Source organism: Actinomyces sp. oral taxon 170 str. F0386 (assembly GCF_000195595.1).
Lineage (GTDB): Bacteria > Actinomycetota > Actinomycetes > Actinomycetales > Actinomycetaceae > Actinomyces.
The window spans coordinates 1-56,149 of sequence record NZ_GL882516.1 but is presented as its reverse complement, the minus strand read 5'-3'; the positions used below and the strand labels follow the sequence as shown (position 1 = coordinate 56,149).

The following is a 56,149-nucleotide window of genomic DNA, read 5'->3' as shown; positions in this document are numbered from 1 at the left end:
TCCTCCTGTGGTCGCGGACATGTGGCCGCCCCGCCGGCCATGGGGGATGGGGCGACCACTCACCTGAGCCTCCACGTCACCGACGCTCAGGGCAGCCCTCTCAACCTCGAGGCGCTGCGGGGCATCCAGTCCAACGGCAAGGGCGAGCCCGGCTACGACGACGCCCTGCTGGACACCAGCACCCTGGAGGTCATCGCCGTCGGGCCGCTCTACCAGGACGAGGGCGGAGCCATCGGCATCGATGTGCCCATAGGGCGCGCCTGCACCCTGGCCATGTCATGGCCCACCAGTCACGGGTACTCGGCCCTCATGGCCGATCTGCCCGTCTCCGGTGAGCACGACCTCCTCGAGCTGGCGGCCCGGACCCTCCACGACCGTCAGACCGAGCGCTACCAGCAGGCCACCGCGCAGGGCCTCAAGGGATCTGAGGAAGCGGTGCCACTGCGGGCCTCCGCCCAGGAGTCCCTGGACGCCTGCACCACGGCACAGTCCTGGGCGGACAGAGGTCGCCTGGCCGTCTCGGCCCTGGAGGCGGCCTCCGGGGCCCAGCTCGCCCTGGACCGGGCGCTGGTGGCCCAGGCCCCGCAGGATGCCATCATCGGGGTGACCTTCACCCGAGTGCCCACGGCCGCTGAGATCGCCGCCGCTCTGGCCCCGAGCGGACCGGGAGGCGGCAAGCGGAAGGTCTCAGCCCGCCTGGTGATCGGCGACCCCGCGGACGCCCAGGAGATGGCCGGCTGGCGCACCACGGTGGACGCCCTCCACGCGCAGGGCGGAATGGCCCTGGCCCAGATCTGCGACTCCCACGACATGGCCGTGCTGAGTGATGCGGCCTGGGACACGCGAGTCGATTCCCTCATCAAGGCTCTGCCCAGTGTGGACGCCTGGGAGATCGGCAACGAGATCGGAGGGGACTGGCTGGGCACCGGCCCGGTGGCCAAGGCCCAGCGCGCGGCCAGGGCGGTACGTGAGCGCACCAGCGCCACGACGGTACTGACGCTGTACTACCAGCTCGGACAGGCGGACCCCGCCTACTCCCTGTTCAGCTATGCCGCCAAAGAGATCACCCAGCCGATCAGGGACCTGGTCGACGTCGTCGGACTGTCCGTCTACCCTCAGCTCCACCCGCTGGGAACAGCCGCCGACCGCGTTCTGACGACCCTGGACACCGCCTTCCCGGCCTCCCGGATCGCCGTGACCGAGCTGGGGTACGGGGGTGAGGACCTGAACAACGGTCCGTGGTGGTTCGGATCGGCCACTGATCCTTCGGTGGCCCGCACTGCCGTCGCCGAGTACGTCACCGGTGCGGCGCTGGGACGCTCCGACGCCTGGGGGGCGCCCTTCTGGTGGTACTACCTTGAGGACCAGGTGGGTACCCCCGGCGGCCAGGTGGCTCCGGCGCTGGCGGCAGCATCCAATGGGTTCTAGCGCCGCTGAACCGGACGGGCGCTGCGGGGCGCTGGCGCCCGCCCGGCTCTATCTCTGAGCCAGGACGAAGGGGTGAACCGCCGCCGCCCCTGCCTCGCGCAAGAGGGAGGCCGCCACCGTGAGCGTCCAGCCCGAGTCGCTCCAGTCGTCCACCAGGACCACCACGGAGGCCCGCAGCTCCTCGAGCATCTGCGCGGACCATGTCTGAAGCGTCAGTCGGCGGGCCACCTCCGCCAGGCGGAACGCCGAGCCCACATCGTGACGAGTCGGATCCTGGCCACTGATCCCTACGACCCCCAGCGGCTTGCCACCGATCCGTGCGGCCACGGCCCGCCCCAGCTGACGGACCAGCCCCGGCCGGGTGCGTGAGTCCACGATGACGACGGAGATCTGCTTCTCACCTGTCTCGACACCGCCGGTTCTCCGGTCACCGATGATCTCGCTGAGCCGGTCCACAGCCTGGAGTACCAGCGGCCTCAAGGTGCCCGGGACCTCGCCGTCCTCATCGGAGGCGACCAGCTCACGCAGGGCCGTCGAGGCCCCGAGCCCGTCCAGACGACTCACGGCCAGACCTGTGGCCGCCTGCCTCCCGGCGCCGATGCGGCCCTTGAAGCGGCTCAGTCCCAGACGCTCCATCCCGGTGGGCCACTGCCGGCGCGCTCGCAACTCGACCCCAGCGCGTTCTAGTACCTGACGAGCGGCGCCTACATGCTGCTCATCGGGGGCGTCGGGCAGATCCAGGCCTCCGCACAGGTCGCAGGCCCCGCAGCGCCACCCCCGCTGGAGGTGTGGATCATCGAGCACCGACCTCAAGAAGGCCATGCGGCAGGGTGGGCCCGCATCCGCAGAGGCAGGAGCGGAGCCGAGCCGCTCGTAGGCGACCATCGCCTCCTGCTCGGTCCGACGCGCGGCGTCGACTCGCGCGTAGCGCTCAGTGTCATAGGACCAGGGCAGGCCGGTGGACTCCCAGCCACCACGTACCCGGCGTACGGCGCCGTCGACGTCAAGGACCTTGAGCATGGACTCCAGCCGGGTGCGCCGTAACGAGGTCACCGTCTCCAGGGCCGCAGTCGACATCGGCCCTGCCCCGGTCTCCCGCTGCTTGTCCAGCCCGGCCAGGACCTCACGAACCTGGTCCTCGGGTGGGAAGCCCTGGGAGCCGAACCACTCCCAGATCGCCCGGTCCTCGTTTCCCGGCAGCAGCACCACCTCGGCCCGCTCCACGCCGCGACCGGCACGCCCCACCTGCTGGTAGTAGCTCACCGGAGAGGACGGTGCTCCCACGTGCACCACGAAGCCCAGATCCGGTTTGTCAAAACCCATCCCCAGGGCAGAGGTGGCCACCAGCGCCTTAACCCGATCTGCCTTGAGGTCCTCCTCCAGACGTTCGCGCTCAGCGGCGTCGGTCTGCCCCGTGTAGGCGGCCACCTCCGCACCTGAGGCACTCAGGTGCTCGGCGACCTCCAGCGCAGCCGAGACAGTCAGGCAGTAGACGATGCCGCTGCCGGGCACGCGCCGCAGGTAGGCGGCCAACCAGGCCAGGCGGGTGGCGGCATCTGGCAGGATCCTCACCCCCAGGTGGAGGGATCTGCGCTCCAGGGCGCCGCGCAGCACCAGGACCTGTGAGTCGGCCACCCCGGCCGGCGACGGAGCCGCCCCCAGCTGCTCGGCGACGTCGGCACTGACCCGGGCGTTGGCGGTCGCCGTGGTCGCCAGGACCGGAGTACGCGGCGGCAGCTCGGCCAGCAGGGTACGGATGCGCCGGTAGTCCGGGCGGAAGTCATGTCCCCAGTCCGAGATGCAATGGGCCTCATCAATCACCACCAGTCCGGCGTTGTCGGCCAGGTGCGGCAGGACCTCGTCGCGGAAGACCGGGTTGTTGAGGCGCTCGGGGGAGACCAGGAGAACATCCACCTCACCGATACGTATCCGAGTCTCGATCTCCTCCCACTGGGTGACATTGGCCGAGTTCATGGTCACGGCCCGGATCCCGGCACGCTCGGCAGCGGCGACCTGGTCGCGCATGAGGGCCAGCAGCGGCGAGATGATGACGCTCGCTCCGACGCTCTCGGAACGGTCCTGTGCCTCGGGGCAGGGTCGTGGCGCACCAGGTCGCCAGCCGCCCCAGCCCTCACGCAGCAGCACCGTTGCCACGAAGTACACGGCCGACTTGCCCCAGCCCGTGCGCTGGACCACCAGGGCCCGGCGGCGGTCGACGACAAGCGCCTCGATCGCCCGCCACTGGTCCTCACGCAGCCGGGCCTCGTTACGGCCTACGAGCGTGCGCAGAACGGCCTCGGCCCGCTCCCGCACGGGCGAGTCGAGCAGATCAGAATGCTCAGAGTACTCAGGGTCCCCAGGGCCTGTGATCGTCACAGGGCCACGGTAGCGCGGATGATCGAGCCGGTGACGCCTTGGTTACCCTTGGCCCATGGACCTCCTCATCATCGCCGTGCTGGGCACCCTGGCCATCGCAGCGGCCTCCCAGCTCAGTGACCGTATTGGTGTCGCCCCGGCGCTGATCCTCCTGGCGGGCGGCACCGCCGTCGGCTTTCTGCCATTCATTCCGGCGGTCGAGCTGGACCCTCAGGTGGTTCTGGAAGGAATCCTCCCCCCGCTGCTGTTCTCGACGGCGGTGAGTATCTCAACCATCAACTTCCGTCGCGAGCTGGCCCCGGTGGCGGTCCTGGCGATCCTGCTGGTGGCCCTGTCCGCGGCGGGCATCGGAGTGTTCCTCACCCTCCTGGTTCCTGGGCTCTCCCTGGCCTGGGCGATCGCCATGGGGGCGATCCTCAGCCCTACCGATGCCGTGGCCATCTCCATTGCCCGCAGGCTGGGAGTCTCTCAGCGCATCATCACCGTTCTCGAGGGAGAGGGGCTGCTCAACGACGCCACCGCACTCGTGGTCCTGTCCTCGGCCGTCTCGGCCGCCACGTCGGGCGGTGTCAGTGTCGGGGGCGTGCTGGGCGGCTTCGCCCTGGCGGTGCTGGTGGCCCTGGGAGTGGGCTGGCTCGTCGGCGAGGTGAGTCTGCGGGTGCGCTCACACATCACTGACCCCACGGTGGACACGGTGGTGTCTTTCACCGTCCCCTTCCTCGCGGCGATCCCGGCCGAGCACATGCACGGCTCGGGCCTGGTGGCCGCGGTCGTCGCCGGGCTCATCACCGGACACCGCGGCCCCCGGATGCTGCCGCCGGCCCACCGCGTGGCCTCACGCACCAACTGGCACACCGTCGAGCTCACCCTGGAAGGACTCATCTTCCTGGTCATGGGGCTGGAGTTCTTCGGCATTGTCGAAAAGGTGGACGCCTCGGATCTCGGCGTTCGCCGGGCCATCGGGGTTGCTGTCGTCGTCGGGGCGCTGACCGTCGTCATCCGGGCCCTCGTCGTTGCGCCGATGCTCAAGCTCCTCAGTCACAGGACCGCGCGGTGGGCCACCCACTGGGAGGAGAACGAGGAGGCCATCCACCAGTTCCAGAACCGCTGCTCCGCCATTGTGCGCGGCGAGGCCGAGATGCCTCAGGTCCCCTGGGACCGCCGCCGTTTCCCCCAGGTCCACCGTAAGCTTCGGCGAGAGCCCAGCCACGAGAGCATCGCCCGACGTGCACGCCGCATCTCCAGCCGAGTCCGACGCCGGGGCGCTGACCTGGACTACTTCGCGGCCGAGCCCCTGCGCTCACGCGAGGGCGCCGTCATCGTCTGGGCGGGCATGCGTGGCGCCATTACCCTGGCCGCGGCCCAGACCCTGCCGACCACGGCGCCGCACCGCACCTTCCTCCTCCTGGTGGCCATGCTGGTGGCAGCCGGCTCGCTGACGATCCAAGGACTGACACTGCCCGCACTGGTACGTATCGTCAGGCCCGCGATGGCCGGCCCCGCGGACGAGGAGGAGAAGGCCGCTGTCATCTCGCTGCTGGTCAGTGCTGCCCGTGACGCCGTCACCGACAGCCGCGAGCCTCCCAGCCGCAGCATCCACGACGTCGTCGCCACCGGTGCCACAAGGACGTTCGGCAATAAGCCCGTACCCTCCTCGCCCACCGAGCCGACCGGCCCCGATGAGCCCGCCTCACCCGCCACCGCGGCGGGGCCGGACAGGCCTGCGACCGCCGCGCAGAGCGGTGAGGACGTCAAGCACGCTGAGAACGCCGCGCTCACGCCCGAGCAGCACGTGCTGCTGCGACGGGAGGGCAGCGACATCGTCCTCTCCCCGGCCGCTGTCGCCAAGGCATGGACCGACCCGACCTGGCGGCACGGCGAGCTCGCCCCGATGCGAGAGCGTGCCCTGGACATGATCCGGGCTCAGCGCGAGGCTCTCCTGGATGCCGGAGACGAGGGCCTGTACTCGGCAGACTCCCTGGAGCACGCCCTGGACCGCCTCGACTTCCAGGAGATCATGCTGACCGGCGAGCCCCACTGAACCTTCATCACGTCGCTGCGAATGGCACTTCGATACTAGTGGATCCCACCTGCTGAGGGGATCCGCCCACGAAGGGAGCCCGACCCGTAGACTCCTGACGTGAGCGCGAACCTGCCCCTGAGACCGGACCTGGAGGGCGAGGCCCCCTACGGGGCCCCGGAGATCGATGTCCCCGTACGGCTGAACGTCAACGAGAACCCCTACCCGCCCTCGGCCGCGGTCATCGAGACGATCGCCACCGCGGTGGTCCGGGCCGCCCAGGGCCTCAACCGCTACCCGGAGCGCGACTTCCCCCGGCTGCGGGAGGCGCTCGCGGACTATCTCGGAGCCGAGTCCGCCGTCGCCCTCACCCCAGAGCAGATCTGGGCGGCCAACGGCTCCAATGAGGTCATGCTCCATGTGCTGCAGGCCTTCGGCGGCCCCGGACGCACCTGCCTGACCTTCACCCCCACGTACTCGATGTACCCCGAGTACGCCCGCAACACCCTGACGGACTACGTCACACGCCCGCGGCGTGAGGACTTCACGATCGACACCGACGCTGCAGTGACCGCGATCACGGAGCTGCGCCCCGCCGTCGTCATCCTGGCCAGCCCCAACAACCCCACCGGGACGGCCCTGCCGCTGGAGGACATCAGCAGGATCCTTGAGGCGGCCCGCGGCCGGGGGCCCGTGCTGGGAGCCGAGATCGGCTCACCGGCGAGGGCGTCCGACTGCGTCGTCGTCATCGACGAGGCCTACGCCGAGTTCCGCCGGCCCGGTGTGCCCAGCGCCCTGGAGCTGCTGGGACCGGACAACCCACACCTGGCGGTCACCCGCACCATGTCCAAGGCCTTCGGGGCGGCCGGGCTGCGCCTGGGCTACCTGGCCGCAGACCGCACCCTGGTCGAGGCCCTGCGCATCGTGCGCCTGCCCTACCACCTCTCTGCCGTCACCCAGGCCGCCGCCCTGGCCGCACTGTCCCACCGTGATGAGCTCATGGCCCAGGTCGCCTCCCTGCGCGATGAGCGCGACGCCCTGGTGACCTGGCTGCGAGGTCAGGGACTGACCGTGCACGAGTCGGACGCCAACTTCGTCCTGTTCGGCCCGTTTCCCGACCGCCAGGCCGTTTGGCAGGCCCTGCTCGACGCCGGGGTCCTCATCCGCGTCGTTGGTCCTGATGGCTTCCTACGGGCCAGTATCGGCACGCCCGAGGAGATGGAGCGGCTGCGCGGCGCCCTGGCCGCGATCATCGCGGGATGAACCGCGGTGCCCTACACGGACGGAGCCGAGGACCGGTAGGGTGACCACCAGTTGATGTGCCTCTTAGGACAGTCTTAAGACAATCAGTACCGCTGAAACGCACGACACACGATGCTTAGGAAACACATGAGCCGCACCGCGCGCATCGAGCGAGCCACGAGCGAGTCCAGTGTCGTCGTCGAGATCAACCTTGACGGCACCGGTCAGTCCGACGTCTCCACCACCGTTCCCTTCTACGACCACATGCTCACCGCCCTGGGGCGTCACTCCCTCATTGATCTGACAGTGCGCGCCACTGGTGACACCGACATCGACGTGCATCACACCGTTGAGGACACCGCTATCTGCATCGGCGAGGCTCTGCGCGAGGCACTGGGGGACAAGCGCGGCATCCGCCGCTTTGGCGAGGCCAGCGTCCCCCTGGACGAGGCCCTGGCCCACGTCGTCGTCGACATCTCCGGACGGCCCTACCTGGTGCACGAGGGCGAGTCCGAGGCCTTCGTGCACCACCTCATCGGTGGGCACTTCACCGGCTCGATGGTGCGTCATGTCCTGGAGGCCATCGCCTACCACGCCGGCATCTGCCTCCACGTCCGGGTCCTGTCTGGCCGCGACCCCCACCACGTCGCCGAGGCCGAGTTCAAGGCCCTGGCCCGCGCCCTGCGCACCGCGGTGGAGGACGACCCCCGGGTTGAGACCATTCCGTCCACGAAGGGAAGCCTGTAATGGACAAGAGCCCCCGGCCCGATGACGACAACCAGGACGGCCAGCGAGACCTGGACGCCGAGTTCGCCGCCCTCATGGACGACGTCGAGATCCCCGACGACCTCTCAGCGGTCGACGACCTCGATGCCCCCGAAGGCCCTCAGCGCAGGCGGGTTCGAGGCGAGCCCGAGGCCTCAGATTCTCCCGCAACCGGTCAGGGGACGAAGCCCGAGGGGGTCGACCCTGACGACGTCCCCCACAATACCTACCACGCCCTCGACACAGGAGCCCGGGGCACAGAGCCCACTCATGAGCCCAATGGTGAGCCCGCCGACGACTCCTCACGACTCACCGACGCCCAGGAGGCGCAGATCGCGGCCGCGGCGGACTCCTTGAGCTCCTACGCCTCCGGGCAGACCGATGACCAGGATCCCAAGGCCGTCAAGGTCGCGGTCGTGATGACACCGTTGAACCGGGCCGACGGCCTGGCCGGTATGTGCGCGCTCATGGGTCTGGACTGCACCGTGGTGCCCTCCTCCAGCGGAGCCTTCGCAGTCAAGCGGTTCGTCTCGGCCCACTCGGACTGGGACGTGGCCGAGCTCCTGGGCGGATCGGACTCCGAACCTGCGGAGGCGGCCGAGTTGGCCGCCCAGCTCTCCCGCCTCTCACGTGCCGGCGCGGTCCTCATGACCGCGGATCTGGCCACCGACGTCGGTATCGAGTCAGGACTGTCCGGGACGATCACCGCCCGCCACTTCACCAACGGCCAGCCCGGGGAGGAAGCCTCGGCAGGGCTCCTCCTGGCCTCCATGGACCAGGTCGTCGAGGACGTGCTCCTGGGCGCCATCGACGCCGACGACGTCCCCGGCGCCGTGAGGTCCTCGGAGATCAAGGCGCCCCGGGCGATGCGTTGGTTCGGGCGGGGACTGCGCCGCCCTCCGCAGTAACGACGGCCCTGTCAACAGCATCGCTGCCGTGTGCACGGCCCGCGCCTCCTAACCGGCGTACGAGCTCGTGCGCTGTCCGCCCTTCAGGTCCGAGGCGATGCACGAGAAGCCCCGTTTCCCGGCACTCCATCCGGCTTCGCCGGGTCCCAGCACCGACGTGCTCGGATTCGCCGCCCCGTACCGCTTGGCGGCTTCTGACGTACAGGCGGCCTGCACGTTGGGGTCGGAGGCCAGGTCGTCGTCGCTGGAGCCCGAGGTGCTCTCCGCCAGGGTCCCCACCTGGTAGACCTCCCAGGAGTGAGGTTCGTTGCAGGCCACCTTTCTGGCCGTGGTCTGTCCTGAGATGGAGGTGGTACCGGCCAGGCAGGTGCCGACCGGGTGAGGCGGAGTGGAGGCAGTGTCCTGACCCGACGGCGACTGGGCCGATGCGGATGCTGATTCTGCGGTCGAGGACCCGGCCCTGGCCGTGGACACAGCCGGAGCCAGCCAGGCTCCCGCCATCCAGCCGGCACCCAGGCCGACGGCGAGGCCGACAACCGTTCCCACGGTCCCGGCACGCAGACCGATCCGACGTCGCTCGCGGGTGGTGAGCCTGAGAGACCGGCCGGCGTCCGCTGCCGCGGACCCGCTCAGGGAAGCGCTCAAGGAGTCCGGTGACGACTCCGGCATCGGTGACTGCTCGTAGCGTCCCAGCTGACCGGAGACCGCTGAGGGCGCGGACTGCGCCGAGCGGGCTGAGCCGGCCGATGGCCCGGACAGTGCGCTGGAGGCACTGGCAAGGTACCCGCTGGAGGGACTGGGCGCACTACCCGGGCCGTTGGGGCTCGCCGAGGCGGCCGAGTGGGCCGAGGCGCTATGCGCAGGCAGGGGCGCCAATCCTGCCTCGACCAGCTGCAAGGAGGTCACCGGACCGCCGACAGCCAGGTTGCCGGTTCCGAGCTGCTCCCGAACCTGTCCCAGGGCATCGGTGAGCTCGGTGCCGTTGCGGTAACGGTCCCGCGGATCAGGCGCCATGGCTTTGCTCAGTACTGGGAGCAGGAGCTCGGGAACGTTCGGGTCGTTGAGGTTCAAGGGTTCATCGAGGGAGCGGACGATCTCTGGCAGGCTGCGCTGCACGCCGTCGGGGCCGCGTCTTGGGCCTCGTCCCGTCAGTAGAGCGAAGAGGACGGCTCCCATGGACCACACGTCCCCCTCTGGCCCGGGGCTGGTCAGCATGAAGGCCTCCGGCGCGGCGAAGTCGGGAGTGAGGCACTCCAGGGTGACGGTGGGGTCCTGTCCCTCGCGCTGGACGGAGGCGATGCCGAAGTCCGACAGGCGCGGCGAGCCGTAGGAGTCCAGAAGGATATTGGCGGGCTTGACGTCCCGGTGCATGACGCCGGCGGCGTGAGCCGCTCCCAGCGCCGAGGCCGCCGCCTCCACCAGCGCCACGGCGTCAGAGGCGGGTGTGGAGCCCCGCGAGACGAGGTCGTACAGACTGCCGCCCGCGCACAGCTCCATGACCAGGTAGGGGCGCAGATCGGGCAGCTTTCCGGTGTCGACCAGCGAGACGACGTGGGGATGCCCTGAGATCCGTGAGGCCGCCTGCACCTCGCGCATGAACCGCCGCTCGTTGCGCGGATCGTCCAGAGGACGGGAGTCGACCTTGACGGCGACCGGCCGTTCCAGGGAGTCCTGCACGCCGGCGTAGACCGTGGCGAAGCCCCCGCGCCCCAGGACCGAGGTGATTCGCACCCCGGGTACGGAGAAGGGCGCAGCGCTGTGCTCGTTGCCGGACCTGCGCGATCCTGTGGTGGGGGCCGCAGAGGACTGGCTAGCGGACGGCGGCTGTGAAGATGGGGCTGTCTCGCCGGAGGGGAACTGCATGCTCACAGGTGAATCCTCGCCCATGTTGGAGGTTTGCGAAAGAATACCGGCGGTACGGGCAGGGCCATCCGCCAGATGCTTGCGTCAACGGGCCGCTGATCGGAGTGTCGAAGACCGGTTGAAGCGTTCACAGGCTGCTGGAACTGTCGTGCGAACGTTGTCAGCGGCGGATCCGTGCATGTCAGTGGTTGTTTCATGGTGTGGCGAACGACCCAGAACGATATACCGGAAGGGTAGGGTGTGTCACATGCAAGCGTCACGCGTCACCGTCCTGTCCTACGGATCCGGCAATGTCCGTTCGGCGGTACGCGCTCTGGAGCGTGTTGGCGCCCAGGTGACTCTGACCAGTGACCCCCACGAGGTCACTGAGGCCGACGGACTGGTTGTCCCCGGTGTCGGGGCCTTCGGTGCGGTGATGGACCAGCTGCGGGCAGTCGATGCTCCTCGCCTCATTGAGCAGCGCCTGGCCGGCGGGCGCCCGGTCCTGGGGATCTGCGTGGGCATGCAGGTCATGTTCGAGCGCTCCGAGGAGCACGGAACCGCGGAGGAGGGCCTGGGCCAGTGGCCCGGAGCCGTGACCAGGTTGCATGCCGACGTCGTCCCCCACATGGGGTGGAGCCAGGTCCGTCCGCCGCAGGACTCCGTGTTGTTCGACGGCGTCGCCGACGAGCGTTTCTACTTCGTCCACTCCTACGCTGCCACCCAGGACCCCGCCGAGCTGCTCGGCCCCGGCCCTACCCGGTTACCCCAGGCCACCTGGGCGACTCACGGGCAGGACTTCATCGCCGCCGTCGAGAACGGTGCCCTGTGCGCCACGCAGTTCCATCCCGAGAAGTCCGGTGATGCGGGGGCCCAGCTCCTGCGCAACTGGATGACAACCCTCTGAAGCTCTCTGAACCAGTCCGAGCCGTCCCACGACCACGCAGGAGAAACTCATGCTCACCCTACTTCCCGCTGTCGACGTCGCCGATGGCAAGGCCGTCCGGCTCCTTCAGGGAGAGGTTGGTTCGGAGACGGACTACGGCAGCCCCGTCGACGCCGCTCGGGACTGGGTGCGCGCCGGGGCCGAGTGGATCCACCTGGTGGACCTCGATGCGGCCTTCGGGCGGGGCTCCAACCACGAGCTGCTCTCACGCATCGTCGGCGAGGTCGGCATCAAGGTGGAGCTCTCCGGAGGCATCCGGGATGACGCCTCGTTGGCTAGGGCCCTGGCCGCTGGCGCCGCCCGAGTCAACCTGGGCACGGCGGCGCTGGAGGATCCCGCGTGGACCGAGAGGATCATTGCCGAGCACGGTGACAGGATCGCCGTCGGCCTCGACGTGCGTGGGACCACTCTGGCTGCTCGCGGCTGGACCAAGGAGGGCGGTGACCTCTGGGAGACACTCGAGCGACTCAACGCCGCCGGCTGTGCACGCTACGTCGTCACCGACGTCACCCGCGACGGCACCCTGAGCGGCCCTAACACCACGCTGCTCACCGACGTCTGCCGGCGTACCGCGGCGCCGGTGGTCGCCTCGGGCGGCATCGCCCACCTCGATGACCTGGTTGCTCTGCGACGTCTGGCTCCGCTGGGGCTGGAAGGGGCCATCGTCGGCAAGGCTCTCTACAACGGCAACTTCACTCTCCAGGAGGCACTCGCCGTGGCCGGTGACGAGGAACTGCGCGAGCCGTCGCCGGTGCGCACCTGATTGCCCGCCCGACGGTGGCAACCGCGTGGGAGCCGTCCTACCGGCGTCCAGGGCGCTGCCAGTGCCTGATGACGCCACGCAGCGCGATGGTGAAGACGACGCCGCTGGCCGCCAGGTAGGGGCCGTAGTGCTGACGGGTGATCGGCCCGAGCGGCTTGCCCAGCGCCTTGATAATGGCAGTGGAGGCAGCCATACGGGCTGCTCGCTCCCCGGCCGCGTGGATGATGACTGCGGGAAGAGGCAGGTCGCGGCGTCCGGACTCGGCGGCGAAGAGCTTCACCGGGATCCCGGTGACCGCCTGCTTCCAGTACCCGGACGGGCCCTGGCTCAGGTAGCCGGAGGTGGCCGTCCTCATCGCCGGTGTGGTCCACGGTGCGGGCGGGCGGTGCCCGGCCCGGGTGAGCAGGTGGGTGATCGCCACCCCGGTGACCGATCCCGCCACGACCAGCGCCGCGCGGCGCCACATGCGCTCAGGATGGGGCAGTCCCAGCCACACCTGGCTCATCTCCGCCATGATCGGGAAGGAGATGGCCTCGGCCATGCCCCAGACGAACATGACGGCGTCTCCTCGGCGACCTTCCATCCCGGTGCGCAGTACGGTGAAGACGTCTGAGACCGGCTCGGGTCTGCGGGGACGCTGGAGCATCTCCACGATCTGCGCACGCGCCTGCTCGCTGACGCCCTCCACGTCGTCGCTGGGGGCGATCGGTTCCCCTACACGGACCTCGACGGGGGAGTAGTGGGGTAGGCCGCCCTTCTTGGGCATCATCTCGCGGGTCCCCACCAGCGCGACCGGAAGTACGGGAATGCCGAAGTCACGTGCGAGCCGGGCGGCTCCCGAGTGAAAACGAGTCATCTCGCCATCCGTGGAACGGCTGCCTTCAGGGAAGATGAGGATGCTCATGGACTCCGCAACCCGGTTGGCCAGTGTTCCCCGCAGCTCCTCGTAGGCGCCCTCGCCGTCACGTCGCACCGGGTAGGCGCCCAGCAGGCCCCTGGCCACGAGGCGACGTGAGCGACGGGTGAACCAGTAGTCCTGAGCAGCGACCGTCACCACCCGCATCAGGGTGGGGGAGGCACTCATCATGGCGATCGTGTCCGCGTGCGAGCCGTGGTTGGCGACGACGACGTAGGGGCCGTCGGCCTCGAACTCACCCTCGACCCGAACGCCCCCGAACGGGGCGATGACGGTGGACCAGAAGCGTTGGCGCAGCACCGCGCGCCAGGTGACCTTCTGGGGCGTTCGTACGATCGATCGCAGACGGCGTCCGGCTGAGGCGATATCGGCCGGAGCTGGGACGGAGGGCATCTGAGGTGACATGTCAGCTGTCTTTCTGTGGAAGCGCGGATGATGGAAGGAGAGGAGCCGGGTTCGTCGGAACAGGAGGTAGGGGTGGAGGAGATGGTGGGTACAGCGGGAGCAGCGGAGAAGACGTCATGCGGTCACCCGAGGACAGCGGCCAGCGGCAGAACCAGGAGGAGGGAGTCGACACGGTCCAGGAGCCCTCCGAAGCCCGGCAGCCAGGCGCCGGCGTCCTTGACCCCGGCGGTGCGTTTGACGAGGGACTCCAGAAGATCCCCCAGGACCCCGCCCAGACCGACGGCGATCACCAGACCGGGAGTGATGTGGCCCAGCAGGGTGAGGATGAGCGCGGCCCCGAGGACTGCGCCGACCAGTCCACCGAGCGTCTTATTCGGCGACAAGGGGGACAACGGCCGCCGCGCCCAGGTCATCGGGCGGAGGAAGGTGCCGCCTGCCCATGCGGCCACGTCGGCGGCTGCGGCCGCGAAGGCGATGAGAAAGGCGTCGTGCCACAGGACCACAAGGTGCGCCAGGGACCAGGGGATCCATATTGAGGAGAAGCCCGCCACCGTCGCCCGCCGCAGGCCATGGTCGATGTTGCCGGCCAGGACCGCGGGCACGGCGCACACGAGCACCATGAGCGGGGCGAGCGCCATAAGGCCCGGGCGCAGCCAGGCGGCCAGCGGATAGGCCACCGCCAGTGCTGCCAGCATGCTGGTCTCCACCTTGGGCAGCCGGGTGAGCCGCGAGAGCTCGCGGACCGCCTGGAGGCCGAGGGCGGCGGCGAGCAGCGCCGTCGTCCCCCGACCGATCCAGATCGGGATGCCGACCGCCGGGATGATGACGGCCCAGGTGGTCCAGCGGCGGCGCAGCTCCGCCTTACGGGACAGTGCGACACCGATGCCGGCCAGAAGAAGGATCACTATGGCCGTGGCCGCGAGGAACACGCCTCGACCGGTGAAGACCCAGCCCACCCCGGGAACGGTCACGGTCCATGTGCGGTTGCCGTCCACGATCCAGTCGATCACTCCGCCGGCGGCCTCATGACCTGCCCAGGCACTGATCCTGGTGCTCATGGCCGGGCTCCTGGGGCGGCTTCGTCCTCAGGAGCACTGCGGCCGATACGGGTGATGTCCAGCGGCGGCGGTGGGGCCATGACGTCAGCCATGGCCGGACCTGTGCGTCCGGCGAGCACCTCGGCAGTGCGCGCCAGCCGAAGGCAGGCCGTCAGCACGGAGCCCACGATGATGACCCAGGCGACGATCGTCAGGTACTGGGGCAGGGCCGACGCCACGACCGCTGTCAGGCACCGCTCGGTCTTGCCGAACGGCCCTCCGTTGAGCCTGGTGGCGCCCGCACCTGCAGCGGCCAGGGAAGTGAAGGTCGGCAGTGTCGCCGCTGCCAGGGCCATCAGGGTCAGGTAGACCGTGGTGGGGGAGGAGCCGGTGCGTAGGGCGAGCCCCACCAGGCCGGCCATGATGAGGAAGTCGGAGACCCGGTCCCCGATCTCATTGAGGACGAAGCCGAAGGGCCGAGACACGCCGCGCGCTCGAGCTACGGCGCCGTCCAGGTTCGCGCCGCCGAGCCTGGCTGCCAGCAGGATGAATGCCAGTGGCCACCACCCCATGACCAGTGCGCCGCACCCCAGTGCTGCGGCCAGGACGCCGACGGCAGTCCACACGTCGGGGGAGACGCCACGGCACACCGAGGTCTGGATGATGAAGCCCAACCGGCGGGTGTACCAGTACTTCAACGAGTAGAGCGATAACACCATTACAGGCTATCTTCGAGGAAGCGTGATTGGTCCGGCATGCACTGGGTAGTAATACCCCTACACCTACACCCGGACACGCTACGGTGAGCGCTATGAGCAGGTCTGCGGACAACCAGGCGGCGGGCCCCCGGCCCGAGGATGTACGAGGTCGTGCCCCCGAGGCGGTCCAGGTGGCGGCGGCCTTCGCGGCCCGAGCCAAGCTGGAGCGTCTTCTCGCCGCGCCCTCTCCCTTCGCCGGCGACGACGGAACCCTCCGCCCGGAGGTCGGTGCGGCGCTCGAGCCTACCGATCTGCCCCGTCACGAGTACCTCGATGGGCTGTGGGCGGCCCTCGTTGGTGGCCGGCTGATCGTCCCCGTGGCCGCTCACGCGCTTCCCGGCCACTTGGAGAAGAGCGAGCCGCAGTCCGTGAGCCTGTCGCAGAGCCTGTTGGGTGGCGACGCACCGCAGGTTCCGGCTCACGAGGTGCACACCGCCGACGCCTGTCAGGACGCGGCGACGCTGGCGGTGAGCCTGCCCGACGGGCACATCGCCCTGCCGGTGTTCACCAGCGCCGATGCCATGTCCAGATGGCGCAGTGATGTACGGCCCGTGCCGGTCTCGCCCGAGCGCGCGGCCCAGGTGGCCTGCCTGTCCACCGACCAGCTGTGGGTGCTCGACCCCGGCAGCCGGGACCTGCGCTTGCCGCGCCCTGCTGTCGTGGCTCTGGCCGGGGGAGAGGAATGGGTACCGTCGTGGCGCAATGAGCCGGTTCAGGCCGAGGTGCGCGCCCAGCTCCGGGAGGTCGACGGTGTTACGGGTGTGGCCTTCGCCCCTGGCGAGGGAGCCGAGCTGCGAGTCTTCATCCGCATCGACTCCTCCGAGGGGCGCACCGGTGTGGCCCGGAGCCTGGAGGGCTGCCAGCACGTCATGGTCAACCCGGCCTGGGGCGACCTCATCGACACCGTGGAGCTGTGCCCGCTACCGGCCTGACCCGGGTCGCCTTGCGGCTGCCGCGCTGATGCTCGGCAGCGTCAGGAACGCCCCAGGATCATGGCGCTCCACTGCTCGACCTGCCCGTAGTGGTCCTCCATAGGACCAGCCACCTGGTCGAAACGCGCAACGACGTCGTGCAGAGCCTGGGCATCCTGCTCGCGGCCGTTGTTCTGCGCGATCCGGGCAGAGGCCTCCGCGATTGCGCGGACCTGGGCGAGATCCCGCGTTGAGACCATCACCCGGCCGGGGCCGGGGTCCCTCGTGGTGCTCCAGTCAGTACTCGCCTGACGGGAGGGGGCAGAATCGTTGTCGGACTCGCCGTGCGCATCCGAGGCCCTCACGCTGTTCCATTCCATGACGTCGGAGCGTAAGGCATCTGATTTGACCAGGCCACCGAAAAAACGTGTGTTGGAATAGTGCCGATGACCACTATGTTGAATGCCGCGTCCTCGCATCAGCCTGACCGGGTGCCAACGCTCGGGAACCGGCTGGATTCCGCCGATCACGTGGTGGATGACACCTCCGGAGCCAGGGGCCCGACCACTGGCCCCGAACGCCCGGAGGCACGCCTCGGACCTCTGGTGAGCGCCCGCGATCTTAGTGTCGGATACAGTGATGAGCCGGTCTGCGCTCCGGCGACCTTTGACCTGCTTGCCGGCCAGGTCCTGGCGCTGGTCGGTGTCAATGGAGCGGGGAAGTCGACCATTCTACGCACCTGCTGCGGGCTGCTGCACCCGCTGGACGGCGAGGTGCGGGTGCTCGGTCGCGTTCCGGACCCTCGATCGGGCTCCCAGCGCGCCGCTGTTGCCACCGATCTGGGCCAGGAGTCCTTCTTCCCCACGCTGACCGTCGCCGAGCATCTGCGCCTGGTGTGCTTCGGCCACGGGGTGGCCGACGTCGATGAGGTGGTCGGCGACCTGCTGGAGGACCTGGAGCTCAGCCGGCTGGCGGGGCGCCTGCCAGAAGAGCTGTCCTCGGGGCAGCGACGCCGTCTGGCGCTGGCGTCGGTCCTGGCGCGTCCCCGTAGGCTCCTCGTCCTCGATGAGCCCGAGCAGCGTCTGGATCGGGTCACCCGGCTGCTTCTCGCCGACCGTCTCGTCGAGGAACGGGAAACCGGCGGGGCGGTGCTCGTGGTCTCCCACGATCCGGAGATCGTGGAGGAGTCCGCCACCCACGTCCTCCTCGTGGGGCGCGACACCACGATGCTGAGTGTGGACGACGGAGTTCGCGCGATCGAGGAGGGGCTCCGGTGAGGCTTGCGAGCTCTTCCGGGGTGTCGGCCGGCCTGAACCCGGCGGAGGCAGCGACCTTCCCCGACGGAGCCGAGCTGCGGCGATGGACCAGCAGACGCACCCGCAGGCACCGCCGCGGCATGTGGGCGCTCGTGGGCGACATCTATTCCGTGCTCCTGACGCTCGCCGTCATCGGGACGATCCTGGCCCCCTACCTGCGCCCGCTGGTCACTGCTCGGCCCTCGTCTCCGGAGGGGGCTGGGGCGGCGGCCGGCCTGGAGACCTTCAGCCTCGACCCGGGTTGGCTGGTGCTGGCTCTGACGATGCTGCTCCTCGCTCTGGGACTCGGTCCACTCGGTCGCCTCGGTCCCCTCTTCCTGCGCCCCCATGAGGCCGCCTGGTGGTTGCCGATGCCCGGGGACCGGAGCTTGCTCCTGGTGCCGGTGGCACGACTCGAGTACCTCATCGCGGCCACTGCGGGCGCGGTCCTGGGGGTGCTCCCGGCGCTGGCGGCCGGAGGCGGTTGGGTCGCCGCCGTCGCATGGCCGGCCCTGCTCGCGGCCGGTGTGTCTCTGGTGCTCTCCGAGCTCATCAAGGCGCAGGTCCATGACCACGGCGTCGCGTCTCTGCGTCGCCTGCTGATCCTGTCCGGGATCGTGGCATGCCCGGTAGGCACGATCCTCCCCTTCCCACACTCAGTGCTTGGAAACGCTGTGGTAGCCGCACTGGCCGTAGGGCTGGTCGTCACCACCGTGCTGCGGTGGAGGCAGGCGAGACTCTGTCTGGGGCAGGTGCATGACGCCGCACTCCTCGACGTCGTCGCTCGATCGTTCGGTGCCCACGTCTCACTGCTGTCCCTGGACACCAGGGCCATGGGGCGGTTGCTCTCCCCAGCGCCTTCTCGGCCCGAAGGCGACGCCCCACTCCGGCTGGCCCGATTCGCATCCTCCTTGCCCGGTCCCTTGCGGGTGATTGTCTGCGTGGCGCAGGCGGACTGGATCCTGATGCGCCGCCAACCCCGTCGCCTGCTTCAGCTGGGGGCAGGCCTGACCGTCGCCGTGATGCCTCTGATGACCGCGTCTGCAGGCGGCCCTCTGCGCGCCTTCGCCTACCTCGGTGGTGGCTGGATCGCGACCCTGGCCGTTGCCGAGCCGGCCCGTCAGGCCTGGTTCGACGAAGGTCCTGACGCTTCCTGGCCTGCGCCGCCCTGGGTGGTCCGGGTGGGGCACCTGCTCGTGCCGGCCGCCCTCATGAGCGTGTGGTCCCTGCTGAGTCTGGCGCCCGTCATGGCGGTTCTCGGTGCCGCGGCGGCTTGGGAGGAGCTCGGCGTCGTAGCCGCCTTGGCCCTCTTGAGCGGCTGGGCCTGGGCGGGGGCGGCGCTGCGCTCCGGGTACCGGAGGATGCCCGACTTCGCCGCCGGGCTCGTCAACTCGCCCGTGGGATCGTTGCCGCCGGGCCTGGTGCAGATGCTCACAGAAGGCCCCGACGCGGTGCTCGTGGGAGCGCTGGCCACAGCACTTGTCGCCAGCGCCATCGCGGTTCCGACGACCACGGTGCTCGGGATCCAGGCCGCCGCCGGCGCCGCCGTCATCCTGTGGGGCATCAGGACGAACCGATGGTCCTCCTGACGCCCCGATTCGCCTTATACGTGGGAGGACTCACGTCAGGGCTGTTGAAGGTGCCTGGGAAACACACCGGCGCCCTGGTAGCATTCCTCACTGACCAACCGGGGTTCGCCCCGGTGCGCAAGCGGAGCGATCCCACCTGGGTTCCTTTCGGGAATCGGGTTCATGCAAGGGCTGTGAGCCCATCACGGTCACCTCTCGGCCGCGGCCGTGAGGGAATCGTGCTCGTCATGAGGCCTCCGACCTGCGCGGCAGGGACGGGGCCTCTCCTCGTTCCGCAACCATCCGTGACTCAGAGTGAGGAACCGACATCAGCGAGCCCCGTATCAACGAACGGATCCGCGTTCCCGAAGTGCGTCTCGTCGGCCCCAGTGGCGAGCAGGTCGGCGTCGTCCGTGTGGAGGACGCCCTGCGTCTGGCTGAGGAGGCCGATCTCGACCTGGTCGAGGTGGCCCCCGACGCTCGCCCTCCGGTGTGCAAGCTCATGGACTACGGCAAGTTCAAGTACGAGTCGGCCATGAAGGCGCGCGACGCGCGACGCAACCAGGCAAACACCCAGCTCAAGGAGATCCAGTTCCGCCCCAAGATCGATGAGCACGACTACGCCACCAAGCGCGGCCACGTCGAGCGATTCCTCAAGGGCGGGGACAAGGTCAAGTGCATCGTCCGCTTCCGTGGCCGTGAGCAGTCCCGGCCCGAACTCGGGATCAGGCTCCTCCAGGGCCTGGCCGAGGAGATGGCCGAGCTGGGCACCATCGAGTCCCACCCCCGCCAGGACGGCCGCAACATGGTCATGGTCCTGGCCCCGGTCCGTAAGAAGGCCGAGGTCAAGTCCGACCAGCGCCGCCGCCGTGAGGAGGCCCGTGCCGCCCGTCGTGCTGAGAAGCACGCGGGGCGGGCGCCCAAGGGCGCCAGGACCTCAGCCGGGGAGCCTGCCGGCGAGAACGCCTGAGAGCGCCCGACGGCGCTCTCGACACTCACCTGACACCATCGACCCACCCCCTCGCCACCGTGAGCGGGGTCCGCAGTCCCGGCGACTACCCGTCTTCCAGGGACCGAGAAGAGGAAATTACCCATGCCGAAGAACAAGACGCACTCCGGTGCCAAGAAGCGCTTCCGGGTCACCGGCAGCGGCAAGCTCATGCGCGAGCAGACCAACAAGCGCCACCTGCTGGAGGTCAAGTCCTCCCGCCGCAAGCGCAAGCTGTCCCAGGACCAGCCGGTCGCCCCGGCCGACGTCCGCCAGGTCAAGAAGCTGCTCGGTCGCTGACCGCCCAACCCACCAAGGAGTCTCACCATGGCACGTGTGAAGCGGGCTGTTAACGCCCAGAAGAAGCGTCGTTCCGTTCTCGAGAAGGCCTCGGGCTACCGCGGCCAGCGCTCGCGCCTCTACCGCAAGGCCAAGGAGCAGGTCACCCACTCCGGCGTCTACGCGTTCCGCGACCGTCGCGCCCGCAAGGGCGACTTCCGTCGCCTGTGGATCCAGCGCATCAACGCTGCCGCCCGCGCCGAGGGCCTGACCTACAACCGCTTCATCCAGGGTCTTGGCCTGGCCGGCGTGGAGATCGACCGCCGCATGCTCGCCGAGCTGGCCGTCAACGAGCCCGAGGGCTTCAAGGCCCTGGTGGAGGTCGCCCGCAAGGCCCTCCCCGAGGACGTCAACGCAGCCAAGGCCTGAATCATCAGTGCAGCCGGGTGTCGGCCCCACTGATACATCTTCACCGAGTCCTCGTCACAGAATCCGTACCGGTTTGTGGCGAGGACTCGGCGTTCTGATCAGCCGCTCACGTAGGCTTACCGCATGAGCCATACCGCCTCCGCAGACCCTGACGAACTTCTCGATGACACTGCCGAGAGGCCTGCTGCCCGCGGGCCGCGGCGCCGCACCGTCAGTGAGGGGCCGGCAGCCGGTCACGAGGTGCTGAGCAACCCGGCCTCGGCCCGTATCTCCCGTGTGGCCGGCCTGTCCCGCCGCAACGCGCGAACTAAGCACCGCCGCTTCCTCGTCGAAGGCCCCCAGGGCGTGCGTGAGGCCATCCGCCATACCCCTGAGCGTGTGCTCGATGTCTACCTCACCGAGGCCGCCGTCGAGCGTCACGGCGAGATCTGGCACGAGGCCGTCGCGGCCGAGCGCTACGTCCACGTCGCCAGCGAGCAGGTCATGGACGCCATGAGTACCGATGCCCAGGGCGTTCTCGCCGTCGTTGCCGCTGCGGAGGTCACCGGCTCCGAGGCGCTCGCTACCGCCCTGGACGGGGCCAGGCTGGTCGCCGTCCTCACCCAGGCCCAGGACCCCGGAAACGCCGGCACCATCATCCGGGCGGCCGACGCCGCTGGAGCCGACGCCGTCGTCCTCGTGCGGGGCAGCGTGGATCCCACCGCTCCGAAGGTCGTGCGCTCCACCGCCGGAAGCCTCTTCCACCTGCCTGTCATCACCGGGGTGGCCCTGGACGACGCCGTCGCCGCCCTCCACGAGGCCGGGCTCACCGTTCTGGCGGCTGACGGGCGCGGGGACTTCGACCTCTTCGAGGCCGAGTCCCTCCTGGAGGCGCCCAGCGCCTGGCTGCTCGGCAATGAGGCCCACGGACTGCCCTCCGAGGCGCTGAGCCGCGCCGACGCCGTCGTGTCCATTCCCATCTACGGCAAGGCTGAGTCGCTCAACGTCGCGGCCGCCGCAGCCGTCTGCCTCTACGCCAGCGCCCGGGCACAGGCTTAGGACACAGGTCGGCAGAACCCCAGCCGCAGCGCTGCAGCAACTCAGAGCAGCTTGCAGATCGCCTCGGCCGCTTGGCCCGGACCATCCAGCCCCTTCATGAGCTCGGCCATGTGCCGGGCACGTGAGCGCATGCGATCGTCTGCCAGGGCCTCGCGCACCAGCGCTGCCCAGTCGGCCCTGCGAGCCTCCTTCTGGGACACGAGCCGGGCCGAGCCGAAGGCCGCACAGCGCTGGACGTTGAAACGCTGCTCGAGCTGCAGCGGGATCCCGATGAAGGGCCACCCTTGCACGCAGCTGGTCTGCACTGTTCCCTCCCCGCCGTGGGTGATGGCCAGGTCCACGACATCGCCCAGCTGATGCGCCGGGATCCAGTCGGTGACATGGACGTTGAGGGGGAGCACCTCCAGGTCCTCCTGGTGGAGGTGGGAGCGCACCGGCGCCAGCACCTGGCAGTCTGCCTGTCCCAGGCCCTTGAGCACGTCGAGGACGAGGTCACGGTTCCCCGATGAGCCCACTGCGAAGTACACCAGGGGCTTGGGGCCGGAGGCCAGGTCGGACACGATGTCGGGAACCTCTCCGGGAAGCTGGGCGTAGACCGGTCCCACCATGCGGTGCCCTTCGGGCATCTCCAGCCAGTGGGGCAGAAGGTGCGGAGCGCTGGCGATGAGGTTGAGGTCCGCAGTGAGCCCGGCGAACAGCCCCCGGGGCAGGGCGACACCGTTGGCCTTGGCCACCTGGTGGAAGGCGCGCGGCAGTGGCGCCCGGGTGCCCACGGTATGGAGCAGCCGGGCGGCTGCGCCGTCGACCAGGCACTTCTCGGGGGTGGTGCGGGGCAGAAAACCGGTGGCGCCCACTGTGCGCGCTGCCTCCAAGTGCGCCAGCGAATAGGCGAAGGGCCTTACGAAAACCAGTGGCACGCACTCGGCTCGGGCCGAAATAAACTGGCTGGGAGTTACTCCGATGACGACGGCATCCGGCCGCAGGCAGCGCAGCAGTACCCGTTCGCTCGTGACCCGTTGGGCGAGCATCTGTGCTGTGAACGGGTGGCGCAGACTCCGTCCCTGGTCAAATGCCAGCGCCTGCCGGCCCTCCTCGTCACTGAGATAGGGGGTGAGCAGGCGGAACTCGAAGCCCGCGGCCTTGATGTACTCGGAGTTGCGCCGCGAGAAGCCAGCAAAGACGCACTCAACGTCCGAAGGCATGCGTCGGGCCACTTCAATGGCGCGGGTCACCTCGGCAAAATTGAACGTCTCCGGAGCGAAGAGAACTCGGGACGTGTTTTTGCGTACGGACACCGCGCATCCAGTGGCGCCTTCAGGCATGATCAGCTCCCCTTCTGAGAGTGAGGAGCCCCTGTGTGCGGGCGGCCCTCGACTTATTGCACGCCGCGTGCAACTGGAGGAGAGGGTACCACGTTTAATCTTACACGAGTGCCATTCTTACGCTGGGGTTAGAATGGCGGAAAAAATATTATGTCTGGTGGATTAAGCGGATGGGCGTCATGGTGTGTCCCCCGGTCGAGAGGTGGCTTCGACAGCGCTTGGCGGAAGTCCTCAGTGACTGCCTGTCAGATCGCAGGAGGGTGCTGGTGCCGAGCCGTGCTCCTGGGACTGGTCATCATCCTGCCGTGCCTGGGATACCAGGCTTCGCAGTGCCTGGGCGGACATGTTCGTGATCGTCTCCTGGCTGATCTCAGGATGCTCCAGCCAGGCCAGGCACAGAGCGATCATCGTGCTGATCCACACCTTGGTCGCGAACATGGCGCGCTCATCGGGGTCTGTGACTCCGATGAACATGAGAACAAGGCGCCCATAGCGCTCGAAGCTGGTGGCCAGTGCGGCCGCGATCTCCGGGTCCTGGTCAAGGCCCCCTGTGTGCAGTGCCCGGAAGCTGTCCGGCCTGGCTCTCACGTAACCCGCGAAGGTGGAGATCGCCCCTTCCAGCGTCGGCTCGATCTGCTGCTCAACCAGGCCGTGAAGGTGGAGGATCTCATGCTCCACGATGGCTCGGGCGAAGGCGGTCTTGGACGGGAAATAGTGATAGAAGAGCGTGCGCGAGACGCCTGCCCGCTTGATGATCTCGTTGACGTGGGTGCGATCGAGGGTTCCTTCCGCGAACAGCTCAACCCCGACCCTCACCAGTTCCTCCCGGCGCTGCTCGGGTTGGAGGCGGCGGCGCGGATCGGCTGTATTCGCGGGACTCATGCAGATGAGACTACGACCGGACGGTCGACTTGTGCGGTTAGGCGCTCTGTACGGCGTGTGACCATCATCCCAGAGAGAGGTCGTTGGTGAGACTCGGTTGACGTCTCGGTCTCAGACGGTGCTACTCTTCCAGGCGAAAGGTTGGAACTGCGGCAGTCTGTTATCCACGAGTGTTCATTATAGGCACCCGACGGGTCTCAGTGGGCGCAGGGAGTTTTTGAACCGGCTTTCTCAGGTTGAGGCCAGTATGCGAGCAGGAGGAATGCGGTGCACATGTGGATGTGTTGCTGTTGCTGTCGATGAGGCAGATATCGCTCCCATATCCGCGTTGAGACGAGGTACTCGTGACCACATCCGCATCCTCTCCTGATCAGGCAGCCGCAGACCGGACCGATGACGTCCTGGTGCGGATCAGCCATGTCACCAAGTACTACGGCCGCTTCAAGGCCCTCGACGATGTCTCACTCGACATCCACCGCGGCGAGGTCGTGACCGTCATCGGTGCGTCGGGCTCGGGCAAGTCAACCCTCTGCCGCACGGTCAACCGCCTGGAGCCGATCCAGGAGGGCGAGATCGAGATCGACGGGATCCCGTTGCCCCAGGAGGGCCGGGCACTGGCCCAGCTGCGCGCTGAGGTGGGAATGGTCTTCCAGTCCTTCAATCTCTTCCCGCACCGCACGGTGCTGGACAACATCACCCTGGCGCCTGTCAAGGTGCGAGGCGTCCCACGGAATCAGGCCGAGGAGCGGGCCCGTGAGCTGCTGATGCGCGTCGGTCTGGAGGACCAGGCCGGCAAGCGACCCGCTCAGCTCTCCGGGGGTCAGCAGCAGCGGGTCGCCATTGCCAGGGCACTGGCCATGGACCCCAAGGTCATGCTCTTCGATGAGCCCACCAGCGCCCTCGACCCTGAGATGATCAATGAGGTCCTCGACGTCATCAAGGACCTGGCCGCCTCCGGCATGACCATGCTCGTCGTCACCCATGAGATGGGCTTCGCCCGCTCGGCGGCCGACCGTGTCGTCTTCATGGACGGCGGTCAGATCGTCGAGTCCGGCAGGCCCTCCGAGTTCTTCTCCTCACCGCGCACTGAGCGCGCCCGCGACTTCCTCTCCAAGGTGCTCAGCCACTGAGCCCCGGGCCGTGCTCCTCTCCCGGGCGCGGCCACCACCGCAGGCCTTGAGCCGGGACGGCCCGTCCCCGTCCGAACGAAAGGAACATCATGACCACCTTCTCCCGCCGCAGCCTCCTGGCTACTACCGGTGCCGTCTCCTTGGCTGGTGTCCTGGCGGCCTGCGCCGACACGGGTGCCGACGGCAAGGCCGTCGCCTCAGCGTCTGCCTCCGACGCCGAGTACGACAAGGCCATCAACTCCGGCCCGGTAGCAGCCGATGACGTCGTGGCCGCCTCAACCTGGGCCGCCGCCGTCAAGAAGGCCGGCAAGTTCGTCACCGGCGGGACCAAGACCTCCGAGGTGTTCTCCTGGGAGGACTCCAAGACGAAGAAGATCTCCGGATTCGACGCGGCCATCGCGCAGGCGCTGGCCCGCTACATCATTGGTGGTGAAGACGCCCGCTCCCTCCTTGAGGTCCAGCAGGTCACGTCCGACACACGCGAGACCGTCCTGACTAATGGCACGGTCAACGCAGTCATCGCCACGTACACGATTACCCCGGAGCGAGCCGAGAAGATCGACTTCGCCGGCCCGTACTACGCCTCCAGTCAGGCCATCCTCGTCAAGGCCGACAACAAGGACATCACCGGTGTTGACAGCCTGACCGGGGACGTCGCCGTCCAGTCCAACTCCTCATCCGCCTCCGCCCTGAAGAAGCACGCTCCCAACGCGACCGCCAAGCCCTTCGACACCCAGGCCAAGTGCGTCGCCGCTGTCGAGAGCGGGCAGGTCAAGGCCTACGTCGTGGACCAGTCACTGCTCAAGAGCGAGGTCCTGTCCAACGACAAGGTCAAGATCGTCGGTGACACCTTTGCCGAGGACCCCTACGGCATCGGACTTCCCAAGGACTCCGGTGCCCAGGCCTTCGTCAACACCTTCCTGCAGACGATCGAGGCGGATGGTACATGGAAGAGGATCTGGGACGCGACGATCGGTAAGTCGCTCGGCGGTGACGCGCCTCAGCCACCGGCCATCGGCTCGGTTCCGGGATCATCAGCCGCAGGCGCGGTGGGTACTGACGGGGCCGGCGGCGCTGAGCAGACTGCAGCCCCTGAGGAAGGCGCCGAGCAGGCGCCCGACCAGGGCGGCGAGGAGGCCCCGCAGGAGTCCTGAACCAAGTTCGTAGCCCGTGAGGTTCATCGCGTCGTCGGTCCCGGGGAGGGGCCCGCGCCCGGGCTGACGACGCGATGGCCAGCGGCGTTCAGGCCATGGTGACGACCCGCATCTTTCAAGGAGGCGACCGTGAGTGCCATTACCGACAATCTCGCTGATATCGGTTCAGGGCTGCTCGCCACACTGGTGATCTCTGTTCTGTCCTACCTGGGCGGGCTGGTCCTGGGATCGCTCATGGCCATCTTCCGGGTCGGTCCCATCCCTCCGCTGCGGGCCCTGGGTGCCGCGTGGGTAACGGTGGCCTGCAACATCCCCAACCTGTGCCTCATGGTGCTTGTCGGCCTGGCGCTTCCCCACGCCGGTATCACCATCCCACTTTTCTGGTCGGTGATCGTCGCACTGATCTTCTCCTCGTCCGGATTCGTGTGCGAGACGGTGCGCAGCGGGATCAACTCGGTGTCCAAAGGACAGATCGAGGCCGCCCGAGCACTGGGCATGCCCTTCGGGCTCATTATCCGCGGCATCGTCCTGCCCCAGGCTCTGGCCCGCACGATCCAGCCGCTGGTCAACATCTTCATCGCCTGCCTCATCGGTTCCTCCCTCGCCGCGGCGGTCGGCGTCGTCGAGCTGACTGCCGTCACGCAGCGGATCAACCAGGATCGGGCTGCGGGAGTCATCACCTTCCTCACCTCAGGTCTGACCTACCTGGCGATCGCCTTTGCCGCAACGAGGCTCGGCGGTCTTCTTGAACGACGCCTCGAGTTCATGGGGAAGGAGCGAGCATGAGCTCAGACATCATGACGATGCCAGATCCCCGTCCGCGCCGACAGCGGGGGAAGAGCTCCGGAGCGACGGATGCGGCGCTGCTCTTCGATGAGCCGGGCCCGCGGGGGCGTCTTCTGATCGCTATCGGATCGGTCGTCGCGGTCATCGCAATCGTGGCCTCGACTGGTGCGGTCCTCTACCGACTGGACCTCGCCGGACAGCTCGACTATCCCGAGTGGCGCTACTTCCTGGGACACTCGGTCGTCAGTCAGCTCGTGGAGGCCGCTGGTACCACCCTGTCCCTGGGGGCCGTTGCAGCGGTGCTCACCTTCCCGTTGGGAATCGCTCTGGGGTGGCTCCGCCTGCTGGACAACCGCCCCATCAGATGGCTGGTCGGTCTGTGGATCGATGCCATGCGAGCTGTGCCGATGCTGCTGCTCGTCTACTTCTTCCTCCTGGTGGTTCCTCGCTTTGTGACGGTCTCAGACTTCTGGAAGCTGGCGCTGCCGATCGTCATGTGCACCTCGGCGACGACGGCGGAGGTCTTCCGCTCCGGCGTCCGGGCGCTGGACCGAGGACAGACGGAGGCCGCTGTGGCACTGGGGATGAGCGGGTCTCTCACGATGCGCCTCATCCTGGCGCCACAGGCCCTGCGCCTCATGCTTCCGACCCTCATCACTCAGATGGTCACCATCATCAAGGGGACGACACTGGCGTACGTGCTCGCCTACCCCGAGCTCATGTATCGCGGTTCCACCGTGATCGGCCAGGCGAAGATCGACGCCCATTTGTCTGTCTTCTTCCAGACCTACGTCATCATCGCAGTGGCCTACATCATCGTGAACTGGGCCCTGGGGGCGCTGGCGAGGTACATCGAGTCGCGTACCCGCTGAGGGACGTCGTCGTCAGCGCCCCAAGGCATGACGTCGATCAGTTGAAGCTCGAGGTGTCGGTTGCGCACACGCGCAGGCGATGACCGTCAGGATCGGCTGCCACAAAGGTGTAACCGAACTCGAGGGTGGTTGGTTCAAGGACCATGGAAATGCCCAGGGCCTTCCATTGCGCGTAAAGTCGGTCGACGACGTCGGCCGACTCAACGTTACTCAGGCTCAGCTCGCCGCCACCAATGTACGGCTCGGCGGCAGGCTCGATCTGGTCCGCCGCCTGCAGCCCGAGTGTCATGCCGTCGGACAGGGAGAAGACGCTGAAGCCCGGATAGGTCTCGACCGGACCGGAGCCCAGGATCTTACGGTAGAAGCCGGTGCTCGCCTTGACGTCGGAGATATAGAGGATGACGCTGTTAGGGGTGAAGACTGGTTCGGTACGCATGATGCTCCCTTTCTCTGCTGCTGTCGTGCGTTGACGGCAGGAGGCTAGAGACGATTGATGACACCTTCTGTCATGTAGGTGCGAAGATGAGAACATGCGTGCTGACCGTCTGCTGTCCCTGCTCTGGTTGCTCCGTGCGCACGGCGGGATGCCCGCCCCCGAGCTGGCGCAGAGACTGGAGGTCTCACGGCGCACCGTGCTGCGGGATGTTGAGGCGCTGTCCGCTGCGGGAGTACCGGTGTGGTGTGAGCGGGGGCCTTGCGGGGGAGTGAGGATCGATCCCGGCTTTCGCATCGACGTGACAGGTCTGAACCATGAGGAGAGCCGAGCGCTTTTCGCTGGTCTCACTACGTGGGGCGCTGTTCCTCTGGGACTGGGTGAGGCTCTCACCTCAGCGGTGCGTAAGCTGCTCGCCGCAGTCCCCAGCGGCCAGCGGGAAGGATCCGTCGATATAGCCTCACGCATCGTCATTGATCCCCAGGGATGGCTGCCTCTACCAGATCGTGAACGTACCGGTCCTGTGTTCCGAACAGTTCAGAAGGCAGTCTTCACACGTCACCAGTTGCGGATGGTCTACCGGCGCAGGTCGAGAACGGCGGTGCAGAGTGTTGTTGAGCCGCACGGTTTGATCGCTGCCGGCCGTAGCTGGTACCTGTGCGCCTCGCACGACGGCGACATCCGCTTCACCAGGCTGTCCCGTATCGAGGAGGCTGAGGTACTCACTGAGGAGTGTCCCGATGACTCCGGCTTCGACATGACCGCTGCGTGGCAGAAACGACGTGAGGGGTTCCTCGAGACGTTCGAGGCCGTCACAGCCACTGTCTGGGTGCGGGATGATCGCTGGAGCGACGTGCAGGAGTGGACGCTGCGCGCAACGATGACTGATGTGGACGACTCGCCTCCTGATGAGGACGAATGGACCTGTCTCCAGCTGGAGTTCATGGACCATCTGCACGCGATGACGATTCTGCTGCGGCTCGGTCCGGACGCTAGCATCGTCGCACCCGAGTACCTGCGCCAAGACCTCATCAACTACCTGAAGCGCACGCTTGAGCGGTGCCAGGACGACAGCGCCTGATGACCTAACGTTGAGGCGGGGAGGGGCAGGCCACCCACCCCCCCGTGAATCGAAGGAGGCGCTCCATGTCCAAGGCCGTGCAGGAGGACAGTCCTGTTCCGCGGCGTCGAGCCGACACCGATGCCAGAGTGTCCGCAGCGGTTCTTGAGCAACTGAGCTCTCGCGGCTATCAGAGACTGACGATCGAGGGCGTTGCCAAGCAATCCGGTGTGGCTAAGACGACGATCTACCGGCGTTGGCAGTCGAAAGCGGAGATGGTGTTCGACCTGGTCATTCATCGTGGCGGCACTGAAGGACTCGCCGACTCCGGGTCCCTCTCCGAAGACATTGAGACGCTTGCTGGGCGAGTGGTTGAGCTCATCGCCGTCGAACCGGGCAGAAGCGCGCTCCCTGGTCTGCTGGCCGATATGGCTGGAGATCCTGACCTCGCCTCAAGACTGCAGCAGAGCGTTGTCTCGGCCGTGCGCTCCGACATCGTGGCGATGATCGATCGTGCGGTATCCCGGGGTGAAGTGGAGAAAAATATCGACGTCGACGATCTGTACGCTGCACTGCTCGGCGTTCCGTATGTGCATGTACATCTCCTTGGCCACGTGCGGCCCGACTCTCTGCGCAGAGAGCTGTCAGAGGTCCTCCTGTCGCTACTGGGAGCTGTTCAGAGAAATTGAACCACGGACACGGGCATTCCCGTGTCCGTCTTCCTCGTGTTGCGCTACGATACGTAGCGTAGTCTACATGAGGAGGAATGATGAACGCGCAGGACACGATGTGGGCGGTGCAGTTCCGCTCCTACGGCTCTCCGGAGGTGCTTGAGGTGGGACCGGCCGCGATGCCGAGTCCGGGCCCCAAGGACGTTGTTGTCAAGGTTGCCGCGTTCAGTATCAATGCAGTCGACCTTCAGACGAGACGAGGAAAGATGCGTCTGTTCGACGGAATGGGTTTTCCGAAGGGAACGGGTGTGGACTTCGCTGGACTCGTGCATGAAGTCGGCGACCGAGTCGGGGGAGTAAGGGTAGGGGCGCGAGTCTGGGGATACCTCGGGATGAAACCTCCGGGGCGGGCGGCTGCGGGGGCGCAGTACGTGCGAGTCCGTGCCGATCGGGTCACCTCTGCGCCCAGTGCGATCGCCCTTACTGAAGCCGCGGCCCTTCCTCTTGCGGGCCTAACTGCTGTGCAGGCCCTTCGTCCTCTCAAGGTCCGCCGGGGAGATCGTGTGCTTGTGGTGGGTGGAAACGGCGGCGTCGGTTCCACGGTGGTTCAGGTCGCCCGCATCATGGGAGCGGATGTGGATGCCGTGGTCGGTGTCCGTGGTGGCGTGGCCGCTGCTGCTGGCGCGCAGCGGGTCTTCGACTACCACGATCTGGAACCCTCGGACATGCCCGGTCGCTACGACGTTGTTGTCGACACTGCAGGTTCTGACGCGTCTGCGTATCGAGGGCTCCTCGGACCCGGAGGGCGTATGGCGGCCGTTGCGCCCGGAGCCTTCTGGGACGTTCTGAAGTCCATGCTCTCGCCGGGGCCGGTCATTCGCATGGTGTCGGGAAGGCCGAACGCCAAGGATCTGGCCTGGCTCGCTGCGAAGGTCAACATCGGCGAGCTCAAGCCGATCCTCGCCGCGACCTATCCACTCGATCGAATTGCGGAGGCTCATCGTGACGCCGAGAGCCTGTCGGCGGCGGGAAAGCGGGTCGTTCTGGTGCAGTGACGCCGGCGAGGCTGGCTGCTACGGCCTGTTGCCGGCTGCCACCGAAGAAGCTCGAAGGAGAGTGGGCAAGAGTCTGTCCAGGGCCTGCAGGTCAGCAGGGGAGAAGTGCTTGTGTAGCTCGACGTCGAGCTTCTTGGCGGCATCGGTGGCGAGTCGCAGTAACTGGCGTCCCTCGTCGGTGATCTCGACGACCTGTACCCGACGGTCGGTCCGACTACGCGTCCTGCGCACAGCGCCGATACTGGCGAGCTGGTCGACCAGTGACACCACCAGGCTCGGAGCGACACCGAGCTGTGCGGCGATCTCTCGTTGAGAATTCGCTTGGTCGGCGTCGACGACGGCGAGCAGGCCCACCTGCTTGTGGGTCAGGCCGGTGTGCTGGATGAGCAGTGAGAACGATCGGGAGATCTGGGCTCCTGCGACACCGAGCTGGAAGCACGTCGAGGACAGGACCGCGCGACCGTCTTCTCTTACCATGACGTCAACGGTACACTACGGAATGATTCAGTTCTGAATGATGTGAGGGGTGATCCTCATGCCATGGTGGCTCTCGCTGCTGAACTCGTCACTGGGAATCATCTCAGCTGGGTTCGGTGTCGTCGCGGTGATCCGTCCGCAGACGCTCGCCCCTTCCGGGTGCGGCGAGCCCGGAAGGCGTTTCTATCCGGCGATGTACGCAGCCCGGAGCGTCCCTCTCGGGCTGCTGGTCGCCGTCGTCGTCTGGCTAGCACCTGCCCAGCAGTCGACCGTGCTTGTCCTTGCTGCCGCGGCGGCCGCTCAGCTCGGAGACGTCGCTATCGGCGTGGTGCACCGCATACCGGGAATGGTGGTGTTTCCTCTTGCTGTTGCCGTCCTTCACCTGGCTTGTGTGATTTATCTGCTGTGAGAGCGTATCGGCTGTGGAGTCAGTCGTGTCCGCTGCGTGGACACTGAGTCGCTCATGCACCACAGGGGAATGGGGTCACCGCAAGTGCTATGAATAAACCTCCAGCTCTCAGTGGATGTGGCGCTTCCGGTGTGAGTTGATTTCTTGGTATACCTGCAGGCTGGGAAGCGTGTTATAGTTATTTTTCCCTGTCGAGCACGAGTCCGACATAGTGGCCGAACTTCTCCACGATGCCTTCGTGATCGGTGTCAGGCCAGTCATTCCACGTGTGATGAAAACCGTGCGAGCAATAGCGCTCTATCGATCTTTGTGCATGTCCTAGAGCGTCGTAGTATTCCGGGTACTTAGAAGTGTCCAGTTTTCCCGTTACCCAATTCAGCGATAGAGTGTCTTGGGAACGCTCTGTAAATTTTGGGGATCCTTTCGGTGAGTCCCCTCCGCCGAAGACGATGAATCCTCCGGTCGTTATACTGTTGGCGTAATTAGGGAAGAAATCTTGAGTGATGAACTCTGATCCTCCGGAGTAGCCAACGAGCCACAGCTGTCCAGTTTTGCAGCTGTGCTTGTGACTCTCTTCTTGAATCGTTCGTTTGAGGTGGTTGATGCTGTCGTTGGTGGTTTTTTTGCTCCTGCTCAACCAATTATTTTTGTTGTTTTGTGGAGTGCGAACCGATAGAACGTCATAGCCACGAGATGTTGCGGCGCCGACGATTCCATCTGCTCCGGCGAAGCCTCCAGAGATTGACGATTTCTCGTCGCCGTCGTGGTCGTGTAGTTCCTGCCCGTCGCCGTCAAGGTAGACGACCAGGCCGACTGGTTTCTTGTGGTCTGTACGATTTCTGCTTGGGAAGAATCTCGTTGGAGGTGCAGCTACCTCCTCTTTGGAGTGTGAGGTGTCGCCTGCTGTTCCGGTACTGCGACTGGCGTAGGCGCTGGCCGCGATGGCAAGAGGCAGACCTAGGGTGTGGCGGCGGGAGATGTTTGCAGTCACGATTAGTGCTCCTGTTGTTGACTGTCTGTCTTCCCTTTCAACGGTGTGGTGTGACAGTAGCATGCGTCTGCGTCCGCGTCTCGGCGTAGAGGTGGATGGCGTGCCCGGATTTCATACTGCGAACTATGGGGAAATTTTGAGGACGCATTAAGGTTTGGTTGAGTCGAGCGCTGATCAACCCGCTGATGCGCTATCTATTGTCCCAAGGCCTGACTGTCCTTATGAGGTGGTGATAGTGGATGCGAAATTTGAAATGTACCACTGCTGCCAGGGTGTTTCTGCTGCCCGCGGATGGTATGTGTCTCGGATGAGCTTCAGGGTGCTGGCCGGATCCATTCCGTCGAGTGTCGCAATGCAGGCTAGTGCGGTGCCAGTTCGTCCCACCCCTCCGCGGCATGCTATGTCGACTCTGGAGTATGCTCCTCTCTCGAGGATTAGATTCAGTGCGTGGAGCGCTTTGAGCTTGTTGACTGGTAGGCAGAACTCTGGCCACTTGATCCAATGAACTTCCGCCTTAGGTGGATGGCGCGGATAAAAACTTGATAAGACAAGCGTGTAGTCCGGTGAGTTCCTGTCTGTTTTGTGGTGGCGGATAGATCGTCCTCTTATTCGTGCGCCAGAAGAGAAAGCAACGACGTCTGATTCATGTTTGCTCCACTGTCTGATAAAGGTGTTCATTTTCTTTATGATGTCCTTGGTGCTCATGTGTGCCGGATTTAAAAGACTGCAAGAACAGTAAGTCGCGTCAGGAGGGCAGGTCACGGCGGGTGTAGGCGACCAGGCCGATCGCGGTTCCGAGGAGGCCGACCGAGGTCTGGACGGCCAAGGGCCTCCAGTCAGGTGAGCCGACGACGTCGAGATGGTGCCCGAGCACGCTGAGGTCCTTGGCCCAGTCCTTGAGCTCGACGAGCCCTCCGAAGAACTGGGCGAAGGCGCTCCACGTCACCACAGCCCAGGACAAGCCGACCAGTCGTGGCGCCAGGCCCACGAGAGCCGCCGCTATCCCGACGGCCGCCACCATGCCCGGCATCTGGCTCACCGTGAACACGAAGGCCCGCGCCACGGCGTGGTCGTCCGTGAGCTGGACGGCTGTTGTCGCCGCCAGAACTGCCGCCGAGACGAGCAGCAGGATGGCCGACTCGATCATCGCGCCGAGAACCTGTGAGAGGAACAAACGGCTGCGGCTGACTCCGGTAGCAAGCTCGACCTCCACCAGGCCCGCGTGCTCCAGGCCCGCCAACCGATTCATCCTGCGCACTGCCGCCACGGCCACAAGCAGCACCGTTACCACCGTCAGCAGGGACATGAACTGCTCCACTGCGGACCCCGAGGCCATCTTGCCGACATAGGACGCCGTCGGAGAGTCCGGGGCGAGGAGATCGTTGACGCTTCCCGACACCGAGCCGTACAGGGCCGCAAGCCCCGTCGAGGCCAGAGCCCAACCCAGGACGCCGCGCCGGGAGAGGCGAGCGAGCAGATCCATGTGACCGAGCAGCCTCCACCTGCGTCGAGAGGAGCTGCTGTCGGGCAGGTAGCTGTCCAGGTACTCACGGTGCGCGGCCAACGCCGCCGCCACGATGGCCAGGACGAGGGCAATGACGCCGCACACCGCCAGCACCGCGAATCGGTCATCGGAGTAGGGCCGCACGAGGTCGCGCCACCCCAGGGGGGAGAGCCACCTCAGCCAGTCGGAACTGCTGCCCTCGGCGACCTGGTCGGCGGCCACCCGCACACCGAAGGCGAGTGCGAGCACGATCATGGACAGGCTCCGAGCTTGGCCGACCTGCCGTCCCAGCTGGGAGGCCACCGCCGCAAGGGCGGAGAACGCCCATCCGGTCACGCAGATCGTCCCGGCCAGTGCCCAGGCGCCGGGGACGGTCAGCTCCTCAACACCCCTGGTCTGCCAGGTCAGAATGCCTCCGACTCCCGCAGACAGGCCGCCGACAACCGCCCACACCACCATCATCGGCACAAGAAAAGGGACCGCCCGGCCAGCACCCGTGGAGCGCAGAACCTCGATGAGTCCCTCGTCCTCGTCGCCTCGCAGCACCCGGCACGTCAGCAGGATCGCCATGAGAGCGGTGCACACCAGCAGGAAGGTGCCCGTCTCCCACTGCAGGAGCTGACCGAGCCGGCCAGGAGTGGGGACATAGCCGTAGAGCAGGCGTGTTCCCGGAGACTTCCGCATCTGCTCGATGAGCACAGTCCGGGTCTCCAGCGAGGGGTAGACGCTCTCGTAGCTCGGCGCGGTGACACTGGTCAGCAGCCACAAAGGCAGGACCCAGGCCACGATCTGAACCCGGAAACGCATGAGCAGGATCCGCAGGTAGGTGCCCCAGCCGGCCAAGGCGGCGATACCGGTTCTCGTAGCCGGCACCATCGCGCCCGCTGCTGTGCTCGGTGCGCCGTTCATCAGGCCTCCTCGTAGTGACGCAGGAAGAGGTCCTCCAGGCTGGCCGGCTCGCAGGTGACGTCTCGGACCCGGTGCTCACCGACCAGGCCCAGCACCGCCGGCACCTGCTCTGCTGCGACCTCAAGGCTCATACGCCCGCCGTCCTCGACGACGTCGAGATCCATGGTCCTCAGCACCCGCGAGATCTCACCCATCGCCTCGGAGGCCCCGCCCAGCTCGATACGGGTGCGTGACAGCCTTCGCAGAGTTCCCAGGTCGCCGTGCTCGACGACGCGGCCGTCCTTGATGATCGTCACCGCGCTGCACAGGCTCTGGACCTCGGCCAGGATGTGGCTGGAGAGCAGAACCGTGCGCCCCTCTCCGGCCACCCGGGCGATCTCCTCGGTGAAGACCCTCTCCATGAGCGGGTCCAGGCCACTGGTGGGCTCATCGAGCACGAGCAGGCGCGTCGGTGCGGCCAGGGCCGCCACGAGCGCCACCTTCTGACGGTTCCCCTTGGAGTAGGTCCGTACCCGCTTGCTGGGATCGAGATCGAACCGCTCGATGAGATCGGCCTCCCGTGTGGTATCGCGCGATCCACGCAGTCCGGCCAGGGCGTCGAGCACTTGTCCGCCGGTCAGCCCCGGCCACAGTGCCACGTCACCGGGGACGTAGGAGATCTGCCGGTTGATGACTGAGGCCTCCTGCCACGGATCGCGGCCCAGGACGCTCACGTTTCCGCCATCGGGCCTGTAGAGCCCCAGCAGGGTGCGGATCGTCGTGGACTTGCCCGCTCCATTGGGGCCGAGGAAGCCATGGACGCTGCCCGCCTCCACCTCCAGGTCCAGGTGATCGAGCGCCCTGAAGCGTCCGAAGTGCTTGACCAGGCCCCGAACACGCACCGGCGGATGAGAACCGGCTTCGATATCGAGGGCCTTGACGGACGCGGATTCGGTAGTGGATGTCATAGCACTGGCTCCTCTCCCGCCGAGCGACGGATGGTTGCGGCGAAGTCCGGATCGGCGAGCATGAGCTCCATGAGCTCAGCCACAAAGGCCTGCTGAGCCGGATGGGGGTAGCTGGAGGTGGCCAGCACGTGGGTGAGCCGCCACATGGCGCGCCCCAGGGCACCAGAGGGCAGGTCGTTCAGGACGGCCAGGGCGTGCTCCTTGTGGCGGCACGCGAGCCCCCAGCTGTTCTGTGCTAGCCGGTGGGCCTCGGCGAGGCCCTCGCTCTCGGGCAAGGTGGCAAGACGGGTGAAGTCCGCGACCTGCTGGGCGGACAGTTCCCGATCGTCCTCATCCAGCCCCTCGATGAAGGGGATCGCACTGTCGGGCACCATGCCCAGGGAAGCGAGCACCACCATCATCTGGCGCTCAGCCCGCAGGCCGCGCACGCTGCCGCCCCGCCGGGTGATCCTGGTCTCGATGTCGTCATAGAAACGCGTCAGGGTGTTGGGAGCGGGAGACAGACCCTCGCCGCGCTCCACCCGGGCAATAAGTTCATCGACTCGGGATGCCTGCTCGGCCAGGCTGCGCCGCTGCGCCTCGATCGTGCCCCGGGTCGCCCGCAGGTCGCGCAGCACCGCCTCGCGGCGGGAGTCCTGATCGGTGCCGATCGTGTCCGAGGCGAGCATGTCGGCCACCTGTGTCAGCGACAGGCCGCCGTCAGCCAGCCACCGGATACGCATCAGACGGGCCACGTGCTCGACGCCGTACTCACGCCGCCCCCGCACCGTGGGTGGGATCTCCAACAGACCCAGGTGGTGGTAGTGACGCACCGCCCTCGGCGTGGTTCCGGCGATCCGGGCGAGCTCTTTGACGTGCATAAACCCATCTCAGCAGGTGACGTAACGTCACCGTCAAGCCCCGTTGTCAACAACCGGATCGGTTGGAGAGTCAGCATCTCGCCACCCGGCGGCGAGACGATTTACGCCCTTGCGACGGCGCAGACTACCCTTGAGGACGGAGAACCACGGACACACCTGGTGGAAGGCACCGCATATGACTGACGCCCCCGGCGCGCTCTCGCCCCTGGACGAGGCCGGCATCAGCACTGCCGTTGAGGAGGCCCTGGCCGCCTTCGCCGCAGCCGGCAGCCTCGCCGAGCTCAAGGAGGCCCGCCTGGCCCACACCGGCGACGCCTCGCCCCTGACTCTGGCCAACCGGCTCATCGGCACCCTGGACAAGGCGGACAAGCCCACCGCCGGCAGGCTCCTGGGCGGCGCTCGTGGGCGCATCAACAATGCCCTGGCCGCCAGGCAGGAGGCCCTCGAGGCCGCCGCCGAGGAGGAGATGCTGCGCACCGAGGCCGTCGACGTCACCGTCCCCACCTCGCGGGCCGTATCCGGCGCGCGCCACCCCCTGGATGTCCTCGTTGACGAGGTCAGCGACTTCTTCACCTCCATGGGCTGGACCATCGCCGAGGGGCCGGAGGTGGAGCACGAGTGGTTCGACTTCGACGCCCTCAACTTCGACGCAGACCACCCCGCCCGCCAGATGCAGGACACCTTCTACGTCGACGGCGCCAGCGTCGGGGCCGCCGAGGGGCAGACGGCCAATCTCGTGCTGCGCACCCACACCTCCCCGGTCCAGGCCCGCGTCATGCTCGATCGGCAGCCACCGATCTACGTGGCCTGCCCCGGCAAGGTCTTCCGCTCCGACGAGCTCGACGCCACCCACACCCCCGTCTTCCACCAGGTCGAGGGCCTGGCCGTGGACAAGGGGCTGACGATGGCGCACCTCAAGGGCGTCCTCGACCACTTCGCCAAGGCCATGTTCGGCCCCGAGGCGCGCACCCGCCTGCGCCCCTCCTTCTTCCCCTTCACCGAGCCCAGCGCCGAGATGGACCTGTGGTTCCCGCAGAAGAAGGGCGGCGCCGGCTGGATCGAGTGGGGAGGCTGCGGCATGGTCAATCCCAATGTGCTCATTGCCTGCGGCATCGACCCCGAGGTCTACACGGGCTTCGCCTTCGGCATGGGCCTGGAGCGCACCCTCATGCTGCGCCACGGAATCGCCGACATGCACGACATCGTCGAGGGCGACATTCGCTTCTCCCAGCAGTTCGGCATCACCGGAAAGGGAAACTGACATGCCCTACGTCCCCATCGAATGGCTGCGCGAGCACGTCGACGTCCCCGCCGGGCTGAGCGCCGAGCAGCTCGCCGCCGACCTCGTCCGGGTGGGACTGGAGGAGGAGCGCATCGTTCCTCCCGCGGTCACCGGCCCGCTCGTCGTCGGCAAGGTCCTCACCCGCGAGGCCAAGGAGCAGTCCAACGGCAAGATCATCAACTACTGCCGCGTCGACGTCGGCCCGGAGCACAATGATGCCCCCGGCACCGGCAAGGAGCCCTCCGAGCTGCCCAGCCGCGGTATCGTCTGCGGCGCTCACAACTTCGACGTCGGTGACAGCGTTGTGGTGAGCCTGCCCGGCGCCGTCCTGCCCGGCGACTTCCGCATCGCCGCGCGCAAGACTTACGGACACGTCTCCGACGGCATGATCTGCTCCGCCCGCGAGCTGGGCATCGGCGAGGACCACTCCGGCATCATCGTGCTTCAGCAGTGGCTGGCCGAGCACGGCCATGAGGACGAGGAGCCTCCAGCCCCCGGAACCGACGCCATCGGCATCCTCGGTCTGGGGGAGGAGGTCCTCGAGATCAACGTGACCCCGGACCGCGGCTACTGCTTCTCCATGCGCGGCGTGGCCCGCGAGTACTCCCACTCCACCGGCGCCCGTTTCACCGATCCCGCCGACGCCACCGACACGGGGCTCTACCCCAACGGACTGGCGCCCGTCGGTGAAAGCGGTTTCGACGTCGTCGTTCCCGAGGACCCCCGCCCCATCCACGGGCGCCCCGGCTGCGACCGCTACGTCGCGCGCGTCGTGCGCGGCATCGACCCGTCCGCGCCCTCCCCGACCTGGATGCAGGACCGACTCGCCGCCGCAGGCATGCGCCCCATCTCCCTGGCCGTCGACGTCACCAACTACGTCATGCTCGACCTGGGCCAGCCGCTGCACGCCTTCGACGCCGGCAAGCTCGCAGCCCCTATCGTCGTGCGCCGGGCGAAAGAGGGGGAGACGCTCACCTTCCTCGACGACGTCACCCGCACCCTCGATCCCGAGGACCTCGTCATCGCCGACTCCCCCGAGGGCGAGGGCTCGCGGGCGCTGGTGCTGGCGGGGGTCTTCGGCGGGGCCCTCAGCGAGGTCGACGCCGGTACCTGCGACGTCCTCATCGAGGCCGCCCACTTCGATCCGGTCTCCGTGGCCCGCTCCGCACGACGCCACAAGCTGCCCACCGAATCGTCCAAGCGCAACGAGCGCGGCGTGGACACCGAGCTGGCCCCCATCGCCGCCCAGCGCGCCGTTGACCTGCTCGTCGAGTACGGCGGTGGCAGTGCCGAGCCAGTGGCCACCGACATCAACCGGACCAGGGCCCCCGAGCCCATCATCATGCGCTCCGACGCCGCCGAGCGCCTCACCGGCGTCGCCTACGGCATTGACCGCGTCACCGACCTGCTCGCCACCATCGGCTGCACCGTGGAGCGTAGCGGCTCCACCGACGACGGGACCGCGCTGCTGACCGTCACCCCGCCGACCTGGCGGCCGGACCTCGTCGGCCCTGCCCACCTGGTTGAGGAGATCGCCCGCCTCGACGGATACGACGCCATCCCGGTCATCGCTCCCACCGCTGCCGCCGGCACAGGCTTGAGCGCCGACCAGAAGGCCCGCCGCGACGTCGTGCGCGCACTGGCAGACGCCGGACTCACCCAGGTCCTGTCCTACCCCTTCATCGGAGACATCCACGATCGACTCGAGATCCCCGAGACTGACGCACGGCGTCAGACGGTCCGACTGGCCAATCCGCTGGCCGAGGACGCCCCTTACCTGCGGACGAGCATTCTGGACTCTCTGGTGGAGGTCGCTCGGCGCAACGTCTCTCGCGGCCTGGCCGACGCCGCCGTCTTCGAGATCGGATCGGTCACCCACCCGGCCGGCACGGTGCCCGCACCGATCCCCGGCACCGATCGGCGCCCCACTGAGGCGGAGAAGGCCGCTCTCCGTGCTGGCATTCCCGCCCAACCCACTCACATCGGCGCCGTCATGGTCGGCGAGCACGAGCGCTCCGGGGTTCTCGGGGCGGGCCGTCCTTGGGACTGGGCCGATGCCGTCGAGGTGGTCCGCACCGTGGCCGCCACGCTCGGGGTAGAGGTCGTGGTCTCCGCCCCCGAGCAGCCCTACGCCCCTTGGCACCCCGGTCGCACCGCGGAGATCCGCCTGCCTGGCCAGCGTCGGGGCAAGGAGATCGAGCCCGGAGTACTCGTGGCCCACGCCGGCGAGCTTCACCCGCGAGTGGTGCGAGAACTCGGACTGCCTGAGCGCGCCTGCGCCGTCGAGATCGACCTCGACCCGCTGCTGGAGGCAGCACACGATGCCGGTGAGCTCCAGGTCCGGGCCGTCTCCACCTTCCCGGCCGCCAAGGAGGACATCGCCCTCGTCGTCGACGAGGCCGTCACCGCAGCCGAGGTTGAGGACCTGGTCAGGCGGGCTGCGGGGGACCTGGCCGAGGAGGTTCGTCTCTTCGACGTCTTCCGCGGGGCTCAGCTCGGAGAGGGCAAGAAGTCACTGGCCGTCTCACTGGTGCTGCGCGCCCCTGACCGCACGCTGACTGCCGAGGAGACCGCCGGCGTGCGCAAGCGCGTGATCAAGCGGGCCGCCAAGCTCCTGGGGGCCGAGCTGCGCAGCTGAGTCGCTGAGACACCACCGAGGACCATGATGTGATGCACATCATGGTCCTCGGTGCGTCATTGACACCTTCGTCGGGCGGCGGGTCCCAGACAGTGTGTGTGGTCTCCGCAATACTAGGCGACATGAAAATCCTGCTGACCTCTTCCTCCAAGCACGGGTCCACCGACGAGGTGGCCGCGGTGATCGCTGAACGCCTCCGGGCCTCGAAGATCGATGTTGACATCCAACGCCCCGAGGACGTTGATAGCGTCGACGGCTACGATGCCTTCATCCTGGGCAGTGCCGTCTACATGACCAAGTGGACCCAGGAGGCGGTCGACTTCACCCGGCGCTTCCATGAACCCCTCAAGGCCAGGCCCGTGTGGGCCTTCTCCGTGGGGCTGTCCGGTCTGCCGAAGGGCAAGGTCTCCGACCCCATGCGCATCGGACCGGTACTACTGGCCATCGATCCGGAGGACCACGTGACCTTCGCGGGTCGTTTCGACCCCTCCAAGCTCAGCCTGCGCGAACGCTCCATCGCCAGGCTCGGGGGTGCCGCCGAGGGTGACTACCGCGACTGGGATGAGGTGCGCCAGTGGGCGGACGCCATTGCCACCTCCCTCTACGACGATACGCTCACCAGTCGTCGGGATCGCAGCTGACCGCGTAGAACCGTGTAGAACGAGGCAGGGGGCGGCGGAAGGAGAAAGGTCACAGCGCCGGTCGAATACTGTATTTCTATGCAGGTGGATGTATCGTGGCTGCATGACCTGGAGTGTTGCTGTTGCCGGAGCCACGGGGTACGCGGGCGGTGAGGTTCTGCGCCTGCTCGTCACCCATCCCGAGCTGACGATTGGTGCGCTCACCGCGGCCTCGTCCGCCGGTAGCCGTCTCGGCGACCATCACCCGCACCTGCTGCCGCTGGCCGACCGGATCATCCAACCGACCGAGGCGGAGACTCTCGCGGAGCACGACGTCGTTGTCCTGGCTCTACCGCACGGGGCCTCCGGCGCCATCACGGCCGCCCTCGAAGAGCTCGGAACCGTCAGCGGTCACACCCCCGTCCTCATCGACTGTGGTGCGGACCACCGCCTGACCAGTAGGCAGGCATGGAAGGCCTTCTACGGCTCGGACTACGCCGGAGCCTGGACCTACGGCATGCCCGAGCTTCTGCACGCCGGTGAGACGCACGCTCAGGCTCAGCGCGCCGAGCTCGCCTCCACCAGACGTATCGCGGTGCCCGGCTGCAACGTCACCGCCATCACTCTGGCCCTCCAGCCGGGAGTCGCAGCCGGTCTCATCGATCCCTCTCGGCTGACCGCGGTCCTGGCGGTCGGGTACTCCGGGGCCGGCAAGGCTCTCAAGCCCCACCTCACCGCCGCCGAGGCGCTGGGGGCGGCTCAGCCCTACGCCGTCGGCGGTACCCACCGCCACATCCCCGAGATCATCCAGAACCTGGAGGTCGCCGGTGCCGGCGCCGGGGCCACGCGTCTGTCCTTCACCCCGGTCCTGGTCCCCATGAGCCGCGGCATCCTCGCCACCGTCACCGCTCCCATGACCTCGGCTCTGCGCGAGGCCGCCGCCCCTGAAGCGATGCTGCGGACGACCTGGGAGAGCGCCTACGGGGCGGTCGGAAGTGGTGAGCGCCTCATCCACCTTCTGCCACAGGGCACCTGGCCCACGACAGGCGCTGTCCTCGGCACCGGAGCCGCCACCGTCCAGGTCGCCATCGACCGCGGTGCGGACGCCGTTGTCACCATGTGCGCTATCGACAACCTCGGCAAGGGCACTGCCAGTGCCGCCCTGCAGTCCCTCAACCTGGCTCTCGGCCTGGAGGAGACCACCGCCATCACCACTCAAGGAGTAGCACCGTGAGCGTGACCGCAGCCCGGGGCTTCCGCGCCGCCGGCGTGCGCGCCGGCCTCAAGGCCTCCGGTAAGCCAGACCTCGCCCTCGTCGTCAACGACGGCCCGCTTGATACCGCCGCCGGAGTGTTCACCACCAACCGTGTCGTCGCCGCACCCGTTGTCTGGTCACGCCGGCTCCTGGCCGGTCATGAGGGGAATGAACCGGGCCGCGCCTGCGCCGTCGTCCTCAACTCCGGAAGCGCCAACGCCTGCACCGGGGTCCAGGGCCTGCGCGACACCGAGGCCACTGCGGCCTGTGCCGCCGGGCTGCTGGGGACCGAGCCGGGCCAGGTCCTGGTCTGCTCCACCGGAGTCATCGGGGAGCGCATCGATATGCCCCTCCTCCTGGAGGGGATCGACGTCGCAGCCCTCGCCCTGGCCGACACACCCCGGGCCGGTAGTGACGCAGCCACCGCCATCATGACCACCGACACCGTCTCCAAGGAGGACTCTCTCGCTGTCGGCGCAGGAGAGGCGGACTGGACCATTGGCGGCATGATCAAGGGAGTGGGCATGCTGGCCCCCGGCATGGCCACCATGCTCGCCGTCATCACCACCGACGCCGTCCTCACGCCCCAGCAGGCGCAGCAGGCCTTAAGCTCTGTGACTGCGCGCACCGTCAACCGGATCAACTCCGACGGCTGCATGTCCACCAATGACACCGTCCTCCTGCTGGCCTCCGGAGCCTCCGGAGTCTCGCCCTCCCGGAATGAGCTCGAAAAGGCACTGACTGAGGTGATGAGCAGGCTCGGTCGGCGCCTTGTGGCCGACGCCGAGGGCGCCACCCACGATATCGCCATCACCGTCTCCGGTGCCGTCAGTGAGGAGGCCGCCGAGGCCGCGGCCCGCACGGTCAGCTCCTCCAACCTCCTCAAGTGCGCCGTCGCCGGGGCCGACCCCAACTGGGGACGCGTCCTGTCCCAGCTGGGGACCGTGCCCGAGGACGTCTGCCCCTTCGACCCGCAGGAGGTTGACGTGACCATCAACGGCGTCACGATCTTCCGCCACGGCGCCCCCGACCAGGACCGGGATCTGGTGGACATGAGCCCACGCGAGACCCGCATCGACATCGCCCTGTCCGCGGGCCGGGCCGAGGCCACTGTGTGGACCAACGACCTCACCCACGGATACATCACCATCAACGCGGACTACACGACATGAACCGGACACCTCTCGACCCGCAGACCAAGGCCTCCGTCCTGCTGGAGGCCGTGCCGTGGCTGCGCACCTACAAGGGCGCCACCATGGTCATCAAGTACGGCGGAAACGCCATGGTGAACGACGACCTCAAGCGCGCCTTCGCCCAGGACATCCTCTTCCTCCACCAGGTCGGGGTGCGCCCCGTCGTCGTCCACGGCGGCGGGCCACAGATCAACGCGATGCTCAAGAGACTGGGCATCAGCTCGGAGTTCCGCGGCGGCCTGCGCGTAACCACGCCCGAGGTCATGGACGTGGTCCGCATGGTCCTCACCGGCTCCGTGCAGCGCGAGCTCGTCTCCCTGCTCAACATCGACGGCTCCGCCGCGGTCGGTATCAGCGGTGAGGACGGAGGGATCCTGCGGGCTCGCCAGCGACTGGCCACGGTGGACGGAGAGAGCGTCGACGTGGGTCTGGTCGGCGACGTCGTCGACGTCAGTCCTCAGCCCATCATCGACCTGCTCGACCAGGGTCGCATCCCCGTCATCTCCTCGGTCGCCCCACTGACGACGGACTCCGAGACCGTTCTCAACGTCAACGCCGACACGGCCGCGGCTGCGATCGCCGTGGCGCTCAAGGCCCGGACGCTGCTCATGCTCACCGACGTAGAAGGGCTCTACGCCGCCTGGCCCGACCGCAGTTCGCTGGTGCCCTTCATCAGCGCCGCCGCGCTCGAGGAGCTCCTGCCCACACTCGAGTCCGGGATGATCCCCAAGATGGAGGCCTGTTTGAGGGCCGTACACGGGGGAGTGGGGCAGGCCCACGTCGTCGACGGGCGTCAGGCCCACAGCATGCTCCTGGAGATCGTCACCGACCAGGGAGTCGGCACCGTCATCCATCCCGGGGACGCCCCGATACCGCCACTGAACGGAGGCAAGAGCCTATGACCGCCTTCCCAGGACCGGACTCATCAGCACCGGCTCCCGCCACCGACAGCACTGGCCTCGGCACTGACACCGTCGCCGGTACGGTCAGCGGTGACGGTACCACCGGCGCTACCTGGCTGGACCGCTACACCGACGCCGTCATGAACACCTTCGGCACTCCCGGCCGGGTCCTGGTACGCGGCCAGGGGGTCCACCTCTGGGACGCCGACGGCAAGGAGTACACCGACCTTCTGGCCGGGATCGCCGTCAACTGCCTGGGGCACGCCCACCCCGCGATCGTCGAGGCTGTGACCACCCAGCTCTCCACCCTCGGGCACGTCTCGAACTTCTTCACCACCCCCGCCCAGGTCCGCCTCGCCGAGGAGCTCATCTCCCTGACCCTCCCGGGCCGACCCGTGCACGAATCCCGGGTCTTCCTGGCCAACTCCGGGACCGAGGCCAACGAGGCCGCCTTCAAGATCGCCCGCCGGCACGGCGGCGGCAGCCGCCCTCGCGTCCTGGCTCTCCAGGACGCCTTCCACGGACGGACCATGGGCGCCCTGGCCCTGACCCATAAGGCCGCCTACCGGGAACCCTTCGAGCCCCTGCCCGGCGGCGTTGAGTTCATTCCGGCCGGCGATATCGAGGTGCTGCGCGGTGCGCTGGGACCGGACGTGGCGGCACTCATTGTCGAGCCCATCCAAGGTGAGGCCGGGGTGCGCGAGCTGCCCGCCGGATACCTGGAGGCCGCCCGTGAGCTGACCGAGGCCGTCGGCGCCCTGCTCATCATCGACGAGGTCCAGTCCGGTATGGGGCGTTCAGGGGCCTGGATGGCTCACCACCTGCTGGCTCCCGGAGTCGTACCCGACGTCGTCACTCTCGCCAAGGGGCTGGGCGGTGGTATCCCCATCGGTGCAGTCGTCGCCACTGGTGAGGCTGCGGCTCTCCTGGGACCCGGTCAGCACGGCACCACCTTCGGCGGCAACCCGGTGGCCTGCGCCGCCGCCCTGGCCGTCATCGACACCGTCCGCAGCCAGGACCTGCTCGTCCGGGTCGAGCAGCTTGGCTCGGCCTGGGCCCGTGAGCTGGCAGCCGTCGACGGCGTCAACGAGGTGCGCGGCCGGGGCCTGCTCATCGGCGTCGGCCTGGCCGAGGGGCTCCCACCCGCCGGCGAGATCGCCGCCACCTTACTGGCTGAACGCGGCTTCATCGTCAACGCACCGCGTCCCGACACGATCCGTCTGGCGCCGCCCTTCATCCTGTCCGACGACGACGCGGGCGCCTTCACCACCGCCTTGTCCGAGATCCTCTCCCGGGCACAGTCCGAGAAAGTGAGCTCATGAGCGCCACCATCGAGGCCTCTCACCGAGACCCGGCGGCAGCGGCCCCGCTGGCACCCGGGACCAAGACCGCCAGGCACGCCAGCATCATCCAGATCCTCTCCCGCGAACGCATCCGGTCCCAGGCTCAGCTGCGCAAAGCCCTGGCGCAACGTGGCATCAGCACCACCCAGGCCACGCTCTCGCGGGACCTGGTGGAGCTGCGTGCCACGAAGATCCGTGCCCCGGGCGGAGAGCTCATCTACTCGATGCCCGAGGCCGGGGCGCCCGGGCAGGTCCATGCAGCCTTCACCGGGACGGAGGAGACTGACGACTCCCTGCGCGCCCACACCACCCCCCGCCTCGCCCGGTGGTGCGCCGAGCTGCTCGTCACTGCCGAGTGGGCGGGCTCCCAGGTGGTGCTGCGAACCCCGGCCGGGGCCGCCCAGCTGCTCGCCGGGGCCGTCGACGACGCGATGATGCCCGGGGTCCTGGGTTGTATTGCCGGTGACGACACCGTCCTGGTCATCACCCGCAGCGCTCAGGTCGCCGCCGACGTGGCCGGGCACCTGCTCGCGCTCGCCGATCCCTCAGCCCGCGCCTGACCTCTCCCCACAGCCCTTGACACCTCAAGTCACCCGCCACTGCTCCGCCAGTGTCACCACGAAGAGAAGAGAGATCCCATGAGCACCCACAAGGACCGTGTCGTCCTGGCCTACTCCGGAGGCCTGGACACGTCTGTCGCCATCGGCTGGATCGGCGAGGCCACCGGCCGAGAGGTCGTCGCTGTCGCCGTCGATGTCGGCCAGGGCGGCGAGGACCTTGAGGTGATCCGCCAGCGCGCCCTCGACTGCGGTGCCGTTGAGGCCTACGTGGCCGATGCCCGCGATGAGTTCGCCAACGACTACTGCATGCCCGCCCTCAAGGCCAACGCCCTCTACGAGGGCACCTACCCGCTCGTCTCGGCGCTCTCCCGCCCCGTCATCGCCCGCCATCTGGTCAAGGCCGCCCGTGAGTTCGGTGCCCACACGGTGGCTCACGGCTGCACCGGCAAGGGTAATGACCAGGTCCGCTTCGAGGTGTCCATTACCTCGATGGCCCCCGACATGGACTGCATCTCCCCGGTGCGCGACCTGGCGCTGACCCGTGACGTCGCCATCGACTACGCCGAGAAGCACAACCTGCCGATCGAGACCACCAAGCACAACCCCTTCTCCATCGACCAGAACGTGTGGGGTCGCGCCATCGAGACCGGCTTCCTGGAGGACCTGTGGAACGCTCCTACCAAGGATGTCTACGTCTACACCGATGACCCCACCTACCCGCCCCTGCCCGACGAGGTGACCCTCACCTTCAAGGAGGGCGTCCCGGTGGCCATCGACGGCCGGGAGGTCACTCCGCTGGAGGCCATCCAGGAGCTCAACCGCCGGGCCGGAGCCCAGGGGGTGGGACGCATCGACATGGTCGAGGACCGGCTCGTGGGCATCAAGTCCCGTGAGATCTACGAGGCTCCCGGAGCCGTCGCCCTCATCGAGGCCCACCAGGCGCTCGAGTCCGTCACCCTGGAGCGCATGCAGCGCCGCTACAAGCGGAGTATGGAGCAGAACTGGGCCGAGCTCGTCTACGAGGCCCAGTGGTACTCCCCGCTCAAGCGCTCCATGGACGCCTTCATCGAGGACACCCAGCGCTACGTGAACGGTGATATTCGAATGGTGCTGCACGGCGGCCGGGCGACCGTCACCGGGCGCCGCTCCGAGACCGGCCTGTACGACTTCAACCTGGCCACCTACGAGAGCGGTGACACCTTCGATCAGTCCTCCTCGCGAGGATTCATCGAGATCTACGGGATGCAGTCCAAGCTTGCCGCCGCCCGCGACGTGCGAGCCGGCAACGGTCAGGGGTTCTGACCGGGGCATGAACCGTCTCAGGTCCTATGGTGCGGGGATGCCTTAAACCGACAGAGTATGACGAACCGGTTGCCTCCGCAGACAGAAAGTGGAGGCAACCGGTTCGTCATGCTGGCCGTGCCTCGCCGACGGGGACGGCCTGCTCACGGCAGGGAGCCGCCGACCCCGGTCACTCAGCCGACTCAGCCGCCTGTACCCCGTCCTTCCGGGGCTGCCGGCGCAGCCAGCGGGAGTCGTCGTTGGCGTAGGCGTAGTAGCCACCGATCAGCAGCCCGCCGCCCACGAAGTTGCCCAGTAGCGCCACGGCCACGTTGCCCAGCGCCGGCAGAACATCGATCCCGTGCGTCAGACCGACGACGGTGAACAGGACCGTGTTGGCCACCGAGTGCTCAAAACCGAGGAAGGCGAAGACGAACACGGCGATGATCATCGAGAAGATCTTGGACCAGTCCTCGTGGATGAAGCCGTTGTAGATGAGGAGCATCGCCAGGTTGATCATGAAGTTGCACAGGATTGCCCGTACAAAGAGGTCCCCGACCCCTGAGGCCGATGACAGGTAGCCCAGCTTGGCCTCCACCGAGTGCAGGGCCTGCTCACCAGTGGCGCCGTCCACGAGGGTGGAGAAGCGGTACATGACCGCGAAGATGAGCCCGCCCACGAAGTTGCCGGCCAGGCACATGGCCAGCACCCTCAGGCTCCTCCACGCCGAGATGCGCTTGTAGTAGTAGCCGATGACCACCACCATCATGTTGCTGGTGAGCAGCTCGGACTTCGTGTAGTAGATGAAGACGAGGGCGGGTCCGAAGGCCAGGGCCCCGAGCATCTTTCCGACCCCCGCGAGCGAGGTGTCCCCGAAGCGCAGGCCGTCGAGGATGCCGACAATGGCGTAGTTGACGATGTAGAAGACCGCCACGATCATGCCGGCCATGGCCGCGCGCATGAGATAGCGGTGGGCGATCACCCCGGTCATCCTGGTCTTGGTCTCCAGCGCCTCGAGCACAGTGGAGATGAACTGCTTGCCTGGGAAAAGGGCGTCTTGTTCGGCGGGCATTGGCTCATCATGACATGACCGGCCGGTTACCGGGCAGGTCCTTCTTCCTTCCCGTCGGTTGGCGTCGTCCTGCTGCTCCCGGTCCTGTGCCTTCCTCGAAAAGGGTGGGGCGTCTTTGCCCGCGGTCCACCACAGGTCCTCCTCCGAACTGATCGGTGAGGTACCTGTGCGGGCAGATGCGCCATGATGGGGTCATGAGCCACTCCAGCCAGCCCGCCAAGCAGCCCGCCCCCCAATCCGTTCCCTCAGGCTCGCAGCAGAGCCCGGACCCCGCCGGTGTCAGCCTGTGGGGTGGGCGGTTCTCCGGGGGACCCGCTGACGCGCTTGCCGCACTGTCCGTGAGCACTCACTTCGACTGGCGCCTGGCCCGCTACGACATCGCCGGCTCCCGAGCCCACGCCCGCGCCCTGGCGCAGGCCGGCCTGCTGGACGCAGGCCAGCTGTCCGGCATGCTGGACGCCCTGGACCGCCTCGAGGCCGACGTCGTCGCCGGCATCTTCGTCCCCGAGGTCTCCGACGAGGACGTCCACACCGCCCTGGAGCGCGGTCTCATCGAGCGCGCCGGCGATGACCTGGGTGGGCGCCTGCGCGCCGGACGCAGCCGCAACGACCAGATCGCCACTCTCATCCGCATGTACCTGCGCGACCAGGCGCGCCATGTCGCGGGCCTGGTCCTCGACGTCGTCGACGGCCTCATTGACCAGGCCGCCCGGGCCTCCGACGCCATCATGCCCGGACGCACCCACATGCAGCACGCCCAGCCGGTGCTCGTCGCCCATCAGCTGCTCGCCCACGCCTGGCCGCTCATGCGCGATGTCGAGCGCCTCGAGGACTGGGACGCCCGCGCCGCCGTGAGTCCCTACGGCTCCGGCGCACTGGCCGGCAACACGCTGGGAATGGATCCCGACGCCGTGGCCGCCGATCTTGGTTTCGAGGCGGCCGTGGAGAACTCCATCGACGGTACGGCCGCCCGAGACGTCGTCGCCGAGCTGAGCTTCGTCCTCACAATGGTCGCGGTGGACGTCTCGCGCCTGAGCGAGGAGATCATCATCTGGAACACCAAGGAGTTCGACTTCGTCACTCTCGACGACTCCTACTCCACGGGCTCATCCATCATGCCGCAGAAGAAGAACCCGGATGTGGCCGAGCTGGCCCGCGGCAAGACCGGACGCCTCATCGGTGACCTCACTGGGCTGCTCGCCACCCTCAAGGCCCTGCCGCTGGCCTACAACCGGGACCTGCAGGAGGACAAGGAGCCCGTCTTCGACGCCGTCGACACCCTGGCCATCCTCCTTCCGGCCGTCAGCGGCATGGTGTCCACCATGATCCTCCACTACGAGCGTATGGCGGACCTCGCGCCCCAGGGTTTCTCCCTGGCCACCGATATCGCGGAGTGGTTGGTCAAGAACGGCGTGCCCTTCCGCCACGCCCACGAGATCTCCGGTGCCTGCGTGCGCGAGTGCGAGAGGCGCGGCATCGAGCTGTGGGATCTGTCCGACGACGACTTCGTCGCCATCGATGAGCGGCTCACCCCGGGCGTGCGGGAGGTCCTCTCAGCCGAGGGGTCGGTGTCCGCCCGCACCGGACACGGCGGCACCGCGCCGGTACGCGTCGTCGAGCAGCTCGCCCGGGCGATCTCCCGCAGCGCCGAGCTGAGGGTCTTCGCCTGGGAGGGCTCCCTGCTGGACGGACCTGCGGGTCCTCAGCGGCCCGAGCCGGGGGAGTCTGATGACGAGGACGCGGACGGCGGGACTGGGACGGATGCTGAGGCGGAGCAGGACTGAGCCTGCTCGCGAGGACGATGTCATGGCGGAGCCCACGACGGAACTGAGTCCCGAAGTCGCCTCGATCCTGAGCCGTGACAGCCTGGAGGCGGCCCCGGCGCTGCTGGGCGCCGTCATCTCCGTTGCCGGCTCGCAAGGACGCGTCGCGATCAGGCTGACGGAGGTGGAGGCCTACCGGGGCGAGGAGGACCCGGGCTCCCACGCCTTTCGCGGGCGCACGGCCCGCAACACCTCGATGTTCGAGGCCGGCGGGTGCATCTACGTCTACTTCACCTACGGCATGCACCACTGTCTCAACATCGTTACCGGACCGGCGGGGATCTCGCGAGCGGTGCTCCTGCGTGGGGGAGAGGTGGTGGACGGGACTGAGCTGGCCAGAGAGCGTCGCCCCGCCGCACGTACTGACCGCGACCTGGCCCGCGGTCCGGCCCGGTTGTGCTCGGCGCTCGGGCTGGACCGCTCCGACGACGGCGCACTGCTGGGTGGGCCGGGATCACGTATCAGCCTGACCCTGCCGAGGTTGCAGCGGGCGCCGGATCCCGCGCGCATCCGGAGCGGGCCACGCACCGGGGTCGCCGGGCCTGGAGGAGACGGGAGCTCCTTTCCCTGGCGTTTCTGGCTCCACGGCGAGCCGACTGTCTCACCTTACAGACCGGCCGCGCCCAGGCGTCGTCGTCAGGACTGACTCTCATGCTGCCGGGCGCCGGCTTGCCCTGAGTACTCACATCATCTAATAATAAGTGCACAGATAATCTCTGTAGAGACTATCTTGATTATGCAACCGCGGAGGAAAGGCGAGCAATGTGGTCGACTGAGTGTGAACGGACGGCGGATGTCCCGGTGGAGGTCCTGTGGAAGACCTGGATCAAGGTGCTCTCCGGTGAGATCGAGCTCCCGGAAGGAGATCGCTACGAACCTCGCGAGCCAGTGGGGCCCGGTGCGTCGATCGCGATGACACCGGCCGGGCAAGACAGCGCTGAGATCGTGGTGACGCGATGGGAGCCGCCTCATGTCCAGGCGGACCGGGTCTCCTATGGGGGAGTGGAACTGACCTTCACACACTCCTTCATGCCCACAGAGACACAGGGGAAGAGCGTTGTTGTCACCCGCCTCGACATCGACGGCCCCGGTGCCGACGATGCCGGCCCGGCGATCGGTCCGAGAATCGCCGAGGACTTCCCGCAGGCCATCGACTCACTCATCGAGGCTGCTAGGGTCGATATGTGAAGACACGGTTCCAGGGGCCGGAGGCGAGTCCCGGCTTCCTCATGTGGAGGACCGCGCTGGCCTGGCAGCGCGACATCGCGGCTGCTCTGGGGCCCGTCGCACTGACGCACTCGCAGTTCGTCCTCCTGTCCTGCACGCAGTGGCTCGAGGAACAGGGAGACGGCGCCAGCCAGGTCATGATTGCGGCCCAGGCGGGAATGGATGTGAAAACCGCCAGTCAGGTGCTGCGCAGGCTGGAGCAGGCCGGCCTTGTCTCGCGCCAGCAGGACCCCAAGGACTCCCGCGCGCGGATCGTGACAACGACGGCTGCGGGGCGAGATGTCGGGGCTCGGGCAACACGCCTTGTGGAGGATGCCGATGAGGCGTACTTCATCACCATGCCCCACCTGCGCGACGCGCTGCTGCGCGACGCCGGTGCCGTGGTGCGCAGAGAAACAGCGCACCACGGCGAGGCAGCCGATGCGCCCGCCGGTCGGAGCGCGAGCCCCGAGACCCCTGGTGACGCGGCCGGTACGACCATGGAGGCTGCTCCGTGAGGTTGCCTCAGTGACCGATGACTACTGGAACCACAACGTCGCCTTCCATCGCCGCATCGTGAGGGACGCGGCGCTGCGCGGTGGGAGCGCGCTCGATGTCGGATGCGGTGACGGGCTCCTGCTCGAGCGCCTGGCAACGGTGTGCCGCTGCGTCGTCGGACTTGATCCCGATGAGCAGGCGGTTGCTCGAGCACGTGGCCGTCTGGAGCAGATCCCGCAGGCCGAGGTCCTCCTCGACGACGTCATGGATCCCGACCTGCCTCAGCGCATCGGCACCTTCGAGACGGTCAGCTGCGTGGCCACGTTGCACCACCTCCCGCTGGAACCTGCCCTGGTGAGGCTGAGAGAGCTGGTGGCACCTGGCGGGCGACTCATCGTCGTCGGCCTGGCCGCCAACAAGAGCCTGTGGGACTGGTTGCTGTCCGCACTGGCTGTTCTGCCTCTGCACGTGGTCGGTGCCCTGCGCCGGGAGACGCGCGACATCGGTGTGGTCACGCGTTCTCCACGAGAGTCGTTCACCGAGATCCGTGCGGCGGCATCCCGTATCCTTCCCACGGCCAGGGCTCGACGGCGCTTCTACTACCGTTACACCCTCATCTGGGACCGCTCGATGGAGACCTTGTGAACGATTCCCCGCATCCGGCCCCCGACTCCGCGGGCATGCCGATCCCTCTGCGCACTCTGTACGAGCTGCTGCGGGCCGAGCTCGGTGAGATCGATCCCTGGCCCGCCGAGTCCGACCTCGAGTACGTCTGCGGGGCCGTCCTCGTCCAGAACACCACATGGGGCAGTGCTCTGCGCTCCCTGGATGCGCTGAGAGACGCCACGGCCTTCGACGCTGACCGGATGCTCTCGCTTGACGAGGCGTGCCTCATCGACCTGATCCGCCCCAGCGGATTCATGAAGGCCAAGGCTCGCGCGCTGCGCGCCTACGCGACCTGGCTCACGGGCCCGGAAGGACGAGTGGCACCTGCTCTCGGTGATGACGCCCTGCGCGCAGAGCTGATGAAGCTCCCCGGGTTCGGCCCGGAGACGGCCGACGTCGTCGCTCTCATGGTCTACGGCAGGCCCCGGTTCATCTTCGACGCCTATGCCAGGCGCCTGCTCCGCCAAGCCGGTTATGAGGTGGGACGAGATTATGAGCAGACCCGACGCGCCCATGAGGCAGCAGTGGCCGACAGCGGGCTCGATGTTGGCCAGCTCAAGGACTTCCACGGACTGATCATCACCGCCGGTCAACGTGCTCGTGCAGTAGGAGGATGGCAGACCTACGGACCTGTGATCGGTGTGGGGCTCATGAACCGGTAACCGTCCAGGTGCTGCAGGCGACGGGCCGACGACACACGTGACATCGGTGCCGGTCCGACCACATCGTGGAAGCAGGACTGGGACATGGCAGACTATCTGCGCCGGAGGTATCCGCCGGCCCGAGCGCGACGCGCCGGGACAACACGTGCAGGACGCACGACAACCCACGGAAGGCGACTGGACAGTGACGGACATCCTGGACGAACTGCAGTGGCGCGGGCTCATCGCCCAGCACACCGACATCGACGCGCTGCGCGCGGCGTTGACCGACGGGGACGTCACCTTCTACTGCGGGTTCGACCCGACAGCACCCAGCCTTCACCACGGCCACCTCGTGGCCGTCAAGGTCATGCGTCACCTTCAGCTCGCCGGACACCACCCACTGGCACTCGTGGGCGGAGCGACCGGGCTCATCGGCGACCCACGCGCCAAGGGGGAGCGCAGCCTCAACACCAAGGACGTTGTGGCAGGGTGGGCGGTGAGCCTCCAGGAGCAGCTCGAGAACCTTCTCGACTTCAGCGGGGACAACCCCGCGCGGATCGTCAACAACTTGGACTGGACCCAGGCGATGAGTGCCATCGACTTCCTGCGGGACTTGGGCAAGCACTTCCGCATGGGCACCATGCTCTCCAAGGACATCGTTGCTCGACGCCTGGCCAGCGATGAGGGCATCTCCTACACCGAGTTCAGCTACCAGGTCCTCCAGGCCAACGACTACCTCGAGCTCTACCGGCGCTACGGCTGCACCCTGGAGGTGGGTGGCAACGACCAGTGGGGCAATCTCGTGGGCGGGATGGACCTCATCCACAGGGTCGAGGGCGCCTCGGTCCACGTCATGACCAACCCACTCATCACCAAGGCCGACGGCACCAAGTTCGGCAAGTCCGAGGGCGGGGCGATCTGGCTCAACCCGGAGATGCTCAGCCCCTACGCGTTCTACCAGTTCTGGCTGCAGGTCGACGACGCCGACGTGGTGCGCTTCCTCAAGGTCTTCACCTTCCTGGAGCGCGAGGAGATCGAGCGTCTTGAGACCGCAACAGCTGAGAATCCGAAGGCCCGAGAGGCGCAGCGAGTTCTGGCTCATGAGGTGACGACGTGGGTCCACGGAGCCGAGGCCACGGCCCAGGCCGAGGCGGCGACCTCCGCCTTGTGGGGGCGCGGGGATCTCGCCGGCATCGACGAGGCGACGATCCTGGCCGCCACGGCCGACCTTGCCGCCGGTGACGTGGTCGTCGGAGAGACCACGATCGTGGACCTGCTCATCAGTGCGGGCCTGGAGCGTGGCCGTAACGCCGCGCGGAAGACCATTGCCGGCGGTGGGGCCTACCTCAACAACGTCAAGGTGGAGGACGAGGCCACGGTCATCAGCCACGAGCACATGCTCGCCGGGGGAGTTGTCCTGGTGCGTAAAGGTCGGCGGAACCTGGCTATTGGACGCACAAAGTAGGTTCTCCACGTATTTCTGCGGCCTTCGAGCACTGCTGTAGCGCGGTGACAGCTTTTGTGGGCACCGTCACCGCACTACGGTTTGACGGTCGGGTAGCAGATGCGTAATGTTCTCTCCGGCCCGAAAGGGAGAGGGCGAATTCCTCAGACCGGCCGGGAGCTGAGAACTAAAAAGAGCCGAATAGAGATGAGGGTCATCGACCATTCGTTTGACTCAAGAAAATCGGCTCGATATAGTCTCTCAGGCGCTTCTGAGAAGGAGGCGAAAGACGGAAAGTCTTTCGAAGATTTTTCAGTGGGTGTGTTGTTTGAGAACTCGATAGTGT

At 67.4% G+C, this 56,149-nt stretch carries 55 protein-coding genes and 1 pseudogene (1 of these 56 cut by a window edge); 40 read left to right on the top strand and 16 right to left on the bottom strand.

Translation table 11 applies throughout. The features are described from left to right. Window positions 1-1,428 carry the 3' portion of a hypothetical protein gene (locus tag HMPREF9056_RS02365; protein ID WP_034513466.1) on the top strand. Its footprint begins 69 nt before the window's first position, so only the last 1,428 of its 1,497 coding nucleotides appear in the window; its start codon lies off the left edge, out of view; its stop codon occupies window positions 1,426-1,428. A 48-nt stretch (window positions 1,429-1,476) separates the two neighbouring features. Here the strand turns inward: HMPREF9056_RS02365 and HMPREF9056_RS02360 are convergent, their stop codons facing one another. Then, window positions 1,477-3,804, bottom strand: a complete 2,328-nt coding sequence (locus HMPREF9056_RS02360; RefSeq protein ID WP_009402397.1) for a RecQ family ATP-dependent DNA helicase — start codon at window positions 3,802-3,804, stop codon at window positions 1,477-1,479. 55 nt (window positions 3,805-3,859) lie between these two features. On the opposite strand from HMPREF9056_RS02360, the gene HMPREF9056_RS02355 reads away from it, so the two are divergent. The 4 genes from HMPREF9056_RS02355 to HMPREF9056_RS02340 all read left to right on the top strand — a co-directional run bounded on the left by HMPREF9056_RS02355 (window position 3,860) and on the right by HMPREF9056_RS02340 (window position 8,739). Continuing rightward, complete coding sequence (locus HMPREF9056_RS02355) at window positions 3,860-5,845, top strand: cation:proton antiporter (RefSeq protein ID WP_009402396.1); 1,986 nt, start codon at window positions 3,860-3,862, stop codon at window positions 5,843-5,845. 99 nt (window positions 5,846-5,944) lie between these two features. After that, on the top strand, window positions 5,945-7,087 hold the full coding sequence (locus HMPREF9056_RS02350; protein ID WP_009402395.1) for a histidinol-phosphate transaminase: 1,143 nt from the start codon (window positions 5,945-5,947) through the stop codon (window positions 7,085-7,087). 126 nt (window positions 7,088-7,213) lie between these two features. Then, a complete protein-coding gene (gene hisB, locus HMPREF9056_RS02345) occupies window positions 7,214-7,813 on the top strand; it encodes an imidazoleglycerol-phosphate dehydratase HisB (protein WP_034513464.1) in 600 nt (199 codons plus the stop codon). Further along, window positions 7,813-8,739, top strand: coding sequence for a hypothetical protein (locus tag HMPREF9056_RS02340; RefSeq protein ID WP_009402393.1), 927 nt, complete (start codon window positions 7,813-7,815; stop codon window positions 8,737-8,739). The genes hisB and HMPREF9056_RS02340 overlap by 1 nt, the downstream gene beginning before the upstream one ends. Before the next feature lie 48 nt (window positions 8,740-8,787). Here the strand turns inward: HMPREF9056_RS02340 and HMPREF9056_RS02335 are convergent, their stop codons facing one another. Then, window positions 8,788-10,602, bottom strand: coding sequence for a serine/threonine-protein kinase (locus HMPREF9056_RS02335; protein WP_087942167.1), 1,815 nt, complete (start codon window positions 10,600-10,602; stop codon window positions 8,788-8,790). Window positions 10,603-10,849: 247 nt separating this feature from the next. Here HMPREF9056_RS02335 and hisH point away from each other — a divergent pair, with 247 nt between their 5' ends. Then, complete coding sequence (gene hisH, locus HMPREF9056_RS02330; protein WP_009402391.1) at window positions 10,850-11,488, top strand: imidazole glycerol phosphate synthase subunit HisH; 639 nt, start codon at window positions 10,850-10,852, stop codon at window positions 11,486-11,488. Window positions 11,489-11,537: 49 nt separating this feature from the next. Then, complete coding sequence (priA, locus tag HMPREF9056_RS02325; protein ID WP_009402390.1) at window positions 11,538-12,290, top strand: bifunctional 1-(5-phosphoribosyl)-5-((5-phosphoribosylamino)methylideneamino)imidazole-4-carboxamide isomerase/phosphoribosylanthranilate isomerase PriA; 753 nt, start codon at window positions 11,538-11,540, stop codon at window positions 12,288-12,290. A gap of 37 nt (window positions 12,291-12,327) precedes the next feature. Here priA and HMPREF9056_RS02320 read toward each other — a convergent pair whose 3' ends face one another. The 3 genes from HMPREF9056_RS02320 to HMPREF9056_RS02310 form a co-directional block, all read right to left on the bottom strand. Next, window positions 12,328-13,611, bottom strand: coding sequence for a lysophospholipid acyltransferase family protein (locus HMPREF9056_RS02320; protein ID WP_034513462.1), 1,284 nt, complete (start codon window positions 13,609-13,611; stop codon window positions 12,328-12,330). Between the two features lie 122 nt (window positions 13,612-13,733). Then, complete coding sequence (locus tag HMPREF9056_RS02315) at window positions 13,734-14,669, bottom strand: phosphatidate cytidylyltransferase (RefSeq protein WP_009402388.1); 936 nt, start codon at window positions 14,667-14,669, stop codon at window positions 13,734-13,736. Continuing rightward, window positions 14,666-15,364 carry a CDP-alcohol phosphatidyltransferase family protein gene (locus HMPREF9056_RS02310; RefSeq protein ID WP_034513503.1) on the bottom strand — a complete coding sequence of 233 codons (699 nt, stop codon included), beginning with the start codon at window positions 15,362-15,364 and terminating at the stop codon, window positions 14,666-14,668. The genes HMPREF9056_RS02315 and HMPREF9056_RS02310 overlap by 4 nt, the downstream gene beginning before the upstream one ends. 95 nt (window positions 15,365-15,459) lie before the next feature. On the opposite strand from HMPREF9056_RS02310, the gene HMPREF9056_RS02305 reads away from it, so the two are divergent. After that, window positions 15,460-16,338 carry an SseB family protein gene (locus tag HMPREF9056_RS02305; protein WP_009402386.1) on the top strand — a complete coding sequence of 293 codons (879 nt, stop codon included), beginning with the start codon at window positions 15,460-15,462 and terminating at the stop codon, window positions 16,336-16,338. 41 nt (window positions 16,339-16,379) lie between these two features. Here the strand turns inward: HMPREF9056_RS02305 and HMPREF9056_RS02300 are convergent, their stop codons facing one another. Further along, entirely contained in the window at window positions 16,380-16,697 is a 318-nt protein-coding gene (locus HMPREF9056_RS02300; RefSeq protein WP_009402385.1) for a hypothetical protein, read from the bottom strand. Between the two features lie 111 nt (window positions 16,698-16,808). Here HMPREF9056_RS02300 and HMPREF9056_RS02295 point away from each other — a divergent pair, with 111 nt between their 5' ends. From HMPREF9056_RS02295 to HMPREF9056_RS02270, 6 genes are all read left to right on the top strand, one after another. Next, window positions 16,809-17,594, top strand: coding sequence for an ABC transporter ATP-binding protein (locus tag HMPREF9056_RS02295; protein ID WP_253269901.1), 786 nt, complete (start codon window positions 16,809-16,811; stop codon window positions 17,592-17,594). After that, window positions 17,591-19,201 (top strand): DUF6297 family protein, encoded by a 1,611-nt coding sequence (locus HMPREF9056_RS02290; protein WP_087942164.1) that lies wholly within the window; start codon window positions 17,591-17,593, stop codon window positions 19,199-19,201. Before HMPREF9056_RS02295 ends, HMPREF9056_RS02290 begins: the two co-directional genes overlap by 4 nt. Before the next feature lie 349 nt (window positions 19,202-19,550). After that, window positions 19,551-20,150: a translation initiation factor IF-3 gene (gene infC / locus HMPREF9056_RS02285; RefSeq protein WP_009402382.1), complete on the top strand. Its 600-nt coding sequence runs from the start codon at window positions 19,551-19,553 to the stop codon at window positions 20,148-20,150. Between the two features lie 123 nt (window positions 20,151-20,273). Next, a complete protein-coding gene (rpmI, locus tag HMPREF9056_RS02280; RefSeq protein WP_009402381.1) occupies window positions 20,274-20,468 on the top strand; it encodes a 50S ribosomal protein L35 in 195 nt (64 codons plus the stop codon). Window positions 20,469-20,495: 27 nt separating this feature from the next. Continuing rightward, window positions 20,496-20,876: a 50S ribosomal protein L20 gene (rplT, locus tag HMPREF9056_RS02275; RefSeq protein WP_009402380.1), complete on the top strand. Its 381-nt coding sequence runs from the start codon at window positions 20,496-20,498 to the stop codon at window positions 20,874-20,876. A gap of 123 nt (window positions 20,877-20,999) precedes the next feature. Continuing rightward, entirely contained in the window at window positions 21,000-21,914 is a 915-nt protein-coding gene (locus HMPREF9056_RS02270; protein ID WP_009402379.1) for an RNA methyltransferase, read from the top strand. Window positions 21,915-21,955: 41 nt separating this feature from the next. Here the strand turns inward: HMPREF9056_RS02270 and HMPREF9056_RS02265 are convergent, their stop codons facing one another. Next, window positions 21,956-23,236, bottom strand: coding sequence for a nucleotide disphospho-sugar-binding domain-containing protein (locus HMPREF9056_RS02265; RefSeq protein WP_050792973.1), 1,281 nt, complete (start codon window positions 23,234-23,236; stop codon window positions 21,956-21,958). 231 nt (window positions 23,237-23,467) lie between these two features. After that, window positions 23,468-24,118, bottom strand: a complete 651-nt coding sequence (locus HMPREF9056_RS02260) for a TetR/AcrR family transcriptional regulator (protein ID WP_009402377.1) — start codon at window positions 24,116-24,118, stop codon at window positions 23,468-23,470. A 344-nt stretch (window positions 24,119-24,462) separates the two neighbouring features. On the opposite strand from HMPREF9056_RS02260, the gene HMPREF9056_RS02255 reads away from it, so the two are divergent. The 4 genes from HMPREF9056_RS02255 to HMPREF9056_RS02240 all read left to right on the top strand — a co-directional run bounded on the left by HMPREF9056_RS02255 (window position 24,463) and on the right by HMPREF9056_RS02240 (window position 28,060). Continuing rightward, a complete protein-coding gene (locus tag HMPREF9056_RS02255) occupies window positions 24,463-25,248 on the top strand; it encodes an amino acid ABC transporter ATP-binding protein (protein WP_050792971.1) in 786 nt (261 codons plus the stop codon). Between the two features lie 89 nt (window positions 25,249-25,337). Continuing rightward, window positions 25,338-26,402, top strand: coding sequence for a glutamate ABC transporter substrate-binding protein (locus tag HMPREF9056_RS02250; protein WP_009402374.1), 1,065 nt, complete (start codon window positions 25,338-25,340; stop codon window positions 26,400-26,402). Between the two features lie 129 nt (window positions 26,403-26,531). Continuing rightward, a complete protein-coding gene (locus HMPREF9056_RS02245; RefSeq protein ID WP_009402373.1) occupies window positions 26,532-27,188 on the top strand; it encodes an amino acid ABC transporter permease in 657 nt (218 codons plus the stop codon). Continuing rightward, window positions 27,185-28,060: an amino acid ABC transporter permease gene (locus tag HMPREF9056_RS02240; RefSeq protein ID WP_009402372.1), complete on the top strand. Its 876-nt coding sequence runs from the start codon at window positions 27,185-27,187 to the stop codon at window positions 28,058-28,060. The genes HMPREF9056_RS02245 and HMPREF9056_RS02240 overlap by 4 nt, the downstream gene beginning before the upstream one ends. A gap of 37 nt (window positions 28,061-28,097) precedes the next feature. Here the strand turns inward: HMPREF9056_RS02240 and HMPREF9056_RS02235 are convergent, their stop codons facing one another. Further along, window positions 28,098-28,496: a VOC family protein gene (locus tag HMPREF9056_RS02235; protein ID WP_009402371.1), complete on the bottom strand. Its 399-nt coding sequence runs from the start codon at window positions 28,494-28,496 to the stop codon at window positions 28,098-28,100. A gap of 94 nt (window positions 28,497-28,590) precedes the next feature. Here HMPREF9056_RS02235 and HMPREF9056_RS14850 point away from each other — a divergent pair. The 4 genes and pseudogenes from HMPREF9056_RS14850 to HMPREF9056_RS02220 form a co-directional block, all read left to right on the top strand. Continuing rightward, window positions 28,591-28,752 (top strand): annotated as a pseudogene (locus HMPREF9056_RS14850) (HTH domain-containing protein); the annotation flags it as partial. 141 nt (window positions 28,753-28,893) lie between these two features. Continuing rightward, window positions 28,894-29,574 (top strand): YafY family protein, encoded by a 681-nt coding sequence (locus HMPREF9056_RS02230; protein ID WP_253269906.1) that lies wholly within the window; start codon window positions 28,894-28,896, stop codon window positions 29,572-29,574. Between the two features lie 65 nt (window positions 29,575-29,639). Continuing rightward, a complete protein-coding gene (locus tag HMPREF9056_RS02225) occupies window positions 29,640-30,242 on the top strand; it encodes a TetR/AcrR family transcriptional regulator (protein ID WP_009402369.1) in 603 nt (200 codons plus the stop codon). Window positions 30,243-30,319: 77 nt separating this feature from the next. Further along, window positions 30,320-31,279: an NADP-dependent oxidoreductase gene (locus tag HMPREF9056_RS02220; RefSeq protein WP_009402368.1), complete on the top strand. Its 960-nt coding sequence runs from the start codon at window positions 30,320-30,322 to the stop codon at window positions 31,277-31,279. Between the two features lie 18 nt (window positions 31,280-31,297). On the opposite strand, the gene HMPREF9056_RS02215 is transcribed toward HMPREF9056_RS02220, so the two are convergent. Continuing rightward, entirely contained in the window at window positions 31,298-31,756 is a 459-nt protein-coding gene (locus tag HMPREF9056_RS02215) for a MarR family winged helix-turn-helix transcriptional regulator (protein WP_009402367.1), read from the bottom strand. Between the two features lie 49 nt (window positions 31,757-31,805). Between HMPREF9056_RS02215 and HMPREF9056_RS02210 the strand changes: the two genes are divergently transcribed. After that, window positions 31,806-32,165 (top strand): hypothetical protein, encoded by a 360-nt coding sequence (locus HMPREF9056_RS02210; RefSeq protein WP_009402366.1) that lies wholly within the window; start codon window positions 31,806-31,808, stop codon window positions 32,163-32,165. Between the two features lie 178 nt (window positions 32,166-32,343). On the opposite strand, the gene HMPREF9056_RS14020 is transcribed toward HMPREF9056_RS02210, so the two are convergent. From HMPREF9056_RS14020 to HMPREF9056_RS02195, 5 genes are all read right to left on the bottom strand, one after another. After that, entirely contained in the window at window positions 32,344-33,156 is an 813-nt protein-coding gene (locus HMPREF9056_RS14020) for a hypothetical protein (RefSeq protein WP_009402364.1), read from the bottom strand. Window positions 33,157-33,375: 219 nt separating this feature from the next. Further along, window positions 33,376-33,834 (bottom strand): protein-tyrosine phosphatase family protein, encoded by a 459-nt coding sequence (locus HMPREF9056_RS13370; protein WP_253269905.1) that lies wholly within the window; start codon window positions 33,832-33,834, stop codon window positions 33,376-33,378. Window positions 33,835-33,901: 67 nt separating this feature from the next. Continuing rightward, complete coding sequence (locus HMPREF9056_RS02205) at window positions 33,902-35,569, bottom strand: ABC transporter permease (protein WP_034513448.1); 1,668 nt, start codon at window positions 35,567-35,569, stop codon at window positions 33,902-33,904. Beyond that, entirely contained in the window at window positions 35,569-36,516 is a 948-nt protein-coding gene (locus HMPREF9056_RS02200; protein WP_009402361.1) for an ABC transporter ATP-binding protein, read from the bottom strand. Before HMPREF9056_RS02200 ends, HMPREF9056_RS02205 begins: the two co-directional genes overlap by 1 nt. Beyond that, window positions 36,513-37,376: a MerR family transcriptional regulator gene (locus HMPREF9056_RS02195; RefSeq protein ID WP_009402360.1), complete on the bottom strand. Its 864-nt coding sequence runs from the start codon at window positions 37,374-37,376 to the stop codon at window positions 36,513-36,515. Before HMPREF9056_RS02195 ends, HMPREF9056_RS02200 begins: the two co-directional genes overlap by 4 nt. A gap of 175 nt (window positions 37,377-37,551) precedes the next feature. Between HMPREF9056_RS02195 and pheS the strand changes: the two genes are divergently transcribed. From pheS to HMPREF9056_RS02150, 9 genes are all read left to right on the top strand, one after another. Next, window positions 37,552-38,637: a phenylalanine--tRNA ligase subunit alpha gene (gene pheS / locus HMPREF9056_RS02190; RefSeq protein WP_009402359.1), complete on the top strand. Its 1,086-nt coding sequence runs from the start codon at window positions 37,552-37,554 to the stop codon at window positions 38,635-38,637. 1 nt (window position 38,638) lies between these two features. Next, entirely contained in the window at window positions 38,639-41,296 is a 2,658-nt protein-coding gene (gene pheT / locus HMPREF9056_RS02185) for a phenylalanine--tRNA ligase subunit beta (protein WP_009402358.1), read from the top strand. Window positions 41,297-41,418: 122 nt separating this feature from the next. Continuing rightward, complete coding sequence (locus tag HMPREF9056_RS02180) at window positions 41,419-41,937, top strand: flavodoxin domain-containing protein (RefSeq protein WP_034513446.1); 519 nt, start codon at window positions 41,419-41,421, stop codon at window positions 41,935-41,937. A 103-nt stretch (window positions 41,938-42,040) separates the two neighbouring features. Continuing rightward, window positions 42,041-43,150, top strand: coding sequence for an N-acetyl-gamma-glutamyl-phosphate reductase (gene argC / locus HMPREF9056_RS02175; protein ID WP_009402356.1), 1,110 nt, complete (start codon window positions 42,041-42,043; stop codon window positions 43,148-43,150). Then, on the top strand, window positions 43,147-44,343 hold the full coding sequence (gene argJ, locus HMPREF9056_RS02170; protein ID WP_009402355.1) for a bifunctional glutamate N-acetyltransferase/amino-acid acetyltransferase ArgJ: 1,197 nt from the start codon (window positions 43,147-43,149) through the stop codon (window positions 44,341-44,343). The genes argC and argJ overlap by 4 nt, the downstream gene beginning before the upstream one ends. Continuing rightward, a complete protein-coding gene (gene argB / locus HMPREF9056_RS02165) occupies window positions 44,340-45,266 on the top strand; it encodes an acetylglutamate kinase (protein WP_009402354.1) in 927 nt (308 codons plus the stop codon). The genes argJ and argB overlap by 4 nt, the downstream gene beginning before the upstream one ends. Then, a complete protein-coding gene (locus HMPREF9056_RS02160; protein WP_009402353.1) occupies window positions 45,263-46,588 on the top strand; it encodes an acetylornithine transaminase in 1,326 nt (441 codons plus the stop codon). The genes argB and HMPREF9056_RS02160 overlap by 4 nt, the downstream gene beginning before the upstream one ends. Continuing rightward, the gene (locus tag HMPREF9056_RS02155; RefSeq protein WP_009402352.1) at window positions 46,585-47,169 is read left to right on the top strand and encodes an arginine repressor; all 585 of its coding nucleotides are present in this window, start codon (window positions 46,585-46,587) and stop codon (window positions 47,167-47,169) included. Before HMPREF9056_RS02160 ends, HMPREF9056_RS02155 begins: the two co-directional genes overlap by 4 nt. Window positions 47,170-47,247: 78 nt before the next feature. Further along, window positions 47,248-48,471 (top strand): argininosuccinate synthase, encoded by a 1,224-nt coding sequence (locus tag HMPREF9056_RS02150; RefSeq protein WP_009402351.1) that lies wholly within the window; start codon window positions 47,248-47,250, stop codon window positions 48,469-48,471. Window positions 48,472-48,640: 169 nt separating this feature from the next. On the opposite strand, the gene HMPREF9056_RS02145 is transcribed toward HMPREF9056_RS02150, so the two are convergent. Further along, window positions 48,641-49,522, bottom strand: a complete 882-nt coding sequence (locus HMPREF9056_RS02145) for a formate/nitrite transporter family protein (protein ID WP_009402350.1) — start codon at window positions 49,520-49,522, stop codon at window positions 48,641-48,643. A 176-nt stretch (window positions 49,523-49,698) separates the two neighbouring features. On the opposite strand from HMPREF9056_RS02145, the gene argH reads away from it, so the two are divergent. The 8 genes from argH to HMPREF9056_RS14380 form a co-directional block, all read left to right on the top strand. Then, window positions 49,699-51,306, top strand: a complete 1,608-nt coding sequence (gene argH / locus HMPREF9056_RS02140) for an argininosuccinate lyase (protein ID WP_009402348.1) — start codon at window positions 49,699-49,701, stop codon at window positions 51,304-51,306. Between the two features lie 22 nt (window positions 51,307-51,328). Then, window positions 51,329-51,991, top strand: coding sequence for a DNA-3-methyladenine glycosylase (locus HMPREF9056_RS02135; protein WP_034513444.1), 663 nt, complete (start codon window positions 51,329-51,331; stop codon window positions 51,989-51,991). Between the two features lie 116 nt (window positions 51,992-52,107). Continuing rightward, window positions 52,108-52,533: a hypothetical protein gene (locus HMPREF9056_RS02130; protein WP_009402346.1), complete on the top strand. Its 426-nt coding sequence runs from the start codon at window positions 52,108-52,110 to the stop codon at window positions 52,531-52,533. Then, window positions 52,530-53,069, top strand: coding sequence for a MarR family winged helix-turn-helix transcriptional regulator (locus HMPREF9056_RS02125; protein ID WP_009402345.1), 540 nt, complete (start codon window positions 52,530-52,532; stop codon window positions 53,067-53,069). Before HMPREF9056_RS02130 ends, HMPREF9056_RS02125 begins: the two co-directional genes overlap by 4 nt. A gap of 10 nt (window positions 53,070-53,079) precedes the next feature. Beyond that, window positions 53,080-53,694 carry a bifunctional 2-polyprenyl-6-hydroxyphenol methylase/3-demethylubiquinol 3-O-methyltransferase UbiG gene (locus tag HMPREF9056_RS02120; protein WP_009402344.1) on the top strand — a complete coding sequence of 205 codons (615 nt, stop codon included), beginning with the start codon at window positions 53,080-53,082 and terminating at the stop codon, window positions 53,692-53,694. Continuing rightward, window positions 53,691-54,377, top strand: coding sequence for an endonuclease III domain-containing protein (locus HMPREF9056_RS02115; RefSeq protein ID WP_253269900.1), 687 nt, complete (start codon window positions 53,691-53,693; stop codon window positions 54,375-54,377). The genes HMPREF9056_RS02120 and HMPREF9056_RS02115 overlap by 4 nt, the downstream gene beginning before the upstream one ends. A 184-nt stretch (window positions 54,378-54,561) precedes the next feature. Further along, window positions 54,562-55,824 (top strand): tyrosine--tRNA ligase, encoded by a 1,263-nt coding sequence (gene tyrS / locus HMPREF9056_RS02110; RefSeq protein WP_009402341.1) that lies wholly within the window; start codon window positions 54,562-54,564, stop codon window positions 55,822-55,824. Window positions 55,825-55,923: 99 nt separating this feature from the next. Beyond that, window positions 55,924-56,149 (top strand): hypothetical protein (locus tag HMPREF9056_RS14380; protein ID WP_216593592.1); only part of this gene is annotated, 226 nt, incomplete at its 3' end.

Bases quoted from the DNA above. Each gene is read 5' to 3' on its own strand.
- pheT (WP_009402358.1), top strand. From the start codon at position 38,639: ATGCCCTACGTCCCCATCGAATGGCTGCGCGAGCACGTCGACGTCCCC.
- HMPREF9056_RS02240 (WP_009402372.1), top strand. From the start codon at position 27,185: ATGAGCTCAGACATCATGACGATGCCAGATCCCCGTCCGCGCCGACAG.
- HMPREF9056_RS02320 (WP_034513462.1), bottom strand. From the start codon at position 13,611: ATGTCACCTCAGATGCCCTCCGTCCCAGCTCCGGCCGATATCGCCTCA.
- HMPREF9056_RS02135 (WP_034513444.1), top strand. From the start codon at position 51,329: ATGGCGGAGCCCACGACGGAACTGAGTCCCGAAGTCGCCTCGATCCTG.
- argC (WP_009402356.1), top strand. From the start codon at position 42,041: ATGACCTGGAGTGTTGCTGTTGCCGGAGCCACGGGGTACGCGGGCGGT.
- HMPREF9056_RS02200 (WP_009402361.1), bottom strand. From the start codon at position 36,516: ATGACATCCACTACCGAATCCGCGTCCGTCAAGGCCCTCGATATCGAA.
- pheS (WP_009402359.1), top strand. From the start codon at position 37,552: ATGACTGACGCCCCCGGCGCGCTCTCGCCCCTGGACGAGGCCGGCATC.
- HMPREF9056_RS02160 (WP_009402353.1), top strand. From the start codon at position 45,263: ATGACCGCCTTCCCAGGACCGGACTCATCAGCACCGGCTCCCGCCACC.
- HMPREF9056_RS02195 (WP_009402360.1), bottom strand. From the start codon at position 37,376: ATGCACGTCAAAGAGCTCGCCCGGATCGCCGGAACCACGCCGAGGGCG.
- HMPREF9056_RS02265 (WP_050792973.1), bottom strand. From the start codon at position 23,236: ATGCCTGAAGGCGCCACTGGATGCGCGGTGTCCGTACGCAAAAACACG.
- HMPREF9056_RS02340 (WP_009402393.1), top strand. From the start codon at position 7,813: ATGGACAAGAGCCCCCGGCCCGATGACGACAACCAGGACGGCCAGCGA.
- HMPREF9056_RS13370 (WP_253269905.1), bottom strand. From the start codon at position 33,834: ATGAACACCTTTATCAGACAGTGGAGCAAACATGAATCAGACGTCGTT.
- HMPREF9056_RS02220 (WP_009402368.1), top strand. From the start codon at position 30,320: ATGATGAACGCGCAGGACACGATGTGGGCGGTGCAGTTCCGCTCCTAC.
- HMPREF9056_RS02150 (WP_009402351.1), top strand. From the start codon at position 47,248: ATGAGCACCCACAAGGACCGTGTCGTCCTGGCCTACTCCGGAGGCCTG.
- HMPREF9056_RS02250 (WP_009402374.1), top strand. From the start codon at position 25,338: ATGACCACCTTCTCCCGCCGCAGCCTCCTGGCTACTACCGGTGCCGTC.
- HMPREF9056_RS02335 (WP_087942167.1), bottom strand. From the start codon at position 10,602: ATGCAGTTCCCCTCCGGCGAGACAGCCCCATCTTCACAGCCGCCGTCC.
- HMPREF9056_RS02180 (WP_034513446.1), top strand. From the start codon at position 41,419: ATGAAAATCCTGCTGACCTCTTCCTCCAAGCACGGGTCCACCGACGAG.
- HMPREF9056_RS02205 (WP_034513448.1), bottom strand. From the start codon at position 35,569: ATGAACGGCGCACCGAGCACAGCAGCGGGCGCGATGGTGCCGGCTACG.
- HMPREF9056_RS02130 (WP_009402346.1), top strand. From the start codon at position 52,108: ATGTGGTCGACTGAGTGTGAACGGACGGCGGATGTCCCGGTGGAGGTC.
- rplT (WP_009402380.1), top strand. From the start codon at position 20,496: ATGGCACGTGTGAAGCGGGCTGTTAACGCCCAGAAGAAGCGTCGTTCC.
- HMPREF9056_RS02215 (WP_009402367.1), bottom strand. From the start codon at position 31,756: ATGGTAAGAGAAGACGGTCGCGCGGTCCTGTCCTCGACGTGCTTCCAG.
- HMPREF9056_RS02145 (WP_009402350.1), bottom strand. From the start codon at position 49,522: ATGCCCGCCGAACAAGACGCCCTTTTCCCAGGCAAGCAGTTCATCTCC.
- HMPREF9056_RS02155 (WP_009402352.1), top strand. From the start codon at position 46,585: ATGAGCGCCACCATCGAGGCCTCTCACCGAGACCCGGCGGCAGCGGCC.
- HMPREF9056_RS02225 (WP_009402369.1), top strand. From the start codon at position 29,640: ATGTCCAAGGCCGTGCAGGAGGACAGTCCTGTTCCGCGGCGTCGAGCC.
- priA (WP_009402390.1), top strand. From the start codon at position 11,538: ATGCTCACCCTACTTCCCGCTGTCGACGTCGCCGATGGCAAGGCCGTC.
- argB (WP_009402354.1), top strand. From the start codon at position 44,340: ATGAACCGGACACCTCTCGACCCGCAGACCAAGGCCTCCGTCCTGCTG.
- HMPREF9056_RS02315 (WP_009402388.1), bottom strand. From the start codon at position 14,669: ATGAGCACCAGGATCAGTGCCTGGGCAGGTCATGAGGCCGCCGGCGGA.
- hisB (WP_034513464.1), top strand. From the start codon at position 7,214: ATGAGCCGCACCGCGCGCATCGAGCGAGCCACGAGCGAGTCCAGTGTC.
- hisH (WP_009402391.1), top strand. From the start codon at position 10,850: ATGCAAGCGTCACGCGTCACCGTCCTGTCCTACGGATCCGGCAATGTC.
- rpmI (WP_009402381.1), top strand. From the start codon at position 20,274: ATGCCGAAGAACAAGACGCACTCCGGTGCCAAGAAGCGCTTCCGGGTC.
- HMPREF9056_RS02355 (WP_009402396.1), top strand. From the start codon at position 3,860: ATGGACCTCCTCATCATCGCCGTGCTGGGCACCCTGGCCATCGCAGCG.
- HMPREF9056_RS02270 (WP_009402379.1), top strand. From the start codon at position 21,000: ATGAGCCATACCGCCTCCGCAGACCCTGACGAACTTCTCGATGACACT.
- HMPREF9056_RS02305 (WP_009402386.1), top strand. From the start codon at position 15,460: ATGAGCAGGTCTGCGGACAACCAGGCGGCGGGCCCCCGGCCCGAGGAT.
- argH (WP_009402348.1), top strand. From the start codon at position 49,699: ATGCGCCATGATGGGGTCATGAGCCACTCCAGCCAGCCCGCCAAGCAG.
- HMPREF9056_RS02235 (WP_009402371.1), bottom strand. From the start codon at position 28,496: ATGCGTACCGAACCAGTCTTCACCCCTAACAGCGTCATCCTCTATATC.
- HMPREF9056_RS02260 (WP_009402377.1), bottom strand. From the start codon at position 24,118: ATGAGTCCCGCGAATACAGCCGATCCGCGCCGCCGCCTCCAACCCGAG.
- HMPREF9056_RS02300 (WP_009402385.1), bottom strand. From the start codon at position 16,697: ATGGAATGGAACAGCGTGAGGGCCTCGGATGCGCACGGCGAGTCCGAC.